The 57671-nt window shown below is 62.1% G+C and carries 47 protein-coding genes and 1 pseudogene (1 of these 48 running past the window's edge); 22 read left to right on the top strand and 26 right to left on the bottom strand.

Going from position 1 to position 57671, the window contains the following annotated elements:
- Nucleotides 1-1003 carry the 5' portion of a phosphoenolpyruvate--protein phosphotransferase gene (gene ptsP, locus Q4G32_RS03705; protein ID WP_303349319.1) on the bottom strand. 728 nt of this gene lie to the left of the window's left edge, so 1003 of the gene's 1731 nt are visible here — the first part of the coding sequence; its start codon is at nt 1001-1003; the stop codon falls past the left edge of the window.
- A gap of 128 nt (nt 1004-1131) precedes the next feature.
- On the opposite strand from ptsP, the gene Q4G32_RS03700 reads away from it, so the two are divergent.
- The 4 genes from Q4G32_RS03700 to Q4G32_RS03685 all read left to right on the top strand — a co-directional run bounded on the left by Q4G32_RS03700 (nt 1132) and on the right by Q4G32_RS03685 (nt 5755).
- Entirely contained in the window at nt 1132-2094 is a 963-nt protein-coding gene (locus Q4G32_RS03700; protein ID WP_303349318.1) for a DeoR/GlpR family DNA-binding transcription regulator, read from the top strand.
- Nucleotides 2091-3056: a 1-phosphofructokinase family hexose kinase gene (locus tag Q4G32_RS03695; protein ID WP_303349317.1), complete on the top strand. Its 966-nt coding sequence runs from the start codon at nt 2091-2093 to the stop codon at nt 3054-3056. The genes Q4G32_RS03700 and Q4G32_RS03695 overlap by 4 nt, the downstream gene beginning before the upstream one ends.
- 52 nt (nt 3057-3108) lie before the next feature.
- Entirely contained in the window at nt 3109-5235 is a 2127-nt protein-coding gene (locus Q4G32_RS03690) for a PTS fructose transporter subunit IIABC (RefSeq protein WP_303349316.1), read from the top strand.
- Nucleotides 5236-5485: 250 nt separating this feature from the next.
- Nucleotides 5486-5755 carry an HPr family phosphocarrier protein gene (locus tag Q4G32_RS03685; protein ID WP_303349315.1) on the top strand — a complete coding sequence of 90 codons (270 nt, stop codon included), beginning with the start codon at nt 5486-5488 and terminating at the stop codon, nt 5753-5755.
- A gap of 91 nt (nt 5756-5846) precedes the next feature.
- Here the strand turns inward: Q4G32_RS03685 and Q4G32_RS03680 are convergent, their stop codons facing one another.
- Nucleotides 5847-7169 carry a glycosyltransferase 87 family protein gene (locus Q4G32_RS03680; protein WP_303349314.1) on the bottom strand — a complete coding sequence of 441 codons (1323 nt, stop codon included), beginning with the start codon at nt 7167-7169 and terminating at the stop codon, nt 5847-5849.
- 360 nt (nt 7170-7529) lie between these two features.
- Here Q4G32_RS03680 and Q4G32_RS03675 point away from each other — a divergent pair, with 360 nt between their 5' ends.
- The 3 genes from Q4G32_RS03675 to Q4G32_RS03665 are packed head-to-tail and all read left to right on the top strand — an operon-like array spanning nt 7530 to nt 9373.
- The gene (locus tag Q4G32_RS03675) at nt 7530-8048 is read left to right on the top strand and encodes a hypothetical protein (protein WP_303349313.1); all 519 of its coding nucleotides are present in this window, start codon (nt 7530-7532) and stop codon (nt 8046-8048) included.
- A gap of 3 nt (nt 8049-8051) precedes the next feature.
- Nucleotides 8052-8738, top strand: coding sequence for an FUSC family protein (locus Q4G32_RS03670; RefSeq protein ID WP_303349312.1), 687 nt, complete (start codon nt 8052-8054; stop codon nt 8736-8738).
- Nucleotides 8735-9373, top strand: a complete 639-nt coding sequence (locus tag Q4G32_RS03665) for a hypothetical protein (protein WP_303349311.1) — start codon at nt 8735-8737, stop codon at nt 9371-9373. Before Q4G32_RS03670 ends, Q4G32_RS03665 begins: the two co-directional genes overlap by 4 nt.
- Here Q4G32_RS03665 and Q4G32_RS03660 read toward each other — a convergent pair.
- The 6 genes from Q4G32_RS03660 to moaC form a co-directional block, all read right to left on the bottom strand.
- Nucleotides 9370-10827, bottom strand: coding sequence for a metallophosphoesterase (locus Q4G32_RS03660; protein WP_303349310.1), 1458 nt, complete (start codon nt 10825-10827; stop codon nt 9370-9372). The genes Q4G32_RS03665 and Q4G32_RS03660 overlap by 4 nt on opposite strands.
- Nucleotides 10828-10909: 82 nt before the next feature.
- Nucleotides 10910-12601, bottom strand: coding sequence for an FUSC family protein (locus tag Q4G32_RS03655; protein WP_303349309.1), 1692 nt, complete (start codon nt 12599-12601; stop codon nt 10910-10912).
- 541 nt (nt 12602-13142) lie between these two features.
- Nucleotides 13143-14174, bottom strand: coding sequence for a hypothetical protein (locus Q4G32_RS03650; RefSeq protein ID WP_303349308.1), 1032 nt, complete (start codon nt 14172-14174; stop codon nt 13143-13145).
- Nucleotides 14175-14537: 363 nt separating this feature from the next.
- The gene (gene moeB, locus Q4G32_RS03645) at nt 14538-15845 is read right to left on the bottom strand and encodes a molybdopterin-synthase adenylyltransferase MoeB (protein ID WP_303349307.1); all 1308 of its coding nucleotides are present in this window, start codon (nt 15843-15845) and stop codon (nt 14538-14540) included.
- A complete protein-coding gene (locus tag Q4G32_RS03640) occupies nt 15830-16924 on the bottom strand; it encodes a molybdenum cofactor biosynthesis protein MoaE (protein ID WP_303349306.1) in 1095 nt (364 codons plus the stop codon). Before Q4G32_RS03640 ends, moeB begins: the two co-directional genes overlap by 16 nt.
- A complete protein-coding gene (gene moaC / locus Q4G32_RS03635; protein ID WP_303349305.1) occupies nt 16921-17460 on the bottom strand; it encodes a cyclic pyranopterin monophosphate synthase MoaC in 540 nt (179 codons plus the stop codon). The genes Q4G32_RS03640 and moaC overlap by 4 nt, the downstream gene beginning before the upstream one ends.
- A 198-nt stretch (nt 17461-17658) precedes the next feature.
- Between moaC and Q4G32_RS03630 the strand changes: the two genes are divergently transcribed.
- Nucleotides 17659-17919 carry a type II toxin-antitoxin system Phd/YefM family antitoxin gene (locus Q4G32_RS03630; protein WP_303349304.1) on the top strand — a complete coding sequence of 87 codons (261 nt, stop codon included), beginning with the start codon at nt 17659-17661 and terminating at the stop codon, nt 17917-17919.
- Nucleotides 17919-18305: a type II toxin-antitoxin system VapC family toxin gene (locus Q4G32_RS03625; protein WP_303349303.1), complete on the top strand. Its 387-nt coding sequence runs from the start codon at nt 17919-17921 to the stop codon at nt 18303-18305. The genes Q4G32_RS03630 and Q4G32_RS03625 overlap by 1 nt, the downstream gene beginning before the upstream one ends.
- Nucleotides 18306-18319: 14 nt before the next feature.
- Here the strand turns inward: Q4G32_RS03625 and Q4G32_RS03620 are convergent, their stop codons facing one another.
- The 8 genes from Q4G32_RS03620 to Q4G32_RS03585 all read right to left on the bottom strand — a co-directional run bounded on the left by Q4G32_RS03620 (nt 18320) and on the right by Q4G32_RS03585 (nt 28751).
- Nucleotides 18320-19579 (bottom strand): MFS transporter, encoded by a 1260-nt coding sequence (locus Q4G32_RS03620; RefSeq protein WP_303349302.1) that lies wholly within the window; start codon nt 19577-19579, stop codon nt 18320-18322.
- A gap of 101 nt (nt 19580-19680) precedes the next feature.
- Nucleotides 19681-20502, bottom strand: coding sequence for a respiratory nitrate reductase subunit gamma (narI, locus tag Q4G32_RS03615; RefSeq protein ID WP_303349301.1), 822 nt, complete (start codon nt 20500-20502; stop codon nt 19681-19683).
- Nucleotides 20499-21329, bottom strand: a complete 831-nt coding sequence (gene narJ / locus Q4G32_RS03610) for a nitrate reductase molybdenum cofactor assembly chaperone (RefSeq protein WP_303349300.1) — start codon at nt 21327-21329, stop codon at nt 20499-20501. Before narJ ends, narI begins: the two co-directional genes overlap by 4 nt.
- Nucleotides 21326-23026, bottom strand: a complete 1701-nt coding sequence (gene narH, locus Q4G32_RS03605) for a nitrate reductase subunit beta (RefSeq protein ID WP_303349299.1) — start codon at nt 23024-23026, stop codon at nt 21326-21328. Before narH ends, narJ begins: the two co-directional genes overlap by 4 nt.
- Nucleotides 23026-26775, bottom strand: a complete 3750-nt coding sequence (locus tag Q4G32_RS03600; protein ID WP_303349298.1) for a nitrate reductase subunit alpha — start codon at nt 26773-26775, stop codon at nt 23026-23028. The genes narH and Q4G32_RS03600 overlap by 1 nt, the downstream gene beginning before the upstream one ends.
- A 189-nt stretch (nt 26776-26964) precedes the next feature.
- On the bottom strand, nt 26965-27465 hold the full coding sequence (locus tag Q4G32_RS03595) for a hypothetical protein (RefSeq protein ID WP_303349297.1): 501 nt from the start codon (nt 27463-27465) through the stop codon (nt 26965-26967).
- 138 nt (nt 27466-27603) lie between these two features.
- Nucleotides 27604-28392 (bottom strand): HAAS signaling domain-containing protein, encoded by a 789-nt coding sequence (locus Q4G32_RS03590; protein ID WP_303349296.1) that lies wholly within the window; start codon nt 28390-28392, stop codon nt 27604-27606.
- The gene (locus tag Q4G32_RS03585) at nt 28389-28751 is read right to left on the bottom strand and encodes a PadR family transcriptional regulator (RefSeq protein WP_303349295.1); all 363 of its coding nucleotides are present in this window, start codon (nt 28749-28751) and stop codon (nt 28389-28391) included. The genes Q4G32_RS03590 and Q4G32_RS03585 overlap by 4 nt, the downstream gene beginning before the upstream one ends.
- Nucleotides 28752-29246: 495 nt before the next feature.
- Here Q4G32_RS03585 and Q4G32_RS03580 point away from each other — a divergent pair.
- Nucleotides 29247-30471, top strand: a pseudogene (locus tag Q4G32_RS03580) (IS110 family transposase).
- 365 nt (nt 30472-30836) lie between these two features.
- Here Q4G32_RS03580 and Q4G32_RS03575 read toward each other — a convergent pair.
- The 4 genes from Q4G32_RS03575 to Q4G32_RS03560 all read right to left on the bottom strand — a co-directional run bounded on the left by Q4G32_RS03575 (nt 30837) and on the right by Q4G32_RS03560 (nt 35276).
- A complete protein-coding gene (locus Q4G32_RS03575; protein WP_303349294.1) occupies nt 30837-31790 on the bottom strand; it encodes a sporulation-delaying protein SdpB family protein in 954 nt (317 codons plus the stop codon).
- Nucleotides 31778-32344 (bottom strand): SdpA family antimicrobial peptide system protein, encoded by a 567-nt coding sequence (locus tag Q4G32_RS03570; RefSeq protein ID WP_303349293.1) that lies wholly within the window; start codon nt 32342-32344, stop codon nt 31778-31780. The genes Q4G32_RS03575 and Q4G32_RS03570 overlap by 13 nt, the downstream gene beginning before the upstream one ends.
- Nucleotides 32345-32381: 37 nt before the next feature.
- The gene (locus tag Q4G32_RS03565) at nt 32382-32993 is read right to left on the bottom strand and encodes a hypothetical protein (RefSeq protein WP_303349292.1); all 612 of its coding nucleotides are present in this window, start codon (nt 32991-32993) and stop codon (nt 32382-32384) included.
- A 999-nt stretch (nt 32994-33992) separates the two neighbouring features.
- A complete protein-coding gene (locus tag Q4G32_RS03560; protein ID WP_303349291.1) occupies nt 33993-35276 on the bottom strand; it encodes a molybdopterin molybdotransferase MoeA in 1284 nt (427 codons plus the stop codon).
- Between the two features lie 153 nt (nt 35277-35429).
- On the opposite strand from Q4G32_RS03560, the gene moaA reads away from it, so the two are divergent.
- The 4 genes from moaA to Q4G32_RS03540 all read left to right on the top strand — a co-directional run bounded on the left by moaA (nt 35430) and on the right by Q4G32_RS03540 (nt 38856).
- Nucleotides 35430-36545 (top strand): GTP 3',8-cyclase MoaA, encoded by a 1116-nt coding sequence (gene moaA / locus Q4G32_RS03555; protein ID WP_303349565.1) that lies wholly within the window; start codon nt 35430-35432, stop codon nt 36543-36545.
- A 1-nt stretch (nt 36546) separates the two neighbouring features.
- Complete coding sequence (locus Q4G32_RS03550; protein ID WP_303349290.1) at nt 36547-36837, top strand: MoaD/ThiS family protein; 291 nt, start codon at nt 36547-36549, stop codon at nt 36835-36837.
- The gene (locus tag Q4G32_RS03545; RefSeq protein WP_303349289.1) at nt 36834-37445 is read left to right on the top strand and encodes a molybdenum cofactor guanylyltransferase; all 612 of its coding nucleotides are present in this window, start codon (nt 36834-36836) and stop codon (nt 37443-37445) included. Before Q4G32_RS03550 ends, Q4G32_RS03545 begins: the two co-directional genes overlap by 4 nt.
- A gap of 67 nt (nt 37446-37512) precedes the next feature.
- Nucleotides 37513-38856: a molybdopterin molybdotransferase MoeA gene (locus Q4G32_RS03540; protein ID WP_303349288.1), complete on the top strand. Its 1344-nt coding sequence runs from the start codon at nt 37513-37515 to the stop codon at nt 38854-38856.
- 88 nt (nt 38857-38944) lie between these two features.
- On the opposite strand, the gene Q4G32_RS03535 is transcribed toward Q4G32_RS03540, so the two are convergent.
- Together Q4G32_RS03535 and Q4G32_RS03530 are read right to left on the bottom strand one after the other, a co-directional pair.
- Nucleotides 38945-39448: a DUF456 domain-containing protein gene (locus Q4G32_RS03535; protein WP_303349287.1), complete on the bottom strand. Its 504-nt coding sequence runs from the start codon at nt 39446-39448 to the stop codon at nt 38945-38947.
- Between the two features lie 73 nt (nt 39449-39521).
- Nucleotides 39522-40958 (bottom strand): phytoene desaturase family protein, encoded by a 1437-nt coding sequence (locus Q4G32_RS03530; RefSeq protein ID WP_303349286.1) that lies wholly within the window; start codon nt 40956-40958, stop codon nt 39522-39524.
- Between the two features lie 752 nt (nt 40959-41710).
- Between Q4G32_RS03530 and Q4G32_RS03525 the strand changes: the two genes are divergently transcribed.
- Both Q4G32_RS03525 and Q4G32_RS03520 read left to right on the top strand, forming a co-directional pair.
- On the top strand, nt 41711-43633 hold the full coding sequence (locus Q4G32_RS03525; protein ID WP_303349564.1) for a BCCT family transporter: 1923 nt from the start codon (nt 41711-41713) through the stop codon (nt 43631-43633).
- 72 nt (nt 43634-43705) lie between these two features.
- Nucleotides 43706-44317, top strand: coding sequence for a lytic transglycosylase domain-containing protein (locus Q4G32_RS03520; protein ID WP_303349285.1), 612 nt, complete (start codon nt 43706-43708; stop codon nt 44315-44317).
- A 200-nt stretch (nt 44318-44517) separates the two neighbouring features.
- Here the strand turns inward: Q4G32_RS03520 and Q4G32_RS13910 are convergent, their stop codons facing one another.
- Together Q4G32_RS13910 and Q4G32_RS03515 are read right to left on the bottom strand one after the other, a co-directional pair.
- Nucleotides 44518-44727: an SdpI family protein gene (locus Q4G32_RS13910; protein WP_368660361.1), complete on the bottom strand. Its 210-nt coding sequence runs from the start codon at nt 44725-44727 to the stop codon at nt 44518-44520.
- Nucleotides 44728-44884: 157 nt separating this feature from the next.
- Entirely contained in the window at nt 44885-49825 is a 4941-nt protein-coding gene (locus Q4G32_RS03515; protein ID WP_303349284.1) for an NAD-glutamate dehydrogenase, read from the bottom strand.
- On the opposite strand from Q4G32_RS03515, the gene Q4G32_RS03510 reads away from it, so the two are divergent.
- Entirely contained in the window at nt 49732-50892 is a 1161-nt protein-coding gene (locus Q4G32_RS03510; protein ID WP_303349283.1) for a glycerophosphodiester phosphodiesterase family protein, read from the top strand. The two genes, Q4G32_RS03515 and Q4G32_RS03510, sit on opposite strands and share 94 nt — an antisense overlap.
- On the opposite strand, the gene Q4G32_RS03505 is transcribed toward Q4G32_RS03510, so the two are convergent.
- On the bottom strand, nt 50874-51458 hold the full coding sequence (locus tag Q4G32_RS03505) for a histidine phosphatase family protein (protein ID WP_303349282.1): 585 nt from the start codon (nt 51456-51458) through the stop codon (nt 50874-50876). The genes Q4G32_RS03510 and Q4G32_RS03505 overlap by 19 nt on opposite strands.
- A 96-nt stretch (nt 51459-51554) precedes the next feature.
- Here Q4G32_RS03505 and Q4G32_RS03500 point away from each other — a divergent pair, with 96 nt between their 5' ends.
- The 4 genes from Q4G32_RS03500 to Q4G32_RS03485 all read left to right on the top strand — a co-directional run bounded on the left by Q4G32_RS03500 (nt 51555) and on the right by Q4G32_RS03485 (nt 55990).
- The gene (locus Q4G32_RS03500; RefSeq protein WP_303349281.1) at nt 51555-52574 is read left to right on the top strand and encodes an aldo/keto reductase; all 1020 of its coding nucleotides are present in this window, start codon (nt 51555-51557) and stop codon (nt 52572-52574) included.
- Between the two features lie 186 nt (nt 52575-52760).
- Nucleotides 52761-53204, top strand: a complete 444-nt coding sequence (locus tag Q4G32_RS03495; protein ID WP_303349280.1) for a DUF350 domain-containing protein — start codon at nt 52761-52763, stop codon at nt 53202-53204.
- A gap of 296 nt (nt 53205-53500) precedes the next feature.
- Entirely contained in the window at nt 53501-54037 is a 537-nt protein-coding gene (locus Q4G32_RS03490) for a DUF2617 family protein (RefSeq protein ID WP_303349279.1), read from the top strand.
- A 48-nt stretch (nt 54038-54085) separates the two neighbouring features.
- The gene (locus tag Q4G32_RS03485; RefSeq protein ID WP_303349278.1) at nt 54086-55990 is read left to right on the top strand and encodes a bifunctional sugar phosphate isomerase/epimerase/4-hydroxyphenylpyruvate dioxygenase family protein; all 1905 of its coding nucleotides are present in this window, start codon (nt 54086-54088) and stop codon (nt 55988-55990) included.
- Between the two features lie 120 nt (nt 55991-56110).
- Here the strand turns inward: Q4G32_RS03485 and Q4G32_RS03480 are convergent, their stop codons facing one another.
- Nucleotides 56111-56542: an acyl-CoA thioesterase gene (locus Q4G32_RS03480; protein WP_303349563.1), complete on the bottom strand. Its 432-nt coding sequence runs from the start codon at nt 56540-56542 to the stop codon at nt 56111-56113.
- 310 nt (nt 56543-56852) lie between these two features.
- On the opposite strand from Q4G32_RS03480, the gene Q4G32_RS03475 reads away from it, so the two are divergent.
- A complete protein-coding gene (locus Q4G32_RS03475) occupies nt 56853-57458 on the top strand; it encodes a YdcF family protein (protein ID WP_303349277.1) in 606 nt (201 codons plus the stop codon).
- The last annotated feature ends 213 nt before the right edge of the window (nt 57459-57671 follow it).

Raw genomic sequence — 57671 nt, 5'->3', positions numbered from 1 at the left:
AGACTTCCCGGTAAATACCCGTCTGCATTTCCACGGACGGTTCGGACTTGGCGGAGAGGAAACAAAGCTCCGTGCGGAACAAACCCACACCTTCGGGCAGGCCGGTCCCGGAGGCCGCACGCGCGCCGGCACCGTCCTGAACGTTGGCCAACAACTGAACCCGCGTCCCATCGGCTGTCACAGCCGGTCCGGTCCAGGCACGAATCTTGGCCTGCATCTGCGCCGATTCCTGGGCGCGCTGCTGCGCGTTCAGCGGGTCCGGAGCAGTTTCAATCTCCCCGGCCTCACCATCCAGAAGGATCAGTGAGCCGTCCTGGATGGTTTCCAGAGCAGCACCCACACCCACCACGCACGGAATCCCGAATTGGCGGGCAATGATGGCGGTGTGACTGGTTTTGCCGCCCAATTGGGTGGCGATACCGCGCACGAACTCCGGATCCAGACCAGCGGTGTCCGCCGGGGCAAGGTCATCCGCCAGCAAGATGACGGGCTCATCCGGGCTGGGCACCCCCGGTTCCGGCTCCCCGCGCAATTCAGCCACCACGCGGTCCCGAATGTCTTTGAGATCAGTGGTGCGTTCGGCCATCAGGCCGCCGATCTTCTCGAACTTGGCAACAAATGTGTCAGTTGCACGAACCGTGGCAACAACTGCATCCGTGCCCGCGTCAATGTTCTTGTTCACCGCTCGGCGCCAGCCCTTGTCAGTGACCAGGGCGGCAGTGGCCTCCAGCACCTCCGCGGCATGGCCTTCAGCCTTCTCAGAGCGGGTTTTGAGGCGTCCCGCCACGGTAGCTGCGGCGGCGTCAAAACGCTGCTTGTGCTCCTCCCGCTGCTCTTCGGCAACCGCGGGACCATCACTGGGCAACTGCGGGCGAGGCCGCGCCCACAGCGCCGGGCTCGCGGCAATTCCTGCAACAACTCCGATGCCCTGCAGTGCGGGCTGCTGGGCAGTAGCAGCCTGGCTATTCGGGCTAGCCGGGTCGAAACGGGCGTCATCAGGCATGGGGAGTGCTCCTCGTCATCGAGATTCCCTGCGCACATGAAAGTGGCGGAATTCCCAGGATACGCGGCCCGTGGAACCGGCGACAACATAGGTTGACAAGCAACAGACTCGGGCATGATCATTCACATATGGGCGTAACAGAGATCACGTCGGGCACTGATGCCGACCTTCCCGATGGAGCACCGGACACCGGGGACTCCTCGCGGCTCGGTGCTGCTCACCATCTGACTGCCCACAAACTGGCTGCTGCAGACCGGAACGGCTCTGCCGAAGGCCACCCTGAAGAGGCAGAAGACCGTCCCATGTATGCCGAAGAGCGGCGTCAGGCGATTGTTCGCCTTGCCTCCGCCCGCGGCCGTGTTGCCGTCACGGACCTGGCCGTGAAGTTCGCGGTGGCTCCGGAGACCATTCGGCGTGACCTGGATGTTTTGGTCCGCTCGGGCCTGGTGGATCGCGTTCACGGAGGCGCCATTCCCCGCGCCTCCTTTGGCACCAGCGAATCTTCCGCCAGGGAACGGCGCACCACCCGCGGGGAGGCCAAGGCAGCGATCGCAAGGGCCGCCGTCGCTTATTTGCCGGAGGCCCACGGCAGCATCATCTTGGACGGCGGGACCACCACGGGTGCTTTGGCCACGGAGATCACCCTGCGGGCAGAGCAAGACCCCGCCAGCGGCCCGTTGACGGTGATCACGGATTCCGTGCGCACGGGCCTGGAGCTCTCCACCACGGGCAACCTCTCCGTGCACCTGCTGGGCGGCGTAATTCGGGATGTCACGGAAACCGTGGTGGGTGCCACCGCTTTGACCATGCTGGGGCGGGTTGCCGCGGAAGTGGCGTTCTTGGGGACCAACGGTCTCTCCGCCGCCTACGGGTTGACCACCCCGGACGTGGAGGAAGCCGCCGTGAAGCGGCTCATGGCCACCCGCTCACAGCGCTGTGTCCTGCTGGCCGACTCCTCCAAGTTTGACTCCGATTACCTGTGCACCTTTGCCGAACTGGATCAGATAGACGTTCTGATCACTGATGCCCCACCACCCACACGGCTAGCCCAAGCCCTGGCAGCCCACGACATAGAGGTTGTGATCGCATGATCGTCACATTCACCGCCAATCCGAGTATCGACCGCACTGCAGACCTGTCCATCGCCCTGGAACGCGGCGGGGTCAACCGCGTGGTGGCCGTGCATGACGGCCCCGGCGGCAAGGGGATCAACGTCTCCCGCGCCCTGACCCTGGCAGGCACCCCCACCACGGCGGTGTTCCCGGCACCGGCCGGAGACCCCTTGGTGCAAGCCGTCAAGGACGCAGGGGTTGCCTTCTCCCTGGTGGAGCGGGATGTTCGCGCCCGGACCAACTTGACGGTCACCGAACCGGATGGCACCACCACCAAGATCAACGAACCCGGTGCACCCCTGGATGATCAGGCCCAGCGCGCCTGTTTGGATGCGCTCATTGGTGCCGTTCAACCCGGCACCTGGGTGGCCCTCTGCGGCTCTCTGCCTCCCGGCCCCGGTGAAAACTGGTACGCCCAGATGGTGGCCGAACTCAAGCAGGCTGGCGCCAACGTGGCGGTGGACACCTCCGACGCCCCGCTGATTGCCCTGGCCACAGACCTGGAGACCGCGGCCCCGGATCTGCTCAAACCCAACGGCCTGGAACTGGGCCAGTTGGTGGGAGCCGATGGCCCAGCCATTGAAGCCGCCGCAGAAAACGGTGATTTCCTCCCCGCGGCTGAAGCCGCCCGCAAACTCGTGGACCGCGGCGTCACCGCCGTATTGGCCACGCTTGGCGCCGCCGGAGCCGTCCTGGTCACGGCCGATGGCGCCTGGGTGGGTAACCCTCCGCCCATCACCCCGGTGTCCACGGTGGGCGCCGGAGATTCGTCCCTGGCCGGTCTCCTCCTGGCCTTCACCCAGAACTTGGACCCCGCCGACTGCTTGCGCCACGCCGTTGCCTATGGTTCCGGCGCCACGGCACTGGCCGGCACCGGTGTTCCCAGTCCCGATCAGGTCGATCTTGACCGCACTCAGGTCACCGAGTTGCCCCTCGGCTGACACCCGCAAGACCCCGCAGTAACCATTCCCTTCACACAGCAAGGATTCATCAATGTCAGAGCTACCTCTGATCGTTCCGGAGCTGGTCGTCCTCGACCAGAACTTGGGCGGTCACAAGAATGACGTGATTACGCAACTCTCCGGCGTCGTCGCTGCCGCCGGCCGCGCGGATTCGGCAGACGGTCTGGCTGCCGACGCCCTGACCCGTGAGGGCCAGTCCCCCACCGGTCAGCCCGGTGGTATTGGGATTCCCCACTGCCGTTCAGCGCATGTGAACACCACCTCCCTGGGCTTTGCCAGGCTGGCCGAACCCGTGGACTTTGGCGCCAAGGACGGCCCCGCGGACCTGATTTTCCTGATTGCCGCTGCCGATGGCGAAGGCAAGGAGCACCTGAAACTGCTCTCCAAGCTGGCCCGCGCCATGGCCCGCAAGACCTTCCTCACCTCCCTGCGTGAAGCGCAGACGGCGGAGGAAGTGGTGGCGATCGTGGAGGAAGTTCTGGCTCCCAAGCAGACCCAAACCGCCAACGACGCCGCAGCTTCCGGTGGCACCGCAGGCTCAGGTGCCGCCGGCGCAACTGCCGGCGCTGCCGCCGCTGGGGCTGGTGCAGCTGCTGGTCAGGGCGGTGCCAAGCGTCGCCTGGTGGCCGTGACCTCCTGCCCCACCGGCATTGCCCACACCTACATGGCCGCCGAGGCTTTGGAACAGAAAGCCCAGGAGATGGGCCACGAGCTGGTGGTGGAAACCCAGGGCTCCTCCGGTGGCACCAACCTCACCCAGGAACAGATTGACGCCGCCGACGCCGTGGTGTTCGCCGTGGGTGTGGGCGTGCGTGACCGCGAGCGCTTTGCCGGCAAGCCCGGTGTGGAAGCCGGCGTGAACGTGGGTGTCTCCGACCCCGAGGGTCTGATCAACCGTGCGCTGGCAGCTGCCGATGATCCCAACGGTCATCGAATTTCCGGCGGTGGCGGAGCCGGCGGTGGTGAGTCCTCCGCTTCCTCCGAGGGCCAGTCCTGGGGCCGCCGCATCCAGCAGGCGCTGATGACCGGTGTCTCCTACATGATTCCGTTCGTGGCCGCCGGCGGTTTGTTGATCGCCCTGGCATTCGCCATGGGCGGGTCCAGCATTGCCAACGTTGCCGGCGATGTGGTCGGCCAGTACAACATCTTCAACACCCCGGATGCGGCCACCTTTGGTGTGGATCAGCTACGTGGTCCCGGGGCGTGGGTTTACCTTTCCGCCGTGTTCATGACGGTAGGCGGGCTGGCCATGGGCTTCCTGGTGCCGGCGCTGTCCGGCTACATCGCCTATGCCCTGGCGGGCCGTCCTGGTATCGCTCCCGGTTTTGTGGGCGGCGCCATTGCCGTGGCACTGGATGCCGGATTCATCGGTGGTTTGGTCACAGGTTTGGTAGCAGGCTTCATCGCCATGTGGATTGCCTCCATCAAGGTGCCGCGCTGGTTGGCTGGCCTGATGCCCGTGGTCATCATCCCTCTGGTCACCACGCTGATTGTTGGTTTACTCATGTACCTGCTGCTGGGCCAGCCGCTGGCGTCGCTCATGGCCTGGCTTCAGGATGGCCTGAACTCCATGACTGGAACTTCGGCTGTGCTGTTGGGTGTCATCCTGGGTCTGATGATGTGCTTTGACCTGGGTGGGCCGGTGAACAAGGCCGCGTACCTGTTCGCCACTGCCGGTCTGGCTCAGGGCACGGATGCCGCCATGATGATCATGGCCGCCGTGATGGCTGCAGGCATGGTGCCCCCCTTGGCCCTGGCCCTGTCCACCACAGTGCGCGGCAGCCTCTACTCGGAAGCTGAGCGGGAGAACGGTCGCACAGCCTGGTTGCTGGGTGCCTCCTTCATCTCCGAAGGTGCCATCCCGTTCGCTGCAGCCGACCCTCTGCGCGTGATCCCCTCCATGATGGCCGGAGGTGCGGTAACCGGTGCACTGACCATGGCACTGGGCGTCACCTTGAATGCCCCGCACGGTGGCATCTTTGTAGTTCCCTTCATGGGCAACCCCTGGGGCTTCTTGATTGCGCTGGTGGCAGGCGTACTGGTGGCTGCTCTGCTGGTGACCTTGCTCAAGACCCAGCGTCAGAAGTCGCTCATGGCGGCTGCTCAGCGTGAGGCACAGGCTAAGAACGCTCCCACCGCGGAAGCCGTGAACGCCTGATCCTCACTTAGCGGTAGGACCAGAAGTAGACGAACCCTCACGGCACTACGTGATCACCAGCTGATCGCGCAGTGCCGTGAGGGTTCAGTCATATCCACTGACGTTTCTGGCACACTCCGGCCACAAATAGGGACCGACGGGATGTCCTGACACACTGTTACACAGGCATTCGCGGTGTAGCTGTAGTCTCAGCTGACCATCGGGCGCACCCGAATGCACTTGAATCGAGCATCAATCCATAGGAGGAAGCATGCCCAGCAAGAACGTTGTCGTCGGCTCCGCCGTCGGCCTGCACGCACGTCCCGCAGCCATCATCGCCGAGGCTGCGGGTGAGTTTGACGACGAGATCTTGATCGGCCTGGTCAATGATCCTGATGAAGAGCCCGCTGACGCCTCTTCCTCCCTGCTGATCATGGCCCTGGGTGCGGAAAAGGGCACCGAGGTTGAGGTCAGCTCCGAGAACGCCGATGCCGTGGAGAAGATCGCCGCCCTGATTGAGAAGGATCTGGACGCCGAGTGATCTAGCTCCTCCGCAGCCAGGGGGCGTTGGGGTGCTGCATCAGTGGGTTGATGCAGGACCCCAACGCCCCCTGGTCATATGTGAACTTGGATCAACGACGACGGCGCCCGTCCAGGATCGCCGTCGTTGCCCACAGCAGGAGCAGCAAGAACAGCATCACGTAGGGGAAGATCCAAATGGTCTCCGAGACGTGGAGATCAATCCCCATGCGCTCCGTCAGGAACAGTCCACGCATGGGGCCGATGAATGCACCGATGAGCCAGATCCAAGTCAAGACCGCCGCAATGACCCGGGTGGCCCCGCGGAACAGGTGCGGGAAGGCCTCCAACCACAGAGCCAAGGCGATGATCGGGTAGTAGACCTGGTGATGTGACCATGAGATGGGGGACATGAACAGCATGACCAATGCGTTCATGGAGATGGCGGAGAGAATCATGCCGCGGCGGGTCAGGTAGACCAGCGCCACTGCCACCAGAACGATCATGATGAGCACCAGCGGATAGCGGATGGGGTCCACCAAGTCGCCCGGGATACCGTTTTTGATCAGCAGCCCCGTGATCGCTGTGTTGTCGATGTACTTGATGGAACCCACGCGATCGGAAGCGGACACGGAATCGGTCCAGAACTGCATGGAATCGTTGTAGAGAATCAAGAAGCCCAGACCCACGGTGGCGGCGAAAGTCACGCCCATGCTGATGATGGCCCGGAAGTTTTTCTGCATCAGAAAAATCAGGCCGAAAGCCAGCGGCGTCAATTTGATACCGGCTGCAATACCGATCAAAACACCACGTGGAATGAAGGCGGTGGCCCGTTCAATCCACGCGCCTGTGCCATCTGTGCGGCGCACCAGGTCCAGGAAGATCAGGCCGAAGAGCAGGATATTGACCTGCCCCAAAGAAATTGTGCGAATCCACGGTCCGCAGAACAGGATGGCGGCCAAGACCAATGCGAACATGGCTCGGCTGCCCAGGTAGTTGGTCAACGGGATGGTGCGGCCTTTGCGCTGCGCGTAGGAAATCAGCGCCCCCGCAAGCGGTACGGCCACTATCAAATCCGCGCCCAGCAGCAGGAACCGCATGACGTCAAAGGGGATCCAGGCCAGCAACCCGAACAACAGTGCCGCAAAGGGTGGGTAGGTGAACGGAAGGGTGTCATTTCCCCACGGCACGGGGAAGCCGAGGTCGTACAGCGGTTCCTGACGGATGTTCGGGTTTGCCACCCACTGGGCACCCATGTTGTAGACCATCAGGTCCAAGGAGCCTTCGATCACCAGCCAAATGCTCCACGCCAGGACCATGCCCAGGGTCACGTAGGCCAGAACCCGCGCCCACTGGGGGCCAGTGCCGGGCGTTGCGGCAACCGCCCATCGGGTGGACAGGGTGCTTTGCGGCTCCTGGGAGCGAGTGGATTGCAAGCGGGCCTCCTGCGGCGGTACGGCGGGGAAGGAAGTGGAAACCCGAGTCTTGGGTCCCCTACAGATTACCCGTGGCCTGCCTGACCGTCCGTGGATTTACGACGACGACGCCCATGCGATCCGTCACGCCCACCTTTTGCACCGTAACGATCCGATGCCGAAACTGGCCAGCTGGCAAATATCTGACTAGCGTGAATATCTGGCCCTTCACGACCGTTACGACTATCACAACCGATCCGACGACGAGGTGAAACCACGATGGACTCACCGAAAGAACTCCATCACCCACTGCCCACGCCGATCTCCGCCAAGCAGCGACTCTGGCCATTTGCTTGTTCATTCATGGCTCTCATGGTTTCGATGCCCATACTGACCGGGCTAATTCCCATCCCCGAATGGCTCGGTAGGTTTGGTTTGAGTGTGATGATCGTGGGTCTGATCATTTGGATGGTGCGCTGGTTGCAAACTCGCGGAGGCCGCTCTCAGGAAGTCCGCAACACCTTCGGGGATGAAATCCACGGTGATTGGGGCCGACCGGAGTGGTCAGGGGTCATCCCCGGTGTCAATGCAGCCACTTTCCGGGCTGCAGCTGACGTTTTTGCGCATTCGCCGCAATTCGTGGTGCACGGGCTGAACCCGCACACCGGGCTGTTGATGCTCCGTGGTCAGTTGACTGCGACCAGCTACGGATACGTGACCACCGTGCGTTACACACCTGGGGTTGAAAACCCAGAAGTCACGGTCACCTCTGTTCCCTACAGCTCAATCGGCCCGTTGGCGGGAGCTGAGGCCAGGAGGAATGTTGCCCAAGTAGTGGAAACACTGCGTGCCGTGGCGGCGCCGACCAGTGAGCCCGTAGCGTCACCAGCCGGGCAGTGACCAATGGCTGCTAGGAAGCGCACTTCCGAACGAGCCTCAGCCTTCACGGCGCCACGATCATGGCGGCGGCGCAGCTGGATCTTGGCCGGCGTTGCGCTGGCCCCCATGCTCCTGATGGTGCTTTGGCAATTTGGACCTGATCCTGTTGATTCACCGTGGTGGCTTGCCTGGGTCCTGTGGTCGGCAATCGTGCTGGGCATCGCTCTGGGGGTGCGACGGTTCATGGCCCGCCAAACCGCGAACTTTGACCGATCGGACCCCATCCTCAAAGACATCAAGGCCATTGACGACGGCCTCCAGTGGACGGGGAAAATACCCGGCTTGGACAGCACCAACTTTGAGGCAACCTTCACCCGAGCAGCAGCAATCTACAAGCGGCTGCGCATTCAATCCATGTCGGCCGATGACTTGACAGCTGACTTGGACACCACAGCAGGCTGGACCACGCCCGGGACGGACATCTCCATACGCGGTTCCCAACCCGCTTCCCCGGTTGATGGTCCGGACAACCCATTGGAAACTGACCTGGTCTTCCAGATTTCCAACACCACGCAGTTCGCGCGGATAGATGGACTGCAAACAGCCGATGACCTTGCCCGGTTGGTGTACCTGTTGCGAGACCTGGCCCCCAAAACCGCAAGCACCCACCCCTGTTCAGACAAGGGCACCGCCCACAGCGAGCCCCGGTGACATCACGCGGCGGAACGCACAGATTCCCCGAACCCGCCTACTGGAAATGGCGCACCCTGGTGGTGAAATACGGGTCTTTCATCCCAATCATCCCTATGGCCATGGTGGGCATGGTCGGCGGATTGGGTGATTTGCCCTGGGTAGCTTGGCTGCCGTTTCTCATGGGGTTCATGTTCTTGGCCTTCGCGGGCCCCAGGATCTCGCGCAGCACCCGACTCCTGGGAGCTCAACACGACCCCGTGGCATCGGCAGTGGTTCACGATGCCGACTCCAGCTACTGGACCGGACCAATCCCAGCACTGGGCCCCCACAACCTCAACGCTGTCCTGACCGAAATATCTGACGGCTACCGCCGCTTCAAACTGCTGTCCGTGTCCGAGGATGCACTCCTTGCCACGGTCAGCGTTGACCAGAGTTGGAACAGTTCCGGCTCTGACATCACGGTGCGTGCTCTTACTGATCCGACCGATGGTCAGGTGCGCGGGGACACCATCACCTATCAAGTTGTTCATGGACCAGATGTGGGGTCCTTGACCGGTGATCCGTTGCGCCAGCAGGACAACATCATGCGCCTGGTTCACCTGATGCGGGCAGTCGCCGCTCTGCCACCCACCGGCGGGGCCAACGGCAGTTAGCGACGCCGCAGCTTTCGCACCACGAGCGCAGCGCCCACGGCACCGGCCACCGTCAGGGCGGTACCCCACTTGTCAGGGATGACGCGGCCGGAAACATCCGTCTCCGTGCGACCGAACCCCGACAAAGTCTGGTCCGAGGCCGGCAGGGTGAGGGGACCGGCGGCGTCGTCGTTGAGATTCGGAACGTCAGTGGCCAAGGTTCCGTCTGCTGGGAGGTTGCGCCCACCGGGTACTTGCGAACGCAACTCCACGGGCAGGATCAGATGGTCCGGATGCGCCCAGGGTTGCGCCGCGACCTCCGCTGCATCGCGTCCGCCGAGCAGTTGGTTCAGCTGGCTTTGCGGGGCAAAATCCCCGGGCTGGAAACTGTCCAGGACGGGCGAATAGGTGCTCACGCGCACCGTCCCATCGGCAACACGAAACTGCAGGAGTCTCAGGAACCCGGTGCGCCGCTCACCCCGAGCTTGCCGATAACCCACCGGGAATTCTTCATCTGGCATCCGGTGCGCCTGATAATCCGCCAACAAACCCGGAGACGGATAAGCCACCTGATCTTCAAGGCGCCACCCCGTACCGGAAATGTGCCCGCACAGCACCATGACCACATTTGAATGTTGGGAGACCACTTCGCGGTGGATTTTCACGCCGTCGTTGGGGCCGTAAGACCCGGGGCCACCGTAAGGAGCTCCGGACCCATCCGGGCGAATTCCCTGGTCAAGATAGTAATGCGTGCAAATAATGGCGTCTCGATCCGCATATTGGCGCAGTACGTCATTCGCCCATGCGGTGTGCTCATCACGCACTCCGTATCCCAGGTGAAGGAAGATGAGTTTGGTGTCACCAACGGTGACAAGGTCGTAATGGCAGCTGTTTTCACCGGCCTTCCACGGACCGCCGTAGTTGGCCTCCACCTCTAATTCTCCCGCGCGGGGACGCCATTGCCGCTGAGCCATCATGGTGCGGATCGGTCCAAAAGTTTTGTTGAACATCTTGAGTTCTGGTGATCCACGGCCCTCGTCTGAGCCCCAACGATTGTCGTGATTGCCGGGCAGCACCCCCACGGGCACCCCGTAATCTTCGATCATGGAAATCAGCCGCCCGGCTTCCTGAAACTCCCGCCGGGCGGTTGACCGCCGGTTCCAGAACCAGCACCAGTTCTCCACCAGATCACCGGTGTGGGCCAGGTACACGATCTTTCGCCGTTCGGCGTTCTCCCCCACCCACCGGGCGATGGCATCATGGGCGGCCTTGAATCGCGCCTGGCGATCCGGGTCCGACGGGTCTGCGGCACCTTCGGCGATGTACTGGGTGTCCGTCAGATGCACGATGGCAAAGTCGTAATCCTCCGGGTCTGCAAACCCCACGTCCGTACGCTGCGCCGGACCGGTGGCGGGATCGTAGTCATCGCCATTCACCACGACGACGTCCTGCTCCTGCGGCTTCCGTTCTTGCACTGCGTTCCCTCCTACGATCCTACGATTGCTTGGTTCACTGGCTGCCGGAATGAGTCACTGGCACAGCCGGGGTCCGGGACGTTCAGTGTGATGTGGCAAAGTCTCGATGAACTTCAGCCACCTGCTGAGCCAGTCCCTCAACATGAATGTTTCGAGATGAGATTGCAGGCAACGTTGCGATGGTGGCGCGCAATTGTTGCAGCGCCTGCTGTGCGGCTGCTTGATCTGCCGCTGTGGACCACCCTGCTGCGGTGACGTCAAAAGCAAGGCCTGCTATTTCCTCGTGCAACTCCGACCAAGGAGCCAATGAGCTTGGATCGTCCGTGCGGGCAGTGGCCAGAATGGATGATGCCCGCCCAACCTCAAAGATCAGATTGCGCCGATGCTCTGCAGCTCTCAGAGAGTTTCCACGGGCTTGACCCGTGAGGTCGATCAACACATCCACAATGCAGTTCAAGGTCATTCGATACTGTCTACGCACCAACCGGATGGCAGCTTTGCGGCCAATCAACCAGATGACCAGAACGGCTGCGCTGACGCCCACCACGGTCTCCACCAGGCGGTCACGGATCAGCGACTCCATTTGGGCATCAGATGTCACCGGAGACATCAACAATGCCAGCCCCGTAACGCACACGGTGGCGATCGCGTAATTGGTGGGAGCCATGAGCTCCAATCCGTAGAGCGCGACCACCACAATGCCCAACACCAACCACGGCCCGGGATGAGCCAGAGCAAACCCCAGGTAGAGCACCACGCCGATTCCCGTACCCACCACCCGGTGAGCGGCACGAACGGTCAACTCCGTGCGTCCTGTCTGCATGTGCAGAATGATCAGGGCCGACAGCACTGCCCAGTAGGGGTGACCCACATGGAGAAGAAGCACGGACACGGATGCGATCAGCACGGCCAGGGCTGCACGTTGCGCAATCAGCCAAGCTCGCGCACCGGGATTCAAGCTGGTTCGCAGAAGATACTTCCACCCAGGTCGGCCCAGAGGGACCAGACCCACCATGGCGGGCAACCCTGTTGGCGGCTCCGTTGTACGGTGACCGCCATCCGGAGCAGCGGATATGCCCAGCACAGAGTGCGGATCTGCGTACGTGGCAGCCAACAGCTGATCGTGCAGAGCCTCCATCTGCCGCTGCAGCTCTTGTCCTTGCTCAGAATGTTGTTCGGCACCGGGTTTCAGACCCGAACGCACCGCAGCCCAGGCGTCGTTGTACATCACCCACGCACGTGAGCGCAGCGTGGACATGTCTGCATCACTGGTGCCCGAGCCCTGGGCACCCGGTTGCACCGCATCCACATATGCCGCCACGGATTCACGCGCCGTCCGCACGGCCTGGTGTTTAGGCGCCGACGCCTTCACCACCACCAACAGCAGGGAGACCACCGCTGTAATGGACCAAGTCAACAGTGAAACCGGCAGGACTTCCGCAACAGAATATCCGCGCGCCCCCAAATAGGTGCCAAAGGCGCAGGCAAACAAGGTGGTGGTGGGCCCCGGCGCACCGACTGCCAGTGCGTGCCACACCCAGACAACCAAGGTAGTGAGTACCGTGATGACTACGGGCACCAGCCACGCGTGCGGGGCAATCAAGAGGCCAATCAATATGCTCGCCTGAGTTGCCACCCCAACCAGAATCAAAGTGACCATGCGTTGTCGGAAAGGATCATCACGGCCGGCATTACCCGCCATGGCGCCCAACAGTCCCATGGTGGCCTGCGCAGGCCCCACAAAAAGAGCCGTGAGCAGTAGGCCCACACCCACGGGAGTGACGTATCGGATGGACTGGACGGCATGGCCCGGGTGGGGCGCACAGCAAGAAGACTCGTGAAAAGCCGTTTCAACTCAGGCATGGGGGTAGCCATACACAACCTCTCCCTAGCAGTCAGCAAATCCTCCCGCCAGGTGGCGGATGGAGCGAGTGAGACCGGACTGGGCGTCGGCGGAACGCAGAAGGCCCAGTGCCTCTTCTGAGCGAACTCCGCCCTGGCAGTGCAGAACCACGTCCGCTAGTACTGAGCCGCTCGAAGTGGGTATCCGTCAGATGCACAATCGCAAAGTCGTAGTCCTCCGGCTCCGCGAAACCCGCATCCACACGCTGCGCCGGACCGGTTGCTGGATGATACTCATCCCCATTCACGACGACCGCCTGCCCGCCTGGCTCCTTCTTGCCCACCGCGCTGAAACCTCCTTGAACTATCATCCGACGTTTAGTAAATTCCCACCCTTGCCCGCGACACCCTAGGTTAGGAATTGGGTGAAGTCGGAGTGAGAGGATCCATTAAATAAGAGTTGAGCTACCCGACTACTTGCTCACTGTGAAACAAAAGGGTCCCAGCGAAACTTTAAGGAGAACTTTGCGGCCTCTCTTGCCACCCTGCCGCGCTAAGAAACTATCCAGATTTTCGTTTCGCATCCGTTTTTGCTCAACATAATCAGCCGCCTTTTCTTCGGCCCGCCTCGCCATGGCCACGGCACAGCCAGCTTCACGCTCCAGTTCCTCATTTATCAAATATGCCTTCCGGGCCCTCACCCCACGCAGCCAAGCGTACGACCCCACAATCACCAACGAAATGAGCGTAAAAACTGCAAAAATTATGATCTCAGACAAAACCGAATCATCGACCGCAAGAAATAGGAATACAATTACACCCAGCGGTAATAGAGCACCACCTAGGAGTGGCCATATGAAATTCAGCGGGAAATGCCACACCATAGCCGCAAAAATACGAAGAGGGCCTGCAACCAAACGGAGCACCGATCCGCGACTGCCCGCCTTCACGAATGCCACCCTGAGGTATGGAAACCCACCGCCCCTGTGCCGCAATGACACTCCCCTAAACACCCCGACCGCGTGTGCGTACTTAACTTGCCCCCACTCCTTCAGGCGTTTATCCAAGTATGAAGAGTCAGGAGCCCGCCCCGACAGGTTCACCGCTCTTTCTCGGGCTGCGGCAGCAATCATAGTTGGGTCCTGACTCAAGTCGTCATCGGCTCCCTTGGACTTAAGGGCGCTATACAACATTACGCTAAAGATGATCGCCGCAAATGCGAAAAAGCCAATGCCATAATAGGTAGACGCTACATTCTCTTGATTATTTAACGATTCATAGAAATATGATGCTGAGATACTTACAAAAACACCAGATCCTAGGGCGGCCAACGATGGTACCAAAATTTCTCGAAATTGACGGTCTTCTCGCCTCATTGTAGCATAGTCTTGTTTTCGCGGAGCGCGAATCAAGGGTATACGGATTAGCTCAAAGATCGCAAGGCCAAGGATTATCAGGAGCGCCAGCCCACCGAGCCCCATAAGGAAAAATGCCGCAAGCTCCATGCCATCCCTTACTGTTTGCAACCGTGTCAACATTGGCTTGACTTGTTTCACTAACATTTGCTCACAAGCCCTTCACAGTCAAGGACCTGTGGCAATATTCCGAAGAGCGGCTTGCAGTGAGAGTCGGCAACTCCGGCACTCATTGTTCAATCATTAGTGCAGCACAGGCACCCGGGCCCAATGTGCTTTACCGTGGTGGCTGGCTGCTCCCAGTTGCGAATGCAATGCAGTCCCGGCAGGTGAGCGTCGACGATGAACCACAGAATTCGCTGAGAAGCGTTCCCATCCACTCTTCAGCCCCACCCTGAATTCGAGCACCGATTTGCCTCGAGCATCAACGCTGAGGGACGGGACAACTCGTCATCAAGTACGCACGCTGCGTGGCGACTGTAGATCGTCGTCGCTTTCTCGATCCCAAGCGGTCTTGCCTCCGGCCAGGTGGCGGGTGGTACGGGTGATGCTTGCCTTGGAGTCGGCAGCACGCAGAAGGCCCAGCGCCTCCCCGGAACGAACACCACCCTGGCAGTGAAGCACCACGTCCGCGCTAGAACAGAGCCGCTCAAAGGCAGCGCCGGAGCGGAACTCACCCAGCGAGATCAGCACCGCCCCGGGGATGGCGGACAGCTGATGCTCCCAAGGCTCGCGGACATCCACCAGCAGAAAATCCCGCTGTCCTTGGTCGCGGGCCGTCAGCATTTCTTGTAATTCCACAACTCCCACGGTGTCCAGGTCCGGGTCCGATTTGGTTGAAACAGACCATGCGGTTGCAGCAGAGGATGCCGTTGCACTAGACGCCACCGATCCAGGTGCACCACAGGCAGCAGCGTCTGCAGCGGCATCACCTTCGGTCCCATAACCATCACGCTCGAAACCACCGAACGGGAACATCTGCTCCACGGGAGCCTGCGAGCGCACCAGTGGGATGGTGGCCCAGGTGCCATCCAGGGCGTCGTAGGTACTGACCCTCCCCACCAGGGCAGAGCCCACCCCCATGATCACCTTCATGGCCTCCAGAGCCATGGCGGAACCAATCACCCCGGGTAATGCACCCAGCACCCCGGCCTCTGCGCAGTTGGGCACAGAACCGGGGGCGGGGGGAACCGGGTGCAGGTCCCTGTACGTGGGACCGTGCTCAGCCCAGAACACGGAGAGTTGACCGTCAAAACGCAGGATGGATCCCCATACGTGGGGCACCCCCGCAAGAGCGCACGCATCCGAGAGCACGTAGCGGGTTTCAAAGGTGTCAGACCCATCCAGCACCAGGTCATATCCGGAGACCAACTCCACCGCGTTCTCAGCAGTCAACCGCTGCCGGTGCTCCACCACGTTCACATCCGGGTTCAGGTCACGCACACGCACTGCTGCCGAGCCAGCTTTGGCAGTACCCACGGCAGAGTCCCCGTGCAGGACTTGGCGTTGAAGATTGGACAGTTCCACGGCGTCGTCGTCAACAATGCCCAAGGTGCCGATTCCGGCAGCAGCCAGGTAGAGGATGGCTGGTGACCCCAGACCACCGGCGCCCAGGCACAGCACGCGGGCGGCGCGCAGGCGGCGTTGCCCCAAGTCCCCGATGGACGGCACCGACAGATTGCGGGCGTAGCGCTGAATCTCCGGCAGGCTCAGCTCCGGGCCGGGGGCCACCAGTGGCGGCAGGTTCACAGATTCACCCATTCGTGTGTGCCGTCCTGAAGGTGCTGTTGTTTCCAGATCGGCACACGTTCTTTGATCCGGTCCACCAGGGCATCGCAAGCCTGGAAGGCGATCTTGCGGTGGGACGCGCCTGCTGCAACTTCCATGGCGGAATCCCCCACACTCAACCGGCCGATGCGGTGTTCGGCAACCAGACGCACCCCGGGAAACTCCTGGGCCACTTCCTCACACACCCGCTGCAGCGCCGTGGAGGCTGTGGGATGGGCGGTGTATTCCAGCTGAGTCACGGACCGTCCGGCGTCGTGATTGCGGATCAACCCGCTGAAGCCCACCACAGCCCCCGTGGTCTCAGAGGCCGCAGCGGACTGGACACTGGCGGCACTCAGCCGGTCCTCCGTCACCCGTGTGGAGACCACCACGCCCTCCACACGGTCAGCCGGATGATCACCTTGCACCCCGCTGGGCTGGAACCCCGCGGCTGGAACGGGGGCCGGGTCCTCAACAGATGGCGTAGTGTGCCCCACGTCCCGGTGCCCGTTGAGCTGCTGGAACACGTGGTCCAACAGTGGCAACACCACACCCATGCCGTCTTTGACTCCGCCCCGGGAGCCGGGCAGATTGACCACCAGCGTGCGCCCGGCAACACCGACTTCCCCGCGGGAGAGACCTGCCGTGTGGATGTGCTCTAGCCCGGCGGCCCAGATGGCGTGCATGACACCGGGCAGCTGCCGGTCCAGGAACTCGCGGGTCAGTTCAGGAGTCAGGTCATCCGGCATCAGTCCCGTTCCACCGGATGTGATCAGCAGGTCGGGGCGCTCCTGGGCCGGAAGCTCGCGAAGGAAGTGCTGCATCTGAGTGCGCAGGGGCTCCCCGTCAGCCACCACAATGGGATCGGCACACTGATGGCCGGCTTCCCGGATCATGGCTGCTGCGGTGGGGCCCGATTTGTCCGGGTAGGTGCCGGCAGCCGCCCGAGTGGAGGCCACCAGCACCACTGCCCGGTAGGTTCCGGTGGTTTCGGCATGGCGACGCGAAGCCTGCTCATCACCTTCTGCCTGTGCACCCGCGAACATGCTCTGATCGAATGGTTGGTCGCTCATGCGTCCTCCCGTTGCCAGTCCCCGGACTTGCCACCGGACTTGGCCAGCACCTTGGTCTCTGCAATGACCGCGAACTTGTCCACGGCCTTGATCATGTCGAACAGCGTCAGCGCAGCCACGCTCACTGCCGTCAGCGCCTCCATCTCCACACCGGTCACCCCGCGGGTTTTCACCACCGCGGTGATCTCCACGCCCGCCGCCAACCGCCTGAAGTCCACAGTGACCTTGCTGATGGGCAGCGGATGGCACAACGGCACCAGCTCAGGGGTCTTTTTGGCAGCCATGATCCCGGCCACCCGCGCCACCGGGAGCGCATCCCCCTTGGGCAGGTCAGCGGCAAAAATCATCTCCACCACATCCACACGGGTTTTCACGACGCCGACCGCCGTTGCCTCCCGCGTGGTTTCCTGCTTGGCGGAGACATCCACCATCTGCGCTGACCCATCGCCACGGACGTGGGTCAATTCCCGCGGATTCGACTCCCCGTGATCACTGCCATTTGGGGTCTGCCCCGGGCCGGTACTCCCAAGTTCCATGATTCCTCCGAGTCCGTGCGCATTGCTGTGAGCACATGAATGATGAGGGGTGGCAGGGCCCAACGTACCAATGTCAGTTGACGGCCGTGGTTCACAGCAAGTCTGCCTCCCTTTGGCCTGGTCGTCGGAGTGATCCTGGTCCATGACCAGCAGCCGCCGATAGTTACTAATAGTAGTAGAACGGGCTATCCTGACCCCATGGCCACCGTGACACGTTCTGAGCTGAACCAGCAGACTGCCCGCGTCCTGGCACGCGTAGAGGCGGGAGAGGACGTGACGGTCACTGACCGTGGCCGCCCGATTGCCCGTATCTCCCCGGTGGAGTCCAGCCGCCGGTCCCAGCGAATTGCGGCGGGCCTACTCCGACCTGCCTCTGCGTCCGGCGTGCCGGAAATCAAGGTGCCTGTCACTGACTGGAGCACGGAACAGATGCTTGAGGACATGCGCGGGGAGTCCTGATGATCTACGTGGACACCTCCGCGGCCTACAAGTTGCTGAGCCGTGAACCCCAAGCCACGGCGGTCGAATCTATGTTCACTCAGGGCGACGGCTTGCTCGCCTCGCGTCTGCTCGAAGTAGAACTCCACGCCACTGTGGACCGCCGCGGAGGATCTCACCAAGACGTCCAAGAAATCCTGAGACGCATCGAGTTGGACGCCGTCGATGACGAAGTACTCGATCACGCACTCACACTGCGCTCAGGTTTGCGGGCCATGGATGCGCTCCATCTCTCAACGGCGTTGCTGCACGCTGGACTGGTCACGGAGATGGCCACGTTCGACCGTGAACTCGCCATTGCTGCTGAGCGTCACGGCCTGACTCTTCACGCTGCCTGCCATCCCTGATCTGTTCGCAGAACTCAGGCGCTTGCAGCGGCGCGTTCGTCCACGCGCCCGCCGTTGCGCAGAATGAAGCACGTGATCAGCCCGAGCACGCAGAACAGTGCCAACAGTATGAGTCCCACAAAGTAGGAGTTCTGGGCCTCGTTGTAGGTGGCCCCCATGACCAGTGGTGGGAAGTAACCACCCAGGCCACCGGCTGCGGCAATGATGCCGGAGACCGTGCCCACGGTGCGGGGTTCGGAGGCCCGTGCCACCCAGGCGAACACACCGCCGGTACCCAGACCCAGGAACAGCGCCATCAGGATGAAGATGGGGCCGTAGACGTGCTCCGCATTCGGCTGGAAGGCCACCACCACGGCCAACAGAGCCGCACCCACGTAGGAGGCGATGGAAACCAGCTTGGGCCCCACCTTGTCCGCCAGGGTGCCACCGATGGGACGGGCCACCACGGCAGCCGCAGCGAATCCTGCGGTGCGGGTGCCGGCCCCGGTGGCGTCAAAGTCATACACGTTGCCCAGGTAGGTGGGCAGGTAGTTGGAGAAGGCCACAAAAGCGCCGAACACAATGGCGTACATGAAGCACAGCAGCCACGTTTCCTTCAACCCAAAGGCCACCTTGAGCTTGGGCAGCATGGGGGTGGGCTCCACACCCCGGCGGGTGGGTGATTCGCGCAGGAACAGCCAGCAGATCACTGCCATGACAGCCACCAGCACGGCAATCAGGATGTGTGCACCCATGTACCCCAGACCGGCCACCAATCGCGGGGTGAAAAACGCGGAGACTGCTGTGCCCACCATGCCCGCACCGAACACACCTGTGGCAAATCCCTTGCGGTGGGATTCGTACCAGGCAGAGCAGAACGGGATGCCGATGGCAAAAACGGTGCCGGCAATGCCCAAGAAGAAGGCCACGAACACCAACATGCCAAAGTTGTTCATCTGACCCACCACGGCGGTCAGCAAGACCAGCGGGGCGGTCACACCCAGGATCACGGTGAACATGAGCCGTCCGCCGTAGCGATCGGTCATGGCTCCCACGGGCACTCGGGCCACAGCACCCACCAGGATGGGCATGGCCACCAGGATGGAGGTCTGACCGGCCCCCAAATCCATGTTGGCGGCATAGGTCTTGGCCAGGGGACCAATGATGGTCCAGGCCCAGAAACCCATGGTGGAGGCCAGGGTGGCCAGCAAAAGGTTGCGGGTCTGCCCCGCCTTCATCTCCTGTGCCAGAGCATTTTCTGGCGCGGTGGACGACGTCGCTGCAGTTTTCCCCATGACTGTGGTTCTCCTCAGTGCGTGAGTCCGAGCTGGTGAGGCTCAGAACGTGGTGCCCGAATGGTGATTCAGGCGTTGATGGGAGTGCTCATCCGCCAAGCTCAGCGGCTCCCGGAACCGCTCTTCTCCCGGCGGGTGGAGCCACCGGAACGAGCCCCGCGGTATCCACTGTTGTGCCGGTCCTGGGTGCCCACCGGGTCCCATCCACGGCGCGTGGGGACAGAGCCGGAACGGGTCACGCGGTCGCGGGAGCGGTAGACGATGTACGGGCGGAACAGGTAGTGCAACGGCGCGGTGAAGGCATGCACCAGCCGGGTGAACGGCCAGGCCATGAACAGCACGAACGCAAAGAGCACATGGACGTGGAAGGAGATGGGCGCAGCCGCCATGGCTCCCACGTCCGGCTGCAGAATCCAGATGGAACGGAACCAGGGGGACACCGTGTCCCGGTAGCTGGTTTCGCTGGTGTCCCACAGGGACAGGATGGTGGTCAGCAACCCCGCGGTCAGGGTCACCACCAGCAGCACGTACATGACCTTGTCATTGGTGGTGGTGGCCATGAACACCGGGCCGGTTTTGCGGCGTCGGTAAATCAGCAGCGCCATGCCCACAAAGGTGCCAACGCCTGCAAAGATGCCGATGGTCAGCGCCAGCATGTGGTACATGTGCTCGCTCACCCCCACGGCATCCGTCCAGGACTTGGGAATCACCAGGCCCACAATGTGGCCCACCAGCACCGCCAGGATGCCAAAGTGGAACAGCGGGGAGGCAATCCGCAGCAGCCGGGATTCATAGAGCTGGGAGGAACGGGTGGTCCACCCGAACTGGTCGTACTTGTAGCGCCAGATGGTCCCGCCGATCACCACCAGCAGCACCACGTAGGGCAGCACTCCCCACAGCAGGATGTCGATCACAGAACTCATGCGGATCCCCTTGGGCTCGTCAGGCTGGATGGGCCAGAGGCGGCCAGTGCCTGGGTCAGGTGTGGTGGGACATGGGTGTGGCCGGCTGCTCCCGGATTTTCCGACGACGACGCCGCCGCGGCCAGTCCCGCCGACTGCTCACCATCCACCACGGGCAGCAAGCGGGGGTCGAAGGGTTGCAGTCCCACCGTTTCCGTGGGCGGACCGTAACCAGCCATCTTCATCACGGCATCACGGTCTTCCGGGGAGGGGCCGGGCAGCGTGGAACACACCAGCTCAACCGCACCGAGCTGGGGAAGTTTGTCATCACGCAGGGCCAACCGCAGCAGTTCCAGGGAGGGCCGGTAGCGCTGCAGGAGTTGCGCACCGTCCTCCGGGTTCACCAGTGCGGCAAACTCCAGGACCACGGGCAGGTGATCCGGCAGTTCGGAATCATCCAGCTCACGGCCGTTCTCCCGGTACATCTGCTTGAAGGCCAGCAGCGCCTCTCCACGACGCCGGGTGTCACCGTCCGTCCAATACGTCAGATGCAGCGGGTGGCGGCGGGAGAGATCGAACTCCTGGACGTAGTCACCCTGGACCTGCGCCAAAGGGCGGTCGGTGAGCCACGTGATCAGCGGCTCAACGGTCTGCACATCAGCACCAACCTCCGCCAGCGCCTCCCGGATGGCCGGCAGCCGCTGAATCAGATCCCGGTCCGGATACCCCAGGAGCATGGCGGCGGCCTGCCGGATCACAGCAGAACGGGCAGGATCACGGTCCTCCCAGGGCTCGGCCTCCACCGTGCCCTTCTTGGCCAAACCGAACAGTCGAGCAAGCCGGCTCATCGGCTGCCGCCTGAGCTGCCAACCTGGCCGCCGGCCTGATCCCCCTGTCCCGCCGGGAACAGGCCGTCAGGATTGCCTTGGCCATCCCAGTTGAGCAGGTTCACCCGCCCGGAGAGCTGATCATTGCCCGTGGGATCCTCAGAGGTCTGGCGGGCCCGCAGGGCATTGAAGTTCTCGATTGCCACGGGGGTGGGGCGCCCGGAGGCCTCCCCCAAGCCACCCATCTGGCCCATGCCCGGGCCACCGTCCACATCCAGGGAACAGCCCATTTCCTCCAGGCCGTGGGCTTCTTCCAGGTGGGCGGTGGGGATCACGTAGCGTTCGTCGTACTTGGCAATGGCCATCAGCCGGTACATCTTCTGAATCTGGCTGCCGGTCATGCCCACGGCTTCTGCAATGGACTCATCCGGGTCTTGCCCCAAGGTCAGATCCCGCATGTAGGACCGCATGGCTGCCAGCTTGCGCAGCACATTGGTCACCACCTCGGTGTCCCCAGCGGTGAACAGCTCGGCCAGGTACTCCACGGGGATGCGCAGCGAATCAATGGCGCCGAACAGAACGTCAGCGTCTTCGCCGTCGTGTCCCTGCCCGCGCAGCAGGTCCACGATCGGGGACAGCGGCGGGACGTACCAGACCATGGGCATGGTGCGGTACTCGGGGTGCAGCGGCAGGGCCACCTTCAGTTCCTTGGCCAAGGTGTAGACCGGGGACTTCTTGGCGGCTTCCAACCAGTCCTCCGGGATGCCTTCGGCCCGTGCCGCCTGCTGAACTTCAGGGTCGTTCGGGTCCAGGAGGATGTCCAACTGGGCCTGGTACAGGTCTTTTTCGTCAGGGGTGGCAGCAGCCTCGGTGACGCGGTCGGCGTCGTAGAGGAAGATCCCGATGTAGCGCATGCGGCCCACGCAGGTTTCGGCGCACACCGTGGGAATGCCCACCTCCACGCGCGGGTAGCAGAAGGTGCACTTCTCGGCCTTGCCGGACTTGTGGTTGTAGTAGATCTTCTTGTACGGGCACCCGGTGATGCACTGGCGCCAGCCGCGGCAACGGTCCTGGTCAACCAGCACAATGCCGTCCTCGGAACGCTTGTAAATGGCGCCGGAGGGGCAGGAGGCCATGCAGGACGGGTTCAGGCAGTGTTCGCAGATGCGCGGCAGGTAGAACATGAACGTCTTTTCAAACTCCAGACGGATCTGCTCTTCTGACTGCTCACGGAGTTTCTGCAGGATGGGGTCCTGCTCATCCGTGTTGGCGGTGCCACCCAGGTCATCGTCCCAGTTGGCAGACCACTCCACCTTGGTGTCCTTGCCAGTGATCAATGATTTGGGCCGGGCCACAGGGAAGTCATCCGTGGCCGGGGAGGACACCAGGTTTTCGTAGTCGTAGGTCCAGGGTTCGTAGTAGTCATCCAGCTCTGGTTGCACCGGGGAGGCAAAGATCCCGAACAGTTTTTGCAGCCGGTTGCCGGACTTCAGCTGGAGGTTGCCGCGCCGGTTGAGAGTCCAGCCGCCGCGCCACTTCTCTTGGTCCTCATAACGGCGCGGGTAACCCTGACCGGGGCGGGTCTCCACGTTGTTGAACCACACGTATTCCGTACCGGCACGGTTGGTCCAGGCTTGTTTGCAGGTCACCGAGCAGGTGTGACACCCAATGCACTTGTCGAGCGTCATCACCATGGCGGTTTGGGCCATCACACGCATCAGTACTGAACCTCCTGGGAGCGCTTACGGACCACGGAGACAATGTCTCTCTGGTTGCCCGTGGGACCGTGGTAGTTGAATGCCCAGGACTGCTGGGCGTACCCGCCGATCATGTGGGTGGGTTTGAGCAGGATGCGGGTCACCGAGTTGTGAATGCCGCCGCGACGGCCCGTGGTTTCCGACTTGGGAACGTCAATGGTGCGTTCCTGTGCGTGGTGCACGTAGACCACCCCGGCCGGCATCCGGTGGGAGACGATTGCCCGGCCCACGAACACGCCGTTGGTGTTCACACACTCCACCCAGTCGTTGTCCTTGACCTCAATCAGCTCGGCGTCCTGCGGGGACATCCACACGCTGGTGCCACCGCGGGAGAGGGAGAGCATGAACAGGTTGTCCTGGTACTCCGAGTGGATGGACCACTTGTTGTGCGGGGTCAGATAGCGCACGGCGATGGACAAATCACCCCGTTCACCCAGGCGGGGTTCACCGAAGAGGGCACTCATGTTCAGCGGCGGCCGGTAGGTGGGCAGCATCTCCCCCATGTCCTTCATCCAGTCGTGATCCAGGAAGAAGTGCATGCGCCCGGTCAGCGTGTGGAACGGCTTGAGGCGTTCAATGTTGACCGTGAAGGGTGCATAACGCCGCCCGCCAGTTTCCGAACCGGACCATTCCGGGGAGGTGATCACCGGGACGGGTGCGGCCTGGGTGTCCTTGAAGGTGATCCGCTTTTCCTCGGAGCCCAACGCCAGGTCATGCAGTTGCTTGCCCACCCGCTTTTCCAGCTTCTTGAAGCCCTGCACCGCCAACTCACCATTGGTGGTCCCGGACAAGGTGAGGATGGCTTCCGCCATGCGGGAGTCGGAGTCGATGGCCGGGCGCCCGGCGGCAGCCCCGGAGTCGAACACCCCGTGTTGACGTGCCAAGCGCTCGGTTTCGTGGGTGACGTCAAAGGTGATGTTCTTGGTGGTCAAACCCAGTTTGTCCGCCAGGGGACCAACCGCCACAAACTTCTGGCCAATGGCCGTGTAGTCACGTTCCACCACCTTGAAGGCCGGCATGTTCTTGCCCGGAATCGCGGGGAGGTCCGTGTTCTTCCAGTCCGGGGCGTGGCCGCCGGGCTGTCCGATCTCCCCCGGGGTGTCATGGGTCAGGGCCGTGGCCACCACGTCCTTGACGGTGTCCAGACGCCCAGCGGACAGCCGCGAGACCTCGTCCGAGAGCAGGCGGAACATCTCCCAGTCGGTCTTGGCCTCCCACGGCGGGTTGATGGCCGGGGTGAAGGCGTGCACGTAGGGGTGCATGTCCGTGGAGGACAGATCGTGCTTTTCGTACCACGTGGCCGCCGGGAACACGACGTCGGAGAGCAACGTGGAGGAGGTCATCCGGAAGTCTGCGGAGACCAACAGGTCCAGCTTTCCCTCCGGTGCCTTCTGGTGCCACGCGACTTCCTGGGGCTTGGATTGGACGTGGTCCTCCCCCAGCACATTGTGGTGGGTGCCCAGCAGGTGTTTGAGGAAGTACTCCTCACCCTTTGCCGATGACCCCAGCAGGTTGGAGCGCCACAGCACCAGGGTGCGCGGCCAGTTGCGGGCGTCATCCGGATCTTCGACGGCGAACCGCAAGTTGCCTGCCTTCAGTTGGGCAGCAATCCACGCACCTTCGTCCTCAGCCTCCCCGGCCTCCACCGCCGCAGCAGCGCGGTGAGCCACCTCAATGGGGTTCTCGAAGAACTGCGGATAGAAGGGCATCCACCCCAACCGGGTTGCCTTGGAGACCACATCTGCGGTGTGCATCCCGTCCAGGTGACCTTCGGCCAGCGGGGACTGCAAGGAAGCCGAGGAATGACCGTCCTGGCGGAACTGGTCCGTGTGCATGTACCAAAACGCAGTGCCGATCATGAACCGCGGCGGACGGGACCAGTCACCGGCCGAGGCCATGGTGGCCCACCCGGTGATGGGGCGGGCCTTCTCCTGACCCACGTAGTGCGCCCAGCCACCGCCGTTACGGCCCTGGCAACCGCACAGCATCAGCAGCGCCAGGATGGCCCGATAGGTGGCATCCCCGTGGTACCACTGGCAGATACCGGCACCCAGGATGATCATGGAGCGGCCACCGGACTTCACCGCGTTGGTGGCAAATTCTCGGGCAATGCGGATCACGGCTTCTGCTGGAACGGAGGTCACGGCCTCCTGCCACGCAGGCGTGTAAGGGGTGTTGAGGTCGTCAAAGCCTGCGGCCCAATCGCCAGGCAGGCCGTCACGACCCACACCGTACTGGGCCAGCATCAGATCCAGCACCGTGGTCACGGTCTTGCCCGCCACCTGGGTCACGGGCACGCCGCGGTTGATCACGGAGCCGGTGCCGTCGTCGTCCACAAAGGCGGGCAGCGCAACCGGTGAGGCAGCGCCGTCGTACCCTGCGGCATCGGAGATTGACAACGACGGCGTCCGGCCCTGCAGGTCAAGGTTCCACCGGCCCTCGTCCTGGTTGTTGTAGCGGAAGCCCATGGAGCCCTGCGGGATGAACTCCTCACCGGTGGTGCGGTCCAGCATCACGGTCTTGAACTGGGCGTCGGCCTGATCGTCAGCGCCACCGTCAGCGGCCAAGTCTGCTGCCGTGAGGAACTTGCCCGGCACCACGGTGCCGTCGGGGCGGGTGTCCAGGGAGATCAGGAAGGGCAGGTCCGTGAACTGCTGTACGTAGTCCTCAAAGAACTCGGTGCGCTGATCCACAAAGTGTTCTTTGAGGATCACGTGCCCCATGGACATGGCCAAAGCGGCATCCGAACCGGCCTGGGCGGGCAACCATTCATCCGCAAACTTGGTGTTGTCCGCGTAGTCCGGGGACACGGAGACCACTTTGGTGCCGCGGTACCGGACCTCAGCCACCCAGTGGGCATCCGGGGTCCGGGTCACGGGGATGTTGGAGCCCCACATCATCAGGTAGGTGGCATCCCACCAGTCACCGGATTCCGGGACGTCCGTCTGGTCACCAAACACCTGGGGTGAGGCCACGGGGAGGTCCGCGTACCAGTCGTAAAAGCTGTTCATCACCCCACCAATGAGGTTGATGAACCGGGCGCCCGCTGCGTGGGAGACCATGGACATGGCCGGAATCGGGGAGAACCCGATGCACCGGTCCGGGCCGTGCTTGGCAATGGTGTGGAGGTGGGCGGCGGCCGTCATTTCCACGGCCTCCTGCCAGGAGGCACGTACCAGACCGCCCTTGCCGCGGGCCTGCTGGAAGGTGCGGCGTTTCTGTTCGTCATTGACGATCGAGGCCCAGGCCTCCACAGGGTCTCCGCCAACGGCCTGCTTGGCCTCCCGGTACATGTCCAGCAGAACGCCGCGCACATAGGGGTAGCGAACGCGGGTGGGTGAGTAGGTGTACCAGGAAAAGGCCGCGCCGCGGGGGCAACCGCGGGGTTCGTACTCGGGACGGTCCGGACCAACCGATGGGTAGTCCGTCTCTTGCGCCTCCCACGTGATGATGCCGTCCTTGACGTACACCTTCCAGGAACAGGACCCCGTGCAGTTCACACCGTGCGTGGAGCGGACCACTTTGTCATGGCTCCAACGGCTGCGGTAGAACGAATCTCCGGAACGTCCGCCTTCGCGGAAAACCGCGCGGCCGTCCTCCGTTTCATCCCAGCGGGAAAAGAATTTCCCAACCTTCAGCAAGGCATTTGATGCAGGTCCGTCGAGGCGGGCGGGCTCCCGCGTCTCCCCTGGCGGCGTGGAAGTACTCATGGTCCACAAGCTATCCAAGCGAACACCTTGTTTGCCCTACTGGGGAGAGGGGTTGCCAGCAATTGCCGAACTATTTAAATTAAACTCTTGACTTACGTCAAGGAAGTTTATGAGTTCTTTCTGAGTTGTTTAATTCGGCAATTTTTACATGCGCTAATAGGTGCTCACATGAGCGCCCAGCCCGGTGGGTCAACGTCGAGTTGTCCGCCACCCGTCAGAATCTGCATCGGAGGCTGCCGAGGTCTTCGAGTGGGCAGCGCCAGTGGAGGGGTTGGAGGCGACGTCCGGGACTGCGCTCGCGGCGTCGTCGTTGTCGTGTGAGCCCTCCCGTTCGGCGCGCTGCTGTTTGGCCGAGGGCGTGGAGATCACGGCAACCACGGCGGTGATCACCAGCAACGCGAAAGCTGAGTAGTACACCCAGATGGAGGGGTAGAACCAGAACAGGGTCATCCCCCAACCCACCGCTGTCAGCAGAGCCACCACCACGGCCAAGATCAGCATGGCCAGCTTGACCGTGGAGAAGGTCTCGGGCCGCCCACGCAAGCCGTAGAAGACGCTCACCCCCGCCAGGAAGATGGGGAAGAACATCTCACCCACCACCACAATGGGGTCCTGGTGGTAGACGTAGCGCCCCAATGCCTGGACCACCGCGGCGGCGGCGAGCAACACGGGTGCAATGGCGTACTTCATGAAGGCAACTCCTGCGTGTGTGCGGAACCCGCCCAGTCTAGGGCCGCTGACCGGCTGCGCCACTTCGTGCGGACCCGGCCGTCGTTAGGGTCAGCCCGCGCGGCCACCTCAACGACGCGACCAGTCGCAGCACCACCCTCAGGCCATCAGCCAGGCGGCTGCGGCAAGAACCAGGAAAGTCACCGGGACCATGCTTGCGATCATGACGTTCAGCCACACACCGGAGATGCCTGCTGAACGCGCATTCTCCGGCTGGGACAGGGGTGAAGCCATAGGATCATCAGCTCCGCGCAGGGCCATGAAATTGAGCACACTCAGCACCAAGATCCCGGCAAAGGCCACCACAGCCGCCAGCACAGAGGGCACAGTGACCAGCGCAGGCAAAGCCAGTCGCTCACCGGCGGCAACCCCCACGCCGAGCACCACGAACAGGGCAAACAGCCCCGCCCCCAAAACCACGGGGCGGCGGATAACGGGCCGCATCACTACGGGCAGGGCCAGCAGCAACGCGGTCATGAGTACCAAGCAGGCGATCTGCACCAGGTTGAGAACCATGGCATCCCCCCGCACCCAGTGATTGACGGCCGCCGTGCCCACCATCAGGCACAAAACCTGCGCGGCAGAGAACACAGCCACCCGCCACGTGCCGCGCCCGGGGACCGGGGAAGACTCGGAGACCAAGGATTGGGCGTATTCCACGGGGTCGCCAAAGGCTTCGGCGGGCTCCTGGCCGGATTCAATGCAGTGGGTCTCCACCTCAGCCAGATGATCCCCGATCTGTGCACCGGGTACTTCCGCCAGGCGCAGCTCCGTCATGAATGCGTTGCACCACTTGCTGTGCGTGCGAACGAACGGACGTGTCCATGCCTCGTGGGATTCCACGGAACCGGTGGTGGGAGCCGGGGTCGGTGCGTGACGGGAGCTCATGATGAAACCTCCTGCTGGGGCTGGACGGAAGCCAGCTGTAGATGGATTGAGATGGTGGTGGTGAAGTCCTGCCAGGCGGCTTTGGCTTCTGCAAGCTGCGCGCACCCTTGCTCAGTGAGCGCAAAGTACTTCCGGCCTGGTCCCCCTTCACCGGCACGCCATTGAACGGAGACCAGACCTTTCTTCTCCAGGCGCGCCAGCAACGGGTACAGAGTGCCGCCCTTCAGCTCCCCCAGCCCGGCATCCGCCAGACGGGTGGTGATCTCATAGCCGTACGTGGGGCCCGGGAGCATGGTCTGCAGAACACAGGTCTCCAGGACTCCACGGAGCCATTCACTGTTGGGGGCTCGCTCGTTCATGGCTAAATAGTCTCGCTAAGTAGTCAGCCTGTCTAGTCATCCAAAAGGATGACTTTGGAGCGGCATGGGTAGCCATGCCACGCAGCAGCCGCACTGGGGTCAAGTCCACCCCGTGTCCGCGATTGTTGAAAGTTCCTTGTTGGATGCGGCGAAGGACGTCACCCCGGATCGACCAGGGCAGCCCCCCCGTTGCCTTTTTCGTGGCTCCTGGTTCCGAGAGGATGTAGGCGTAGGTAACCAGCCGGCCCCGGCATGATGTCTGCCCGTTACCTTATGAGTGTCCCCGATGGACGGGGAACTGGTCGCTCGACCAGGTATGGCTTTGTTGCCCTGCCATCAATGGTCCGGGGGGGTGTTGCCGCCCAGTCGAGAGACACGCATTGACCGCTGATAGGGACACGGCCCAGCACAGTCTGAGGTCTCTTCGTAACGTGGGTGCCGGCATCGGGTGTCAGGACTGCGACCACGAGTGATGCTTCATGGAAGGACAGCATCATGGACACACAATTCGCGGTCGTGATCGGTCTGGACGTCGGGAAATCTGGGCATCATGCCTGCGCACTCGACCCAGACGGGAACAAGCTGTTCGACAAGCCACTCCCACAAGACGAAGCCAAGCTCCGCGAGCTATTCACTCAGCTGCAGAACCACGGCGACGTACTCGTGGTGGTCGATCAACCCAACACCATCGGCGCTCTGCCGATCGCGGTCGCCCGAGCCGCCGGCTGCGCCGTGGCCTATCTGCCTGGTTTGGCGATGCGGAAAGCCGCTGATCTCTACCCGGGCAGGTCAAAGACCGATGCGCGGGATGCGTACATCATCGCTGACACCGCCAGGACCATGCCTCACACGCTGCGGCAGGTCGACCGCGACAGTGAGGTACTCTCAGCGCTCAAGGTCCTCGCCGGTTTCGACGAAGATGTCGCCCACGAGACCACCAGAGCGCTCAACAGGATCCGGTCTCTGCTCACGCAGATCCATCCTGCGCTTGAGCGCGTCTTCACTGGCGGCAGTCTCTCCACAGCGTTCGTACTAGACCTGCTGGAGAAGTTCGGTGGCCCCACTGGGCTCACCGCTGCTGGGCGAGGCAAAGTTCTGAGGTTTGCCCGCTCCCGCTCTCGCCGCGATCCCGAAGCACTGGTCGAGAGGATCTTCACCGCGCTGGGCGAGCAGAGCGTCATCGTCCCGGCGACCGCGGCCGTGGAACTCGTGATCCCCCGAGTCGCTGGCCAGGTCAAGGAACTGAAGGAACAGCGGGCGACAGTAGCCCGGGAGGTCGAGGCGGTGCTGGAGAACTTCCCTCTTGCCGAGGTCTTGATGAGTATGCCGGGGATCGGCATCAAGACCGCAGCCCAGATCCTCCTGGCTATCGGCGACGGTTCTGCGTTCGAGACTTCCGGACACCTGGCAGCCTATGCCGGGATCGCTCCAGTTACGCGGAGGTCCGGCACCTCGATCCGCGGGGAGTTCCCCGCCAGATCGGGCAACAAGCGCCTGAAGAATGCCCTGTTCTACTCCGCGTGGGTCGCGTCCAACTCCGACCCTGTCTCGAAGGCCTACTACGATCGCAAACGCGCCGAGGGCAAGCGCCACAACGCCACCGTGATCTGCCTCGCCAGGCGTCGCTGCAACGTCATCTACGCCATGCTCCGCGACGGCGCCTACTACCAGCCCCCCAGTCACTACCCCGACAACCGAGCCGACCACCCTTGCGGCTTGACTCGGAACATAGAGACACCCCCCTCCACGACTACAACATTAGGATCCGCAAAATTGAAAAAAATCATAAATCACCACCCCTAGTCGACCTCATACAACAAGAACGGTGAATGATTGGTGATTCCGTTCTGCGCAATAAACTTGCGTATTTGACCGTCCCTGAATACCAAGTGCGCCTCTTCCATCGGATTTAACGAACCCAGAAAATTCTTGCCACTATAGCTTACTCCCACACCAACCCGAACATCACCGGGCTGAATTGTTACAGTGTTAAATTTTCCCCATTCGATAAAGTGAGGAACATCGTCAATAACAACGACAGGCTTAGCAAATATTCGAAGAAACCAGTAGTTTATCCAGTTAGCCTCAACTTTTAGCATTAACTGACTCAAGGTTAGCCTCCCCACTCCTTGGATTTAGATTCTGTAACTCCGGTGATTCACCCTTAACCGGAAAGGTCGCACATGCCACACATCCGATCATAATCAAGGCAAAAGACCATAGGCCAATAAATACGATGAATGCGGAGTGCAGTAGGATCGCCAGCACTAAAGCCGTGGACCTCAGCCGCGCTGAAGTAAGAATCATTATTGCTATGGCAAACTCAATTATTATGGCACCCCAGGAAAGAAACAGAGTCCCCCACGGTTGACCGGTTAGCCACAAATATGGCTCTGTCAACAGCCCACTCACCCCAAACATGGGGTCTCTCGCAACGTAGTAAAGTGCACTGCCTTGCTGCCATTCAGTCACCGCCAACTTGGACATCGATGCCTGCAAATATATCCAGGAGACTTGCAGTGTGACGACAATAGCTGCAGCCCAGACCACAGGCTGAATGAACGATGGTCTGTACTGGGCTTTAAGTAGCCAGTGATTAATTCTCCTATCACCTAAACTTACAACCAGGAGCAATAGGACGACAGCCTGGGCAGCAGCTTCGCCACCATCAGGCAGTGAAATATAGCTCGATACGCTTGCCGTTGCCCACAGATGGACAGGGGCGGTATAACGGGGAAAATACCCAACAATAACCCACAATAAAATGACAATTAAGAAGACAGCTACCGCTTCACGAGTCAACCCCACATCATCCCCCAGACAGAAAGCCCCGATTGAGCGAACTCCGTCACAGGACATGGAGTCTGAAATCCCGTAGATGGGCACGAATAACGCCACGGCCGGGGTAAATAACAGGACGGTCACCTGCCCTAACGCTATTAATGACCTTCCAATTCCACTCCTATAGATCGAATCTCTTGCAAAACTAGTGATACTGGAGCTAAATCTATCCCACGGGAACCCAATCAACGTTCGCACTCTACATACCCCACAAGTATCTGTGACGGAAGAACCGATTCTTGGTAAAGTTCACGGTAGGACCAATCTACAACTGCAGCTTCAGCGATCAGCGCGTCGCCGCAAATCGAAGGATTTGGATAATCATTTTTGAATTCAACGCTTTTATTTGACTCCTCCCGATAGCTTTCTAAACACTCATTCACGGAGGACCCCGGTGGACAAGTATACCATTCGTCAGAAATAACACTATTGGCAAGTATCGCGAGCTCAGGACCCTGAGCTCGCTGCGATCTTGTTAATCCATAGATATTTTCGCCTTTACCTTGAGGCGTCTGCATGAGATTTTCTGGACTTGAATTCGTACTGTAGGCCACAAGGGTAGATTCGGTCGGAGGTCGAGTAAAAAATGACCAACCTTGGGGCCAGTACTCCAATAACTTCATATGCTTGATCCCTGATCCACCTCGATCAACAAGGACATTACTCGGCAACGAAACGAATATTGAAGTCACAAAAATCGAACCAAACACTACCAATGAAAGTAATGCAACACCGCATCGGACGATTTTCATAGAAACCCCCAGCCCTGGTCTACGGCCAGCGCTTCCATCACACCTCCGCCAAAGCACGCGTCAGTTCGGCGACAGTCTCCTTCTTTTCAAGACTCTTATCCGCGAACTCCCCCTTCTCGTCAGGGAGATAAGTAATCGCGCCGGGCACAACTGTGACCACAACCACTGCCAGAGTTGCCACCGACGCAGTATGATATAGGGCGACATTTGCGACAGATGCAGTGTATACCGCTACGTGAGTCCTCACAGTCCCGCTCGCCGCCGCCAATGGTTCTCGCTGGTTCATCAGATCAATTCCGTATTGGTCTTTATAAAACTGATGAAAATCTGTCGTGAAGTCAACTAGGGCAAGTTCCACCCGTGCCGGATTCCCTGATGTTAAAGGGCCTACGATCTCTTGTCGGAAGTGTGGATTTGCCGCGAGAAAGTCCTGCGTTAAGATTTCTAGAGCCTCCGGATCCGCAGTCGGTCGTTCTTCTGCAAACCCGAGTCGGTCCAGTACTTCAGGATGGTCCCGGCTGATTGGACCAGTACCGTCCAGTAAGAGATGAATGAAGTCGACATCAGAGTATCCATCGACCTCTGCCGTGACCGCACTCACTGCTTTAGGCGACGAATATGCCGGACTGGTCGAGATGGCACCGGTCATTGCCATTAGAGCAACAGCCCCTGCGGAACCAGCACTGATTGATCGTTGAAGGAAACCTTGACTCACGATTATCTGCCTTTCGGGTTTCGAACCGATGTAGTCCACTCGTCCTGACGTGGGGCGATTTATCGTGACATGGGGCGATGCTTGATGCAAGCACGTACTGCTTAACACTCTGTAACAATCCACAAGGCGATGCAGTCAATCACGGACGTCATCCTCCGGCAAACGGGTTCCGCTATGTTCAACTTGCCAGTGAGGCCGTCACGGTCATGTCTCGGTACGCTCCAGTTTGAGAGGCTTTGAGCGAGTGGTCGCAAGTCTGGTGGAGCCTCACATATGCTGTCTTTCTTCTTGACAGGCTGTGATCGCATCATGGCGTGCCTGCAAACTCGCCTGCCTCGTGGACCTGGCTACTGGGTCGTTGAGCCACTTGCCGAGGACCCAGAAGTTTGCGCTGCTTGCCAGCATTGAGTACCCGCGGGTACTAGTACCAATTTTTCGGCAGCATTATCACCGGGGGTCCGCGTGGGCTGCCCGGTTATGCAGCTGGGCCGCACGCGACACCAAATGGGTAATTTTATTTCCTGACCGCCCAGATATCGGTGCGCAGTCACCCTGACGGAGAAGTTAAAAGTAAATCCTTGTTAACACATACGAACTTTATCAAGATTCCAGCCTGCCACAGAGTCATATATTTCATGAATACCTCGCAATTAGAGATGTTGGCAAAACAGATACTATTAACCGGAGAGATGGCAGGAATCAATAGGCCTAAGTGTTCGCTGAGCGTATTCCTTGTTCGCCAACGGGCAACCCGTCTCAACGAACTGGTTTACCTGCTAGCCTAAATCTAGAAACGGCCTGTCATAGCGACTCACCATGGCAGCATTCCAGAAGAAGACTGGCCGCATCTCCTTGTCGGAGATGACGATTAATCGTGAGACTGGAAGTCTCAGTACGATCTTGCCATATTGCGAAACTTCCCCAGATTCCGACTCAGCTCACCAGCCACACCCGCACCGGGCTTCCCGCAGGCAGGGGATCCTCCCCCGGTTCCAGCAGGATCAGCGCGTTAGCAGTCACCGCACCAGCCAGCAGGTGAGAACCGTAACCACCCACCCGCCGCACCGCGGACCCGTCCCAGTACCCCCGCACCACCCGCAGCTTGCCCGGCAATGGGTGCAGCTGCTGCCCACACGGCACCTGCATCTCCGGAGACCACGACGACGCCCCCCACCGCACCAACGCCGGCCGTAAGAACATCTCTGCGGAGATCCACGTGGAGATCGGATTGCCCGGGAAGCACAGAAACGGTGTTCCGTTCACGCGAGCCAATCCCTGCGGACCACCTGGCTGCATGGCTATGTGCAGAAATTCGCTGAACTCGGCTACCTCCGGGTCATTTAAGACCCGGCGAACCACCTCAAAAGCTCCTTCCGAAATCCCACCCGAACTGATCCACAGATCCGGAGCCTCAGCATCACCTCCTGAGGCCTGGGCGGCCAGGAGGTGGCGGAGTGCGTCGTCGTGATCCGGGACGTGAAAATGACCGGTGACCTGAAGGCACGGGTCATCCAGACAGGCGCGGAGAATCTGCGCGTTGGAGTCAAAGATCTGCGCCGGCCCACGGTGCTGCCCGGGGGGCACCACTTCATCCCCGGTGGTCAGCAGGTTGATGCGCAGGCGAGGGCGCACCTGGACGTGGGTGAGGCCGGCAGCAGCGCAGGCACCGAGCGCCAGCGGCGTCAAACGGGTACCGGTAGTGACCACCGTGGTTCCGGAAGCAACATCGTCTCCGGCGGGACGGATGAATCGCCCGGCTTCCTGAGGCGCAGGGATGCGCACCGTGGAACCTTCAGCCCGGAAGTGCGGTGGGTCAACCACCTCGATCGGCACCACCACATCCGCCCCGGCAGGAATGGGTGCGCCGGTCATCACGGGAGCCGCCTGGCCGTCCATTAGAGGTGGCGGCATGTGCCCGGCTGCAACAGGTGCGGTCACCGTCAGCTCCACGACTGTCCCGGTGCTGGCGGTCTCTGCGGCGCGCACGGCGTAACCGTCCATCTGGGAATTAGTGAAGGGCGGAAGATCCATCTGGGCTGCTACGTCCCGCGCCAGAATGCGCCCGACGGCCTGGTCCAACTCCACCCACTCGGGTTCGCGGTCCGCCCAAGTCCCCCGCTCCAGGAGCGTTGCCACGGCGAGTGCATGATCCGCCACGGTGCGTGATTCATGGTGGTGACGTGCGGAATCCGGGACTGGCGGCTTGACTGGTGTCATGGAGGCCAGCGTAGATGGCTCCTAGACTGGTCAACTTGTACTGCCGCAAACTTGCTGCAACCGGCCCAGCACACGGTACGGCCAACACGTATGGTCTGACGGTTTGCAACATCCCCCTGAGGAGAGGTGATCGCGGTGACCACCGCACTGGGTATGCCCACTGTGCGTACCCGTTTGGAGCCCTCCCCCGCTGATCCCGCACGTGGCCTGGTGGACCGGTTCGGCCGCCGCGCAACAGATCTGCGGATCTCCCTGACGGATAAGTGCAACCTGCGCTGCACGTACTGCATGCCCGCCGAGGGCATGCAGTGGCTGCCACAAAAGGACCTTCTGACCGCTGCGGAGATCCAGCATCTGGTTCGGGTGGGTGTTGAGCATCTGGGTGTCCGCGAATTGCGGCTGACGGGTGGCGAGCCTCTGATCCGCGCGGACCTTGAGCAAATCATTGCCGGGGTGCGCAGCGACCATGCGCAGTTGCCCATCTCCATCACCACCAATGCCATCGGCCTGGCTGATCGTGCCGCCGGTCTCAGCCAAGCGGGCCTGACCCGCTTGAACGTCTCACTGGACACACTCAACCCGGAGACCTTCAAGCAGTTGGCTCGCCGGGACCGCCTGAAGGATGTGCTGGGAGGCGTGGAGGCCGCCGTCGTAGCGGGGTTGACCCCGGTCAAGCTGAATGCCGTGTTGATGCGTGGGGTCAATGATCACGAGGCCCCCGATCTTCTGACGTGGGCCTTGGCACGCGGGTTGTCCCTGCGCTTCATTGAGCAGATGCCGCTGGATGCCGATCACGGGTGGACCCGGGATGGCATGGTGACGGCGCAAGAAATCCGGGACGCGCTGAGTACCCAGTTCCACCTGACACCACACCCGGCCGACCGTGACGGCGCCCCCGCTGAGCTGTGGGACGTCCGCGAACGCACCCAGGATGACCCCACGCCCGCAGAATCACTGCCCGTGCTGGGCACAGTGGGAATCATTGCCTCCGTCACCGAACCCTTCTGTGGGGACTGCAAACGCACCCGCATCACCGCCGAAGGTGAAGTGCGTTCGTGTTTGTTCTCCCATCAGGAGTTCAGTCTGCGTGATCTGCTGAGGGAACCGTTGGGCTCTGGCGAAACGGGGGAACAGCGGGACCGTGCCATTGCCGACCGGTGGCGTGCGGCCATGTGGATCAAGCCCGCCGCTCACGGAATGGACCATGTGGGGTTGGATTCGGCCGACTTTGTGCAACCTGAACGCTCTATGTCTGCTATTGGAGGATGAGTTGACAGAAGATTCCATGGTGACCGTGCGGTACTTTGCCGCAGCCAAGGCTGCCACCGGAGTGGTCTCCGAACGCATCGACCTGGAGCATGTGGACGGTGGTGCCACCCGCGGTGGCGTGGAGAACCACTTGATCTCCCTGCATCCGGAGGCACCCACTGGCGAACGGCCACTGGCCGAGGTGCTGGCGCGCAGTTCTTTTCTGCTGGATGGCCAGTCTTGTCCCACCCCGGACACCCCGATCCACGGCAACGCCACCCTGGACGTGCTGCCACCGTTTGCCGGCGGATGACCTCCCCCGTTCATGCGCAGGCCGTGGTCCTGGCCGGGGGGCGGTCTTCCCGGTTGGGCGGCACCCCCAAGGCTCTGCTCCGCGCGGTGGAGACCGGTCCCACTCTGGTGGAAAGCACGGTTGGTGACCTGGTGGCTGCGGGACTGAACACGGACGACGTCGTTGTGGTGGGCCCCCCGGAACTACCACCCATGCCTGCCTTGCGCACGCGGGAGGAACCGCCGTTTGCGGGACCGGCCGCAGGCATCGTGGCCGGCCTGCGGGCACTGCAAGCTGCGGGCGGCACTGCGCCGTGGACCCTGTTGTTGGCCTGCGACATGCCCCGCGTAGGTCAAGCCATCACCGCGCTGTTGGGCGCTGCTCAGGAGGCGCAGCCGGACGTCCGCGGGATAGTGGTGGTGGATGACGGTCGGCTCCAACCGTTGGCGGCGATCTACCGCAGTGCCGCATTGTTGGAAACCGTGACGGATCAGCCGAGCGTGAACCGCTCCGTGCGCTCACTGGTGGGAACGCTGTGGGACAGGCAACTGACGCTCACCGGGGCCACGGATGACGTGGACACGTGGGACGATGTCGAAAGGTTTGGACTGCGTCCTCCGCAGGACTGAGCTGAGCCGCACCGCGAGCACTCCCGTGTGTTCGTCGTAGCCCCACCACTTCAGGAGCCACGAACCCATGACCGAACCCACTGACGCACGCAACCAGGACTTGCCACCCACCGTCTCCCACGCCACGTGGGAGACGGCACGCACCACCGCCCACGCCGCTGCTGCACCGCTGCCGGAACAGTGGCTGCCCCTGAGCGAAACCATTGGCGAAACCCTGGCCCAGGACGTCACCGCCCAGGTCCCCCTGCCCCACTATTCGTCATCCGCCATGGACGGCTGGGCGGTCAACGGGCCGGGCCCGTGGACCGTTCTGGTGCCGGAACCCGAAGAGGATGACCCCCGCCTGACCTGGGCCCGAACCGGCAACGAGCCCGTGGAACGGGTGACCTCCGTTGGACCCGACCAGGCCACCGCCATTGTGACCGGCGGCTTGGTGCCAGAGGGTGCCACCGCGGTGCTGCGCTCGGAATGGGGCACGGAGTTTGACGGCCAGTTGGTCCTCAACGACGACGCCGCCCCCGGTGCACCTCAGCCCGGCCAGCACATCCGACCGGCCGGTGAAGAAGCATCCGTGGGGGATGTCCTGCTCTCTGCCGGTGTCCGGTTGAATCCAGCCCATGTGGCTTTTGCCGCCGTGACCGGACAAGACATGTTGCCGGTGCGTAGGCGCCCCCGCGTGACCCTGTTGCTGACCGGGGATGAGGTGGATGAAGCCGGGCTGCCGGAACCCGGCCGGGTTCGTGATGCCTTTGGCCCGCAACTACCGCAGTTCGTGCACCTTCTGGGCGGACAGGTGGATGCCGTCCACCGCCTGGGTGATGACCTGGAGGTCTTGACCGAACGGCTCACGGTGGCTGAAACGGGCGCGGATTCAGTCCTGGACTCCCGGGCCCAGCTGATCATCACCACCGGTGGCACGGGTGGTTCCTCCGTGGATCACCTGCGTACGGCACTGGCGGATTCCGGGGCACACCTGATCGTGGATGAACTGGCCCTGCGCCCGGGGCACCCGGCGGTGCTGGCGCGCATGCCGGATGATGGACCCTTTGTCCTGGGGCTGCCCGGGAACCCCTTGGCGGCCATGACCGCCCTGATGCTCCTGGGCGCTCCCCTGCTGGCGGCCTTTGGTGGTGCCGGCCTGCCGCCCACGGTTGAGGTCTCCCTGACACGGCCGGTGGATGCCTTCAAGTCAGTTCGCCTGCTGCCGGGGCTGGCCGCCACCTCCGCTGCCACTCTGGACTCGAATGCCTACCCGTGGGCACGGTCGTCCAGGCCATCCGCAGCGCCCTTGGCTCATGCCGGAGCCAATATGATGCGCGGCTTTTCCCAGGCCAACGTGCTGTTGGTGATCCCACAGGAGGGTGTCTCGGAAGGAGGGACCGCCGTCGCTGTGCCTCTGCCGTGGTTGTGACCCTCAGCCCGCCCGAGATCATGGGGGACGTAGCTTTTTGAGCTGAAAACGGGACGTCCCCCATGATCTCGGCGCTTGGAACGAAGGATCAGGCGGTGCGGACAAACAGGGAGACCGCGCAGACCACAAACGTGGAGGCGGCCACCAAAGCGCAGGTCAGTTCCACCAGGATGCCAATGCCCATGGCTTTGGCCGCCACCCAGGATGACTCCACTGCTGCTTGCAGGTTCTTCTGCCGGTAGGTCTCGGAGGCCAGCAGGCCCACAATGAACCCCACGAACAGCCCCACCACGGGGATCACAAACACGCCCACAATGGCTCCGATCACCCCGAACAGCAAGGATCGATTGGGGATCTGGCGTTGCTTCAGCCTGTTACCCGTCAGCACCCAGGATGCGGACATGCCCGCAATCACCAACATGCCGCCCAGCGTCAGAGCTATCCAACCCTCCACCGCTTGAACCACCACGGCCCAGATGATCAGCCCGATCAGGATGGTGATGGAGCCTGGCAGGATCGGCATGATGATTCCGATGGTGCCCACCACAATCAGCATCACGGTGACCATGGTGGCGATGATTTCAGCTGTCATGGGCCCATCCTCCCACCCTTTGAAACACGGTTTGAGCCGCAAAGACGCCGGTTCAGTGGCCCAAAAGCCTGTTTCAAACGCATCCAAGATCCCGCAGCGCAGTCTGGGCAGCGTTGTAGCCGCACATTCCGTGCACACCCCCGCCGGGCGGCGTGGACGACGAACACAGGTACACACCCGGCGCACCAGTGCGGTAGGGATTCAGAGTGGGCACCGGCCGAAACACCTGCTGTAACCCGCTCAGGGCACCGCCCCCAATGCTGCCGCCCACCAGATTGGGATTCATGGCTTCCAGGTCACTGGGCGAATGATCCACCCGCTGCAGAATCCTCTCCTGGAAACCCGGAGCGAACCGCTCGATCTGTTCCAGAATCCGGTCTCCTGCCGGATTGGGATTGCCTTGCGGACCGCGGTAGCCGTGGGGCACATGGGCGTAGGCCCACAGAACGTGTTGCCCTGACGGCGCTCGGGAGGGGTCGACGGCGCTGGGTTGGGTGACCATCACAAACGGCCTGTCCGGGAGCTTGCCGGAGGCGGCCAGCTTTTCGGCCAGGTTGATCTCTTCCAGAGTCCCACCCACGTGGACTGTCCCCGCTTGGGTTATCCGAGGGGCATACCAGGGCACGGGTCCATCCAGCAGTAAGTCCACCTTGTGTACGGCAACCCCGTAGCGCCACCTGTTCAACGCCTTGCGGTAGCGCTGGGGCACCTCCAACCCCTTCAGACGCAGCAGCTGGCGCGGCGTGAGGTCCAGCATCAGAATCTCCGGGTCCCCCAGTTCCCGCAGGTCGGTGACCTCCCGCCCCGTTTCGATCCGCCCACCGTGAGCGGTCAGATCAGCTACCAGAGCATCCACTATGGACTGCGTTCCACCCCGAGCCACAGGCCAACCATTGCTGTGCCCCAGGACGTTGAACAGGACCGCAAACGCGCTGGTCAATGGAGCGGACATGGGCAACGTGGCGTGGGCGGCCGCACCTGCCAGAAGTCCTTTGGCCTGATCCGTGGAGAAGACCCGCGCCAACCACGACGCCGACCACGGGGCCCTCACTCCGAATTGACCCATGGCCACCGGATGATCGGGCCATCGGAGCAGTGGTCCCAGCGCGCCACTCAAAATCTCTGAGACATGCCCCAATGGGCCGGCGTGCACGGTCCGCCAGGCGGCGTCGTCGTTTCCCAGGCCAGCAGCGGTCTGGTTCAGGTCCGGTAGGAGAAGACCGGGGTCCCGCCCATCCAAGGGGTGAGCCGCGGCGATCGGCGGGCGCAGCCATTCCAGACCGTGATCCTGCAGGCCCAGTGCGGTGAAGGCCGGTGAGGCAGCGCCGAACGGGTGGCAGGCCGCACCCAAGTCCACGACGGTCCCTTGGCCGAGTACATCAGCCGAGCGCGCGGCACCGCCCGCAGTTGACTGGGCTTCCAACACGGTCACCTGGTGCCCGGCCCTGGCCAGGACGCAGGCGGCGGCCAGCCCATTGGGACCCGAGCCGACGACCACTACACGCGACATTCACACCTCATACATCACTCAGCGCTGACGCCACGCCTGCGCCCAACGGCATGACTGCGGACATACCGCAGACCAGTCCCAGTTCAACCACGGCGCGGGGCTATGGCCGCCCGTGAAGATGTCCCGACACGGCATGACAAACGTAACGAGTGCGGGTGACAGCTGGCACTACGGCTGTGATGGACGGTCGGGAAGAGTGAAGAGCGCTTGCTAACCGTGTGAGCCACGTCAGCCTCCAACCTCTCCTTGGGAGATTCACTACCGACAGGAATTTTCATGCGCGCTCTTCAAAATCTTCTGGTATTTGCACTGTTCATCATGGCCCTTGTAGGCGTACTCATGATTTTGGCGTTCGCGCCGGTCGAAACCAGTTTTCTCCCAGTCTGGCTCAACACCACACTTGAACTGTTCCCTTCGCCAGGTAGCCCTAGCGGCGCCTTGAGCGCCTTGGGCCTGATCCTGCTCATCCTGGTCAGCGCGGGAGGTGTTTGGGCAACCTCGCGGTCAGCTGGTCCCGCCTCCACGGACTAATGCGCCCAGGACTTCATGGGCCTCCAAATAATCACCGGTCACTACCCGATAGGCACTACTCCCCGTGGTCTCAAGAATCTCCGGCGCCGGGTCGGCGACACGCGTTTGCTAAATTCTGATGCCAGCTCTTTCTCTGTCGTCCCTACCACTCCCGGAGGAGTCCCGTGAGCACCACCAACTCTGCACCGCTCTCCCCTGAGCCACCCGGAACCGGGCAGGCGATGGGCGCACCGCAAGAAAGCACCACCAGCGAATCTGTCTTTGAGCAGTCCCCAGAGACCACCCAGGAGCGCCAGCAACGCTTACTGTCCAAACTCAAGGACTCTCTGACACGAGAAGAACCGGAAACCAAGTACGGCCTGGACAAGGTGGTGTTCGGTGTTGCCGGTGTACTGGCCATAGCCTTTGTGACCTGGGGCTTTGTGAATCCCCACAGCCTGGGGACAGTCTCAGACGAAGCGCTTGCCTGGACCATGGCGAACTTCGGCTGGCTGTTTGTGATCGCAGCCTCCGTGTTCGTGTTTTTTGTGGTGTTCGTGGCGCTCTCCCGATTCGGCAAGATCCCCCTGGGACGCGACGGTGAAGCGCCCGAGTTCCGGACCAGTTCCTGGATTGCCATGATGTTTGCCACCGGTATGGGCATCGGCCTCATGTTCTACGGCGTGGGTGAGCCGCTGTGGTTCTACATGTCTCCCCCGCCGGGAACCGTGGATGCCCAGTCCGTGGAGGCTGCGGCCACCGCCATGGGAACCACCCTGTTCCACTGGACTCTCTACCCCTGGGCCATGTATGCGCTGGTGGGCCTGGGCATGGCCTACGGAACCTTCCGGCTGGGCCGCTCCCAGCTGTTCTCCTCCATGTTCACGTCCCTGTTCGGCTACAAGGCCGTCAACGGTGTGGGCGGGCGGATCATCAACATCCTGGCCATTGCGGCAACGCTGTTCGGCTCCGCCTGTTCACTGGGGCTGGGTGCCCTGCAGATCGGTGGTGGCCTGCAGGCCACGGGTCTGTTCGAGCAAATGACCTCCACCATCCTGGTGGCCATCATTGCCGTGCTCACCGCAGGTTTTGTGGCCTCCGCCGTGTCCGGTGTGGCGCGCGGGATCCAGTGGTTGTCCAACATCAACATGGTCCTGGCCTTGCTGTTGGCCGTGATCGTTTTTATTGGTGGACCCACCCTGTTCATCTTGAACATGATCCCGTCAGCCATCGGCAACTTCATCTCCGAGCTGCCCGGCATGGCCTCCCGTACCTCCGCCGTGGGAGATGAGGACGTTGCCGCGTGGCTGTCCTCCTGGACCATCTTCTACTGGGCCTGGTGGATCTCCTGGACACCCTTTGTGGGGATGTTCATTGCCCGGATCTCTCGTGGCCGCACGGTGCGCCAGTTCATTGCCGGGGTGCTGTTCGTTCCCTCCGTGGTGTCCTTGATGTGGTTCGCCATCTTTGGTGGCGGCGCCATCGGCCTGCAGGAGCGCGCTGAACGTGCCGGGGACACCTCCGCCATGCTGGCTCAGCAAACTGCCGAAGGCCCGGACATCAACTTTGACCTGGTGCTCTTTGATCTGCTCAACGCACTCCCCGTACCGCAGATTGTGACCATCATCCTGATGGTGTTGGCGGTGCTACTGGTGGCGATCTTCTTCATCACCGGCGCGGATTCCGCCTCCATCGTGATGGGCGGGATTTCGGAGAATGGCGCGGTGGAGCCGTCCAAGGGCTCTGTGATCTTCTGGGGTGTGGCCACCGGTGCCGTGGCTGCAGCCATGCTTCTGGCCGGAGGCTCGGACCCCTCCGAGGCCTTGAGTGGCCTCCAACGCATCACCATTGTGGCGGCGGTGCCTTTTGTTGCGGTCATGCTGCTGCTGTGTGTGGCCATTTACAAGGACCTCAGCGCTGACCCGCTGGTGTTGCGGCATCAGCTGGCCAGCCAGGTGTTGGTGGATTCGGTGACCACCGCAACCGCCACCGTTGACGGCGAGCAGGTGGAGACCATTGAGCTGCAGACTGCCACCACCAATACCGGTCAGATTCCGGTGGTGATCGCCCAGGACGGCGACGTCAAGATCACCAGCCGCACCTTGGGTGTACCTGGATCGGCCCCGTATGAACATCGCACGGAGAACGACGACGACGCCCCCTGACACCCGTTCACCCAGGGAAAAGTACAGCATCCCGGTCAGTTCCAGCCAGCTTCATGGCCTACGCTGACCGGGATGTCTGCATCCTCAGCCAAAAAATCTCAAAAACCCAAGGGCAACAAGCCTCAGGGGTCAGCCTCTCAGACGGTCAAGGACAACTGGATTGCCTTGACCGCAGTGGGGTTGCTCAGCGTGGGTGCCGTAGGCGCAGTCATCCAGAACATGAACCCCGCCTGTGTGGACCGCAACGGCGTGATCCCACGGCAGTGGGCGGACGACGTCGTGGCTGCCGCCGAGGTCTCCGGCTTCTCCCCATCTGTGGTGGCCGCCCAGATCCATACGGAAAGTGCCTGGGACCCAGAGGCCGAGTCCCCCGTGGGTGCCTTGGGGTTGGCGCAGTTCATGCCGGAAACCTGGGAAATTTACGGACAGGGTGACATTGCGGATCCGGAAGCATCCATCCAGGCCCAGGGGTACTACCTGAGGGATCTGCGCAACATGATGGCTGGCCTGGAGCCTGCCAATGAGCAGGAAGAACTGGACCTGGTGCTGGCCTCCTACAACGCAGGACCCACCGTGGTCCTGGAAGAAGGCGGGATCCCCAACTTCCAAGAGACGGAGAACTACGTCTCCCAGATCAACGAACTGGCAGCCACCCGCTATGCCAACGTGTGTTCAGCCGAGTGACCCGGGCCAGGACCCCGTTCTTCGAAAACATGCGGTAGTGCACTTTTCGACCTGAAATCTGCACTACCGCATGTTTTGGTCAGTTTTTGAGGTTTTCATGACTCAGGTTCTTCTTTATTGTCTGAAGTGTTTCTTGCCGCCTGACTGGCACGATTGGCTGAGATGAAAGAAAATACAATGAAAGACATCAAGCCCAGGGCTCACATTGTCACAGAACTATAATTTTCCGTGCTTAACCAAAGAGCACTCGCCAATCCACCGATATTGAATGTGATCGCCGTAAATCCGGCAGTGATCAGCCAGATCGATGCGGCCTTGTGGCCGCGGCGCCACTGCTCGTCCCCGGCTAACGTATGACGCGACTTGATCCCTATGGATCGATTACGTTCAAGGGTCCCGTTCCGGCCCATGAACCCAACCAGAAGCGCAGCGCAGGCGCAAACTGTGGAGGCCATGGGTAGCAGCCACGCTGATTCATCCACGATTCGCTCTCCTCCACATCCCGAGGTCGGTGGGGTGGTCGATCTGGTCAGATCGACCACCCCACCCTCACACATCAACAGATTGTCAGTCCTGGACCGCGGCCCTCATGGTGCGCAGCGCCACGGACAGGGCGGCCAGGTCACCTGCTGGGTCCCCGGTGTTGCTGGCTGCGATGTCCTCCAGGGTGGAACGCAGGCGCGCCAACTGGGCTTCACTGGCCGCTTCCCATGCCTCTACACGATCCTCCGGGCTCGCACCGTCCACCCGCAGTGCCTGGGCAACCATGGCCACCAGGGTGGAGTAGACGTCCTCACGCATGGAGATGCGGGCCAAAGCCTCCCACCGGGTGTTCTGCGGAAGATCACCAATGCGCTTGAGCAGGGACTCGATGTTGAAGCGGTCGTAGAGCAGGAAGTACACCCGGCCCACCACTTCCAGGTCCTCCTCAGCCTGGGTTCCCAAACGGACCACGTCCAGTAGCGGGTAGGAGTCCAGCATCCAGGACCACTCACGAGCCAGGCCCTCCGGCACACCCTGACGCGTGGCAATCGCCAACAGCTCGTCATCCCGGGAAGCGGATTCGTGCCCCAGCAGCACGGTGTCACTGCTGCGCAGCCCGGCAATCGGTGCGTAGCGCTCAATCACATCCCCAATGGGATGGGAGGTTTCATCCCGGCTGAGCAGCCACCGGACGGAACGATCCACCAGACGGCGCTGATCCTGCAGCATCCGCACCCACAATTCGGTGGGAATTTCGGCCGGAAGATGGGCCACCTGATCCAGGTAGGGGTCGACGTCGAAAATCGCCACCGTGGCCAGGAACGCCTTGGCCAGGTCCCCGGCGGTGCAGGAGGTTTCGTCCATGGCGCGGAAGGCGAAGGACGCGCCTCCCACGTTGATCATGTGGTTGGCCACCATGGTGCACAGGATCTCCCGGCGCAGCGGGTGGGCTTGGAGGTCCGCACCAAAACGTTGTCGCACAGGTGCCGGGAAGTAGGCGTCCACCACGGAGGAGGTCCAGGGGTCATTCGCTAGATCGGAGTCGATCAGGGCTTCCGAGAGCTGGATCTTGGCGTAGGCCATCAGAACAGAAAGTTCAGGGGAGGTCATGGTGTCCCCATCCGCGATCCGCTGTTCCATGGTCTCCGTATCCGGGAGGAACTCGATGGCACGGTCCAGATCAGCGGTCTGCCCCAACCAGTCCATGAGTCGTTCGTAGGTGACCATGTAATCGGCGGCCTTCCACCGGTCCACGGTCAAGGTCACGTTCTGGGCCACGTTGGTGCGCAGCACCAGATCCGCAACATCATCCGTCATGGATTCGATGAACTCCGCCCGGGCCTCCACTTCCAAGCGGCCGGCGGTGACCATACGGTCCACCAGGATCTTGATATTGACCTCACGGTCAGAGGACTCCACCCCACCGGAGTTGTCAATGGCGTCCGTGTTGATCAGCACCCCGTTGCGGGCAGCTTCAATGCGCCCGCGCTGGGTGGCGCCCAGGTTTCCACCCTCACCCACCACCTTGACTCGAAGTTCGCTTCCGTCCACGCGGATGGCGTCGTTGGACTTGTCTCCCACCTCTGCGTGGGTTTCTTCAGCGCCCTTGATGTAGGTACCGATCCCCCCGTTGTAGAACAGGTCCGCAGGTGCTTGCAGGATGGCCCGCATCAGCTCAATGGGAGACAACTGCGTGGTGGATTCCGGTAAGTCCAGCAGAGTCCGGATTTCCGGAGAAATCGGGACGGACTTGGCCTCACGGGAGAACACCCCGCCGCCTACGGAAATCTTGGCCGAGTCATAGTCCTGCCAGGAGGAACGCGCCAAACCGAACAGTCGTTCACGTTCCGCGTAGGAGACTGCCGGGTCCGGATTGGGGTCCAAGAAGATGTCCCGGTGGTCAAAAGCAGCCACCAGCTTGATGTGTTCGGACAGCAACATTCCGTTGCCGAACACGTCCCCGGACATGTCCCCCACCCCCACCACGGTGAAATCCTGAGTCTGGGTGTCATGGCCCAGTTCAAAGAAGTGGCGCTTCACAGATTCCCAAGCACCGCGGGCCGTGATGCCCATGGCCTTGTGGTCATAACCAACAGAGCCACCGGAGGCAAAAGCATCCCCCAGCCAGAAACCCCGTTCCAGGCTGATGGCATTGGCGGTGTCGGAGAACCTCGCCGTTCCCTTGTCCGCGGCCACCACTAGGTAGGAGTCATCGCCATCGCGGCGTACCGTGCGCGCCGGTGGGACGGTGCGGTCAGGTGACCCAGCGGCGTCGTCGTCGCCAGTGCCCGCAGAAGCTGCGATCTCCAGGTTGTCCGTGACGTCCAACAGCGCGCCCACAAACTCCTTGTAGGCTTCCTCGCCTTCCGCAGCCCACGCCCCGCGATCGACGCCGGGGTCCGGCAACTGTTTGGGGAAGAAGCAACCCTTGGCCCCGTTGGGAATGATCACCGCGTTCTTGACCATCTGAGCCTTGACCAGCCCCAGGACCTCGGTGCGGAAGTCCTCCCGGCGGTCGGACCACCGCAGGCCACCGCGTGAGACGGGGCCAAAGCGCAGGTGGGTGCCTTCCACTCGCGGGGACCAGACCCAGATTTCAAACTGAGGGCGCGGCAAAGGGGCTGCGGAAATGCGCTGAGGGTTGAGTTTGAGCGCAATGGTGGGCCGATCCGTCTGGTACGCATTGGTGCGTTGCGTGGCTTCCACCACCTCCACCAGGGTGCGCAGGAAACGGTCGGCGTCCAGCGTGGGCACTTCCTCCAGAGCGGCAGATACCGCCGCCCGGGCCTCCTTGCGGGCTGCGGCCCGTTCAGCATGGTCCGGGGCGCCGTCGTGAGTCAGGAAACGGTCCGGGTCAAAGGAGGTTTCAAAGAGCTCCACCACAGCCCGGGTGACCCCCGGGTAACTCAGCAACGTTTGCGCCATGAACTCGAAGGAGTGCGGCACCCCCAGCTGCAGCAGGTACTTCACGTAGGCCCGCAGCACGGCAATGGTGCGCCAGTGCAGACGCTCCACCAGCACCAGGCGATCCAAGGCATCCGATTCGGACTGCCCGGAGAGCACGGCACACAGAACCTCCTCGATCAGGTCCTCGGTCCGGGCCTCCGGAGGACCCACCGGATCAACACCTGCGGGCAGCTCCACACCAAAGTCATACAACTGGAACTCGCGGCCATCGGCCGGTGTGATTTCGTAAGGTTTCTGGTCCAGCACGGTCATACCCAGGTTTTGCTCCATGGGCAGCATCTCCGTCAGGGTCAGCCTGCGGGTCAGGTACACGTTCAAACGAACCTGGTCCCGGTCGCCGTCCATGAGCGTGGCAACACGGACCTCCGCGGCCTGTTCAGGCTCCTGGCCGGAGAGCATTTCGCAGCGCTGCAGGTCGGCAATGGCCTCATCAATCTCGTAGTCCGCCCGGTAAGCCGGTGGAAAAGCCTCCGCCCAGTTGTAGGCGTACTCGCGGACTTGCTCACCGGAGAACTCAGCACCAATGGCACGGACCAACGCATCCGGCCAAGACCGCACCGCTGAGCGGATACGAGATTCCAGCTCGGGCATGTTCACCGGTGGCGGGGTGTCACCGGGCAACCTCAACCGGAAAAACACCCGGGCCAGCGCGGAGGAGGACAGCCGCACCTGGAAATCAACGTCCGTGGCCCCGTAGGTGTCCATCAGTACATCTGAAATCCGCTGCCGCACGGAGGTGTTGTACCGGTCACGTGGCAGGTAAACCACCGCGGAGACAAATCGCCCAAAAAGATCCGGGCGGACAAAAATTTTGGTCACACGCCGTTCGTCCAGACCGAGTACGCCCTGGGCCACGTCCGCCAATTCCGGAATCGACATGTGCAGCAACTCATCACGGGGGTATTCCTCCATGATGCTGAGCAGATCCCGTGCCGAGTGGGAGTCCTCCCGGAAACCGAACTGGGCCGCCACGGCCTGAATCTTGTCCTTGACCCATGGGGTTTCCCGCGCCGGGGTGGCATAGGCCTTACGGGCGAACAACCCGATCATCAGGTGTTCGCCATCCACTTGACCATCCGCGTTGAACCGTCGGATACCGATGTAGTCCAGGAACTCACTGCGGTGCACGTCAGACCGGGTGTTGGCCTTGGTGACAAACAGGGTTGCCGCATCCTTGGCGTGCTCCTGGGCCTGCTGGGTCAGCTGCCGCCGGTACGGCTTCTCCCCGGACTCGCTGAGCAGCCCAAGCCCGGTGTCTGGCCGGGAGACCAGATAAAGCTCCTCATCAGGGCCATTGAGGTCGTACTCCTTCATGCCCATCAACACAAAATTGCCATCCAGCATCCACCGCAGGAACTCCTGGGTGGCTGCAACGTCTCCCAGATGCAGATTTTCCCGCTGGTCCTGCTGCGCCAGACCGTCCAGGGAGACCACCAGATTTTCTACGGCATCGCGCATGGCTTGGTGATCCCGTGCGATCACGTCCACGTCCGCCAGCACGGGGCGGAGGTCTTGTGCCAGTTGGTGGGCGGCCTCCTGATCCAGTTCCCGGGTGAGGACCACCTGAACCCAAGACTCCACGGCGGTGGTCTCTCCCAGCGCGCCGACGGCGGGGATCACCTGGGTGTCACCGCTGGAGTGGGCCGTGACATCCGGAACCTCAGAAACCGAAGTCAGACCGCCCTGTTCGTCCCGGGTGACCCGGAGGATGGGGTGGACCACCAGGCGAGCGCCGCCCCACTTTTGCGCGATCTGAGTGTTGATGGTGGAGACCACGTACGGGACGTCCTCTGTCACCACGTACAGCACTGAACGTTGCGGCTCGCGCTCCACGTGGATCAAGGTCTGCCCAGCGTGGCGTTGCTGCGCCACGCGCCGGTGCAGGTCAGCCCGTTGGATCAGTGACTCAACCGGGCGAGTGGCCAGGTCCTCGTCCGAAACGGAGGCGTAGTACGCCTGAATCCATGCGTTCTCCCCCGAGAACTGGGGCGCCTGGGCCACCAGAGGCAAAACCCCGGTGTGGTCATCAACCTCGGCACGGTACTGGTCCTGTGTCACTGCTCGATCACGCCTTTGTGAGGGATTGTGAGGACGCGGAGGTCAGTTCCTGCCCCGGCGCGTCTGTTGGATACCTCACACACACTAGCCGCCACAGTGCGCTTGCCAAGAGGCGTGGGGTGCGATTCGCTGAGACCGTGCAGAATCCCGGACAACCTGGCACGGACAATCCTGCTTTCAAGCAGAAAGCGAACTCCGGGTGTGCTCCGAGCTTTGATCTCCAGTCCCACCGCGGGGGCCGCGGCCATTGGAGCGAAAGTTCTCTACATGCTTTCGGTCGTTCCCTGGAGTTGGGGGTGACCACTCTGGAGTTGGACACTCACCTGAGCGCAGACAATGTGGTGGTCGTCTGGCATGACCACCACATTGAGCCCATAGCCTTCCAGGACACCACACCGGCAGTGCCCCACGATCCTGCTTTTCCGTACGTGGGCGCCCGTATTCGAGAGCTGACTTTGGCTCAGTTGAAGACCCTCAACTGCGGATTTCAACAAGCTCCCGGTTTTGCGCAGCAGCAGGTGGTTGCGGGTAACCGGATGGCCACTTTGCGGGAGGTTTTTGATCTGGTGCGCGGCTACAACGCGCAATCCATCCGCTGGAACATTGAAACCAAAGTGGAGGACCCCGGCCAGTCTGCGCAGCGTGATGCCCTGGTGGATGCTGTGATCCAGGAGATCCACACCCACGGTTGGCCTCACCGCACACAGCTGCAGTCCTTTGACTGGGCTGCCTTGGACCGTGCTGCACGGGTGGTTCCGGAACTGGAATTGGTGGCCCTGGCACCGGCCCAGAACCCCGCAGGCGCGGGGCTGGAACCCGGGGAGGTCGCGGAGCGCGGCTACGCCGTGTGGTCCCCCGAACACGTACTGCTCACCGCCCGGAACATCCGCGCAGCTCACGGGCTCGGCCTGAAAGTGGTGCCCTGGACCGTCAATCAGATGACGGAGATGAACCACCTTCTGGACTGGGGCGTGGACGGGTTGATCACGGACTACCCCGCGCTTCTGCGCCAGGTGTTGGAACGGCGCGGCATGGCACTGCCGGTGAGTTACCGGCCGTCGTCGTAGTGATTCTGACCGGAATCCGCACCCGTGCCGTGCTGCGCCAGCCTCCCCGTGAGCTGCGCTGCGTCCACGGGCACCACCTCGGCATTGGCCACTCGTTGGGGTTCCGTACCTTGCAGGTAGGCCACAGCAAAGCGAATCAGCGCACCGTGCGCCACCATCAGGACATTGCGGCCCGGGAAGTCCCGCTGCACTGCTTTCATGGCGCGTAGGGCACGCTGAATCACCTGTTCTTCCGGTTCCGCCACCTCCAGAAGCCGCTGATAATCCTCCGGGGAGATTTCAGCAATGCTCTCCCCTTCATTCGATCCGAAGGAACGTTCCACCAGGTCCGCGTAGGTGGGCCCCAGTTCCACGCCGAGTTCCCGGGCCACTAGCTGCCCGGTTTCGCGCGCCCGGCTCAACGGCGAGGTCACCACCAGGTCCCAGCCCGGCTCCTGCCCGCGCATGGCCTCCGCCGCCGCCACAGCTTGCGCCCGCCCCGTGCCGTTGAGAGGGATGTCCGATCCCCCTTGCAAGCGCTGAGCGCGGTTCCAGTCGGTTTCGCCGTGGCGCATGAATGCCAGCACGCAGGTTCCTCCAGTGATCGGGGTGGTCCTTGGACACAAGACATGGGAAGACAACACGGGCACTTCAGATGGATGACATCCGCGCATAATGGCGGCATGAGCGCACCGGACTTCTCCACCCCCATTATCCCCGACAACACGACACCGTCGTCGGCAGCCGCCGGGGGTACCACGTCACCGCTGATTTACGGTGCCATGGCCCTGGGCGGCAGTTGGGACCGGTCCCCCATGACTGACGACGACGTCGCCGCTGGTTTCGCTGCCCTCGACACCGCCGTGCAGCTGGGGATCTCCGATATTGACTTGGCGGATATTTACACGGCGGGGAAATCCGAGACGCTGGTGGGGCAGTGGTTGGCGACCCAGCCCGACCGCCGCGAATCCGTCCGGTTGCAGACCAAAGCTGGCATCCGGCTACCTGGCAATACGGCTGCAGAACAGGCTCCCGTGCATTATCGCCTGGATGAACACACACTGCGCGGTGGGCTGGAGGGGTCTCTGGAACGATTGGGGGTGGATCATGTGGGTCGCTTCATGGTCCACCGGTGGGATCCGCTGGCTGACCCAACCCGCGTGGCTCGGATTTTGGATGCTCTTGTGGATGAGGGGCTGACGAGTGGGGTTGGTATCTCCAATGTTTCCTGGCATCGCGTACACATGCTGCAAAGACATTTGAACCACCCCATTCAGGCCATCCAGATGCAGATGAGTCTGGGGCATCGTGACTTTGTGGAGCGTCAGATCTTGGCCAACCATCCGGATGCCGCCACCGTGGACTTTGATGAGCAACTTTTGGATCAGGCTCACGCCACCGGTATTGAGATCCAGGCGTGGGGTGCTCTGGATCAGGGCCGCTACACGCGTCCGGCCGGCAGCAGCCCTGATCCCGCCACGGCTGCGCTGGTGGGGCAGATCAGCCAAGAGCTGGACACCACTCCGGAGTCAGTGGTTCTGGCATGGCTCATACGCCTACCGCAAGGTATTCGTCCCGTGATCGGTTCCAGCAATCCGCAGCGAATCCGAGCCTGCGCACAGGCCGCAGCAGTAACCGAACACCTCACCCAAGAGCACTGGTACGCGCTGCTAAATTCAGCACGCGGGAACAATGTTCCCTGAGCGCGCCTGCGCTGGATGAACTACGAACTTTCGTGGACGGTGTTTCCGGCTCAACGGCACAGCAGCGGAAATGGCACAGCGGCGGAAACGGCTCAGTGGCGCAGTGACGCAAATGGCCATGCGGACGGCGCTGAACACGCATACTGACTCAGAAGATCCCACCCTCAAGAATTTGGAAGGTGCACCATGGATTCAGTGGTACTCAGCACCATGTTGTATTCGGCGGCAGCGGCAGCCTCTTACGGTTTGGTGGGGCTACTCCTGCTGGCCCTGGGGTATTGGCTGATTGATCTACTCACCCCGGGCAAACTGCACCAACTCATTTGGGCAGATCGTAACCGCGGCGCAGTGCTGGTGTTAGGGGCCTCGATCCTGGCCATGGCGCTCATTATTCGTGCGGCCATCCTGGGCTCCGCTTCCGTACTGTGGTTGGGGCTGATCACCACCCTGATCTACGGTCTGATTGGGCTATTGCTGATGGCGGTGTCCTTCTTCCTGATGGACCTGCTGGCTCCGGGAAAGCTCGGTGAGTTGATTGTGGACGGTGAGCAGAAAATGCACCCCGCCGTGTGGATCACCGCCACCACGCACCTTGCCGTGGGGCTTGTGGTGGCTGCGGCGATCACCTGAGCTGCCTGAGCGCACATCATCACAGCCCGGCTACCGGCGTTACAACCCGGCCGACGTCGCTGCGGCTCATCCCACGCAACCCGCGTTCCCTCCCCAACCGGTTGCCGAGTTGTTGTGCACCGGAGATCTCCGGCCTGATCTGGGCTCATGCTCCATTCAGGGGTACAAACACAACGCACTCAGGCAACTTTCTTGCAGACCGGCCTACGCACACGTAATTTGCAAAGACACATGCGCGACCGTGACCTCACGGTGCCTCCACACCAGCCAGTCGTGCAGCGTGAGAGGAGCCCGTTGTGACCGCCACCCCTGCATACATGGACGCCCTGCGCTTTGACAGCGCCCAAGTGCTGCTGCCCGCCCAGGCTTCCCGGACCGTTGACCTTCCGGGTCCAGATGGGGCCACCGTGGAGCTGCGGCTGGTGGAATCCGGTCATCAGGTGGTGATCGCCCTCCGTGGGCACCGGTGGGTGGAGACCTTCACCGTTCCCCAAACCTCCACGGCTCTTTTGCCCATCACCGAGCATCGTGACCACCCGACCAGCGGCAGCATTGCCTACGAGGCCCGCTGCACGGTCACCGAACATTCGCAGCGCGGTCTGCAACGCCAACGGGCGCGGGTGGAGCAGGTGTGCAGCGCCTCCCTGGGCTACATCAGCCAGACGGTGGGCACCGATCTCCACACAGCTGGTTTGTGCATTTTCGGGTTCAACGACGACGACGAAATCCGCTGGCGCTCCTGGTATTGCAAACCGCAGGACAACAGGCTGGTACAAACCACCAGCACCGTATGGCTCTCCGCCTTTGACGCAAGGCTGCGCCGAGCAAGCTGAGCCCTCCTGCTAGGGTCCGGTACATCCGGCCCGCCCGCAGGAGGACGAATGCACACTTCAATCGCCACGGTATGCCTCTCCGGCACGCTGGAGGAAAAACTCACGGCCGCAGCGGCAGCCGGGTTTGATGGCGTGGAAATCTTCACCCAGGATTTGGTGGTCTCGCCCACCCCACCGGGGGAGGTACGGCGTCGTGCCCATGATCTTGGTCTGTCCCTGGACATGTACCAGCCGTTCCGCAACGGTGTTGAGCTGGCCCCGGAGGCTTTTCCGGACAGTTTGCGTCGGCTCCATCGCACGGGTGAACTCATGGAAGAATTGGGCACCGATCTTCTACTGGTGTGCTCCAATGTGGCACCGGATGCGGTAGCCGGGGATGACCTGGTGGCCGAGCAATTGCACCGGATGGGTGAGGCGGCGGCCGAACACGGTGTCCGGTTGGCGTATGAAGCCTTGGCCTGGGGCACCCACGTGAGCACCCACGATCACGCGCATCAATTGGTGGTTGCCGCCAACCACCCCGCCGTGGGCACCTGTCTGGACTCCTTCCACATCCTGTCCAAGGGTTCTGATCCGTCCGATATCCAGGCCATGGACCCCAACACACTGTTTTTTGTGCAGTTGGCGGATGCCCCCTTGATGCGCCTGGACGTGCTCTCCTGGTCCCGCCATCACCGAGTTTTTCCGGGGGAGGGTGACTTTGACCTGGTCAACCTGATGCAGTATCTGGTGCGTTCGGGCTACAGCGGCCCGGTGTCCCTGGAAATTTTCAATGACTCCTTCCGGCAGGCTGACGTTCGTCGCACAGCGGTGGATGGGCTGCGTTCACTGCGCTGGTTGGAGGACCAGACGCGCACCGCGCTCTGCGCGGAAGTGGCCGGCGGCTCCACCCAAGATCGGTTGGAACTGCAAGCACTTCCCAAGGTGGGAGCACCCTCCGCGTGGGATTTTGTGGAGCTGCGCACCACCGATCTGGGCCACACCACCCGATTGCTGCACCGACTGGGATTCCGGTTGGGTGGCCATCACCGCACCAAGGAAGTCCAAGTGTGGCTCCAGGGGCCCGTACGGGTGGTGGTTTCTGAAGCCGGGGACAGCACCCGCCGTGAACCACGCCTGGACCCGCGTGACCGCAGCGATCAGCAAGCTGTTGCGGAAATCTCCGGGCTGGGCTTCCAGGTGAGAGACCCGGCTGCTGCCTTCCAACGCGCCGTGGAGTTGGGCTGTAACCCCGTCCCGCGGGAACAACTGACCGGAGAGGTCACCCTCCACGGGGTGTACGCACCGGATGGTACGGAAATCTTCTTTGGGGAGGCCCCCACCGGGACCCTGCCGAACTGGCTGACGGAATTTGGGGTGGAGGGTGACCCACTGGGTGCCGGCGACCTCATCACTGGAATAGACCACGTGAATGTGGCCCAGAAATGGCAGCATTACGACGAAGGCGTGCTGTTTTACACCTCAGCCCTGGAACTTCTCCCCACCCCAGCTCAGGATGTCCCCGGGCCCTCCGGGTTGGTGCGTTCCCAGGTCATGCGCAGCCCAGATCACTCCATCCAACTTCCGCTGAACCTGGCCCCCACCGCCGCGGAAGAAGGCTCCTTTGTGGGGGTGGCCTACCCCGAGCACATTGCGCTGGCTTCCATCGACGTCAAAGAAGTGGCCCGTCGCGCTCGCCGTCGCGGTCTTGAGTTCCTAGAGGTGCCGGAGAACTATTACCGGGATCTGGTGACCCGTTTTGGACTGGATTCGGCCACCGTGGATGAACTGCGTGAACTGAACCTGCTCTATGACCGTGACGCCCACGGCGAGTTCCTGCACTTTTACACCCGAACCTTGGGGGATGTCTTCATGGAGGTGGTTCAGCGCGACGGCTACCGGGGCTTTGGCGCCGACGACGCCCCCGTCCGGTTGGCCGCCCAATACCGGCTACAGCAGCACACGGATGGCTGAGCACAGCGATCCAGAACAGGTCGGTTCAGAACAGGACTGTGAGCGCCCTCAGCCAAGTCGCCCAACCCAGCGGCCCGGATTCAGGGGCCGGGCGCCCTGGGTCGCTGAAACAGCAGAACGTCACCGAAACAGCGACGGCCCGGACCAGGGCTGCAAGACCGTCCGCTGTTGTTCGGTCAAGCGCAGAACTCGCTGCTCGGCAGGATCAAAGAACGCCAGCTGGGTGTGAGCCCGGACGCAGATCTGACCGGTGGCGGCGTCGTAAATCTCCAGGCCAAGGATCAAAGCTGCACCGGCAGCGCGCACAATCCACACCCGCACAGGCGCGGGCACGTTGCAGTACTCCAGCGCTTTGAGGTACTTGATGCGGTGCTCGGCAATCAGGGCCTGCGTTCCATCCGGCAGGGTGTCAAAAAGTGGGACCACGGGCGGAACCACCTGAACACCAGTGCCCACTGGCACTCCGAATGCCGCAATACGGGCCTCCTCCAACATGCGCACCACTTCCACGTTGTTGACGTGACCGTAGGAATCCATGTCTCCCCACCGCATGGGGATGTGCACAACAGCACCCGGCCCCTCCCCCAACTCGACCCCTTGTACGCGGGCATCAGGGGCTCCGGGACCGGTGTGGTCAGTTGCGGGGATATGAGGAAGATTTTGCGCGTTGGGCGTCGTCACGGGGCTGGAACTCTCCTTATGATGCGTAGCTGGGTTCGCTTGTTGCGCGGTTTCTCGGCAACTTGGTGATCGCTGAGATTCAGCGCCGTCCAGGATCGGCAAGCCCAAGATTATCCTTGGTGGAACATGCCACGCAGAAGGGGGCCGGACGTTGTTTTGGACGCGCCGAAAGTGGCGAATCGTGGGTACCGCCGCGGGCAGTGCCGTGGCCTTGACCTGTGCGTGGCTGCTGGTCTGCACCGGTGTGCTGCTGCATCCGCAGGTCACCCAGCAACCGGAACCCGCCGACGCCCTCCTGGTACTGGGTCCACCCGACCCACAACGCGTGGAAATCGCCGCTCAAATCATGGATGCAGGTCTTGCTCCCGTGGCTGTGGTGGCCACCCCGGACCCAGTTCCCGGCACCTGGCCCTCCGATGCCGAGTTCATGGAACGCCGCTCCTACTGCTCCGATGAATCACTGCCCTATGAGGTCATCTGCTTCAAGCCCAACCCCTCCACCACGCAGGGCGAAGCCATGAAGCTACGGGAGCTGGCGGAGGAACGCGGTTGGGACAATGTGATTGTGCTGACTTATCGGCCGCATGTTGCACGCGCCCAGGTCATCGTGGGGCGGTGCTTTGACGGCACCACGCAGTGGCCCACCTTTGACTACCAGGAAAACTACTCCCTGTTCAGCCGCGCCACATGGCGTGAGTACATCTACCAGTCGGCTGGCTTCCTGAAAGCCTGGGTCACCCCCGGCTGCGACACCCAACTGCCCTGGCAACCCAAAACTGGCGTCTGAGGCGGTCAGCCCGCGCTCCCACCGCCCACTACCGCCGTGAACCCACACACGACGACGTCGTCCCTCACCTCTCCCAAGCGCCCTCGATTGGCGTACCGCGCTGGGTGTGGGTATGCTTTCCGTCGTTGCCCAGCAAGGTCTTTGCCTTGTTGACACTACGCGCGAGTGGCGGAATAGGCAGACGCGCACGGTTCAGGTCCGTGTGCCCGAAAG

It is taken from the genome of Kocuria sp. (genome assembly GCF_030538595.1).
Taxonomy (GTDB): Bacteria; Actinomycetota; Actinomycetes; order Actinomycetales; family Micrococcaceae; genus Kocuria.
This window is presented reverse-complemented; position numbering and strand designations above follow the sequence as displayed.

What these genes read in the sequence shown, in the direction of transcription:
- moaA (WP_303349565.1), top strand. Translation starts at nt 35,430, where the DNA reads ATGCCCACTGTGCGTACCCGTTTGGAGCCCTCCCCCGCTGATCCCGCA.
- narJ (WP_303349300.1), bottom strand. Translation starts at nt 21,329, where the DNA reads ATGAGCCGGCTTGCTCGACTGTTCGGTTTGGCCAAGAAGGGCACGGTG.
- Q4G32_RS03585 (WP_303349295.1), bottom strand. Translation starts at nt 28,751, where the DNA reads ATGAACGAGCGAGCCCCCAACAGTGAATGGCTCCGTGGAGTCCTGGAG.
- Q4G32_RS03595 (WP_303349297.1), bottom strand. Translation starts at nt 27,465, where the DNA reads ATGAAGTACGCCATTGCACCCGTGTTGCTCGCCGCCGCCGCGGTGGTC.
- Q4G32_RS03620 (WP_303349302.1), bottom strand. Translation starts at nt 19,579, where the DNA reads ATGGGGAAAACTGCAGCGACGTCGTCCACCGCGCCAGAAAATGCTCTG.
- narI (WP_303349301.1), bottom strand. Translation starts at nt 20,502, where the DNA reads ATGAGTTCTGTGATCGACATCCTGCTGTGGGGAGTGCTGCCCTACGTG.
- Q4G32_RS03525 (WP_303349564.1), top strand. Translation starts at nt 41,711, where the DNA reads ATGGGCGCACCGCAAGAAAGCACCACCAGCGAATCTGTCTTTGAGCAG.
- Q4G32_RS03625 (WP_303349303.1), top strand. Translation starts at nt 17,919, where the DNA reads ATGATCTACGTGGACACCTCCGCGGCCTACAAGTTGCTGAGCCGTGAA.
- Q4G32_RS03480 (WP_303349563.1), bottom strand. Translation starts at nt 56,542, where the DNA reads ATGCGGTGGGGAGACATGGATTCCTACGGTCACGTCAACAACGTGGAA.
- Q4G32_RS03540 (WP_303349288.1), top strand. Translation starts at nt 37,513, where the DNA reads ATGACCGAACCCACTGACGCACGCAACCAGGACTTGCCACCCACCGTC.
- Q4G32_RS03700 (WP_303349318.1), top strand. Translation starts at nt 1,132, where the DNA reads ATGGGCGTAACAGAGATCACGTCGGGCACTGATGCCGACCTTCCCGAT.
- Q4G32_RS03675 (WP_303349313.1), top strand. Translation starts at nt 7,530, where the DNA reads ATGCCCATACTGACCGGGCTAATTCCCATCCCCGAATGGCTCGGTAGG.
- Q4G32_RS03650 (WP_303349308.1), bottom strand. Translation starts at nt 14,174, where the DNA reads ATGGAGCTTGCGGCATTTTTCCTTATGGGGCTCGGTGGGCTGGCGCTC.
- Q4G32_RS03510 (WP_303349283.1), top strand. Translation starts at nt 49,732, where the DNA reads ATGCGTTCTCCCCCGAGAACTGGGGCGCCTGGGCCACCAGAGGCAAAA.
- moeB (WP_303349307.1), bottom strand. Translation starts at nt 15,845, where the DNA reads ATGGGTGAATCTGTGAACCTGCCGCCACTGGTGGCCCCCGGCCCGGAG.
- Q4G32_RS03565 (WP_303349292.1), bottom strand. Translation starts at nt 32,993, where the DNA reads ATGACCGGTGCCATCTCGACCAGTCCGGCATATTCGTCGCCTAAAGCA.
- Q4G32_RS03500 (WP_303349281.1), top strand. Translation starts at nt 51,555, where the DNA reads ATGAGCGCACCGGACTTCTCCACCCCCATTATCCCCGACAACACGACA.
- Q4G32_RS03600 (WP_303349298.1), bottom strand. Translation starts at nt 26,775, where the DNA reads ATGAGTACTTCCACGCCGCCAGGGGAGACGCGGGAGCCCGCCCGCCTC.
- Q4G32_RS03685 (WP_303349315.1), top strand. Translation starts at nt 5,486, where the DNA reads ATGCCCAGCAAGAACGTTGTCGTCGGCTCCGCCGTCGGCCTGCACGCA.
- Q4G32_RS03640 (WP_303349306.1), bottom strand. Translation starts at nt 16,924, where the DNA reads ATGAGCGACCAACCATTCGATCAGAGCATGTTCGCGGGTGCACAGGCA.
- Q4G32_RS03560 (WP_303349291.1), bottom strand. Translation starts at nt 35,276, where the DNA reads ATGACACCAGTCAAGCCGCCAGTCCCGGATTCCGCACGTCACCACCAT.
- narH (WP_303349299.1), bottom strand. Translation starts at nt 23,026, where the DNA reads ATGCGTGTGATGGCCCAAACCGCCATGGTGATGACGCTCGACAAGTGC.
- Q4G32_RS03670 (WP_303349312.1), top strand. Translation starts at nt 8,052, where the DNA reads ATGGCTGCTAGGAAGCGCACTTCCGAACGAGCCTCAGCCTTCACGGCG.
- Q4G32_RS03630 (WP_303349304.1), top strand. Translation starts at nt 17,659, where the DNA reads ATGGCCACCGTGACACGTTCTGAGCTGAACCAGCAGACTGCCCGCGTC.
- Q4G32_RS03570 (WP_303349293.1), bottom strand. Translation starts at nt 32,344, where the DNA reads ATGAAAATCGTCCGATGCGGTGTTGCATTACTTTCATTGGTAGTGTTT.
- Q4G32_RS03520 (WP_303349285.1), top strand. Translation starts at nt 43,706, where the DNA reads ATGTCTGCATCCTCAGCCAAAAAATCTCAAAAACCCAAGGGCAACAAG.
- Q4G32_RS03695 (WP_303349317.1), top strand. Translation starts at nt 2,091, where the DNA reads ATGATCGTCACATTCACCGCCAATCCGAGTATCGACCGCACTGCAGAC.
- Q4G32_RS03535 (WP_303349287.1), bottom strand. Translation starts at nt 39,448, where the DNA reads ATGACAGCTGAAATCATCGCCACCATGGTCACCGTGATGCTGATTGTG.
- Q4G32_RS03485 (WP_303349278.1), top strand. Translation starts at nt 54,086, where the DNA reads ATGCACACTTCAATCGCCACGGTATGCCTCTCCGGCACGCTGGAGGAA.
- Q4G32_RS03590 (WP_303349296.1), bottom strand. Translation starts at nt 28,392, where the DNA reads ATGAGCTCCCGTCACGCACCGACCCCGGCTCCCACCACCGGTTCCGTG.
- moaC (WP_303349305.1), bottom strand. Translation starts at nt 17,460, where the DNA reads ATGGAACTTGGGAGTACCGGCCCGGGGCAGACCCCAAATGGCAGTGAT.
- Q4G32_RS03530 (WP_303349286.1), bottom strand. Translation starts at nt 40,958, where the DNA reads ATGTCGCGTGTAGTGGTCGTCGGCTCGGGTCCCAATGGGCTGGCCGCC.
- Q4G32_RS03690 (WP_303349316.1), top strand. Translation starts at nt 3,109, where the DNA reads ATGTCAGAGCTACCTCTGATCGTTCCGGAGCTGGTCGTCCTCGACCAG.
- Q4G32_RS03495 (WP_303349280.1), top strand. Translation starts at nt 52,761, where the DNA reads ATGGATTCAGTGGTACTCAGCACCATGTTGTATTCGGCGGCAGCGGCA.
- Q4G32_RS03545 (WP_303349289.1), top strand. Translation starts at nt 36,834, where the DNA reads ATGACCTCCCCCGTTCATGCGCAGGCCGTGGTCCTGGCCGGGGGGCGG.
- Q4G32_RS13910 (WP_368660361.1), bottom strand. Translation starts at nt 44,727, where the DNA reads ATGGGCCGGAACGGGACCCTTGAACGTAATCGATCCATAGGGATCAAG.